The organism is Prosthecobacter algae (assembly GCF_039542385.1).
GTDB lineage: Bacteria > Verrucomicrobiota > Verrucomicrobiia > Verrucomicrobiales > Verrucomicrobiaceae > Prosthecobacter > Prosthecobacter algae.
Genome location: NZ_BAABIA010000010.1, coordinates 170,307 through 226,697 on the forward strand (window position 1 = coordinate 170,307; position 56,391 = coordinate 226,697).

Annotated in this window: 50 protein-coding genes (2 of these 50 running past the window's edge); 32 read left to right on the forward strand and 18 right to left on the reverse strand. The window is 60.5% G+C overall.

Going from position 1 to position 56,391, the window contains the following annotated elements; all coding sequences use genetic code 11:
• Positions 1-782, reverse strand: partial view of a DUF1501 domain-containing protein gene (locus ABEB25_RS21315; protein WP_345738468.1) — the 5' portion only. It extends 670 nt beyond the left edge of the window; 782 of the gene's 1,452 nt are visible here — the first part of the coding sequence; the start codon lies at positions 780-782; the stop codon falls past the left edge of the window.
• Between the two features lie 23 nt (positions 783-805).
• A complete protein-coding gene (locus tag ABEB25_RS21320) occupies positions 806-3,250 on the reverse strand; it encodes a PSD1 and planctomycete cytochrome C domain-containing protein (RefSeq protein ID WP_345738469.1) in 2,445 nt (814 codons plus the stop codon).
• 127 nt (positions 3,251-3,377) lie between these two features.
• On the opposite strand from ABEB25_RS21320, the gene ABEB25_RS21325 reads away from it, so the two are divergent.
• Positions 3,378-6,284 (forward strand): PSD1 and planctomycete cytochrome C domain-containing protein, encoded by a 2,907-nt coding sequence (locus ABEB25_RS21325; protein WP_345738470.1) that lies wholly within the window; start codon positions 3,378-3,380, stop codon positions 6,282-6,284.
• Positions 6,285-6,293: 9 nt separating this feature from the next.
• Here ABEB25_RS21325 and ABEB25_RS21330 read toward each other — a convergent pair whose 3' ends face one another.
• From ABEB25_RS21330 to ABEB25_RS21340, 3 genes are all read right to left on the reverse strand, one after another.
• Positions 6,294-7,166 (reverse strand): hypothetical protein, encoded by an 873-nt coding sequence (locus ABEB25_RS21330; RefSeq protein ID WP_345738471.1) that lies wholly within the window; start codon positions 7,164-7,166, stop codon positions 6,294-6,296.
• 76 nt (positions 7,167-7,242) lie between these two features.
• Positions 7,243-9,204, reverse strand: coding sequence for an SUMF1/EgtB/PvdO family nonheme iron enzyme (locus ABEB25_RS21335; protein WP_345738472.1), 1,962 nt, complete (start codon positions 9,202-9,204; stop codon positions 7,243-7,245).
• A gap of 21 nt (positions 9,205-9,225) precedes the next feature.
• A complete protein-coding gene (locus tag ABEB25_RS21340) occupies positions 9,226-10,527 on the reverse strand; it encodes a tetratricopeptide repeat protein (RefSeq protein WP_345738473.1) in 1,302 nt (433 codons plus the stop codon).
• A 51-nt stretch (positions 10,528-10,578) separates the two neighbouring features.
• Between ABEB25_RS21340 and ABEB25_RS21345 the strand changes: the two genes are divergently transcribed.
• The 3 genes from ABEB25_RS21345 to ABEB25_RS21355 all read left to right on the forward strand — a co-directional run bounded on the left by ABEB25_RS21345 (position 10,579) and on the right by ABEB25_RS21355 (position 12,613).
• On the forward strand, positions 10,579-11,841 hold the full coding sequence (locus ABEB25_RS21345; RefSeq protein WP_345738474.1) for an anthranilate synthase component I family protein: 1,263 nt from the start codon (positions 10,579-10,581) through the stop codon (positions 11,839-11,841).
• 236 nt (positions 11,842-12,077) lie between these two features.
• A complete protein-coding gene (locus ABEB25_RS21350; protein WP_345738475.1) occupies positions 12,078-12,395 on the forward strand; it encodes a hypothetical protein in 318 nt (105 codons plus the stop codon).
• Positions 12,396-12,430: 35 nt separating this feature from the next.
• Entirely contained in the window at positions 12,431-12,613 is a 183-nt protein-coding gene (locus tag ABEB25_RS21355) for a hypothetical protein (RefSeq protein ID WP_345738476.1), read from the forward strand.
• 77 nt (positions 12,614-12,690) lie between these two features.
• On the opposite strand, the gene ABEB25_RS21360 is transcribed toward ABEB25_RS21355, so the two are convergent.
• The gene (locus ABEB25_RS21360) at positions 12,691-13,434 is read right to left on the reverse strand and encodes an AraC family transcriptional regulator (RefSeq protein ID WP_345738477.1); all 744 of its coding nucleotides are present in this window, start codon (positions 13,432-13,434) and stop codon (positions 12,691-12,693) included.
• A 70-nt stretch (positions 13,435-13,504) separates the two neighbouring features.
• Between ABEB25_RS21360 and ABEB25_RS21365 the strand changes: the two genes are divergently transcribed.
• From ABEB25_RS21365 to ABEB25_RS21385, 5 genes are all read left to right on the forward strand, one after another.
• On the forward strand, positions 13,505-15,532 hold the full coding sequence (locus tag ABEB25_RS21365) for an FAD-dependent oxidoreductase (protein WP_345738478.1): 2,028 nt from the start codon (positions 13,505-13,507) through the stop codon (positions 15,530-15,532).
• Positions 15,533-15,633: 101 nt separating this feature from the next.
• Entirely contained in the window at positions 15,634-17,064 is a 1,431-nt protein-coding gene (locus ABEB25_RS21370; RefSeq protein WP_345738479.1) for a hypothetical protein, read from the forward strand.
• 88 nt (positions 17,065-17,152) lie between these two features.
• Positions 17,153-17,962 carry an HpcH/HpaI aldolase family protein gene (locus ABEB25_RS21375; RefSeq protein ID WP_345738480.1) on the forward strand — a complete coding sequence of 270 codons (810 nt, stop codon included), beginning with the start codon at positions 17,153-17,155 and terminating at the stop codon, positions 17,960-17,962.
• Positions 17,963-17,967: 5 nt separating this feature from the next.
• Positions 17,968-18,741 (forward strand): SDR family oxidoreductase, encoded by a 774-nt coding sequence (locus ABEB25_RS21380; protein ID WP_345738481.1) that lies wholly within the window; start codon positions 17,968-17,970, stop codon positions 18,739-18,741.
• Between the two features lie 49 nt (positions 18,742-18,790).
• The gene (locus ABEB25_RS21385) at positions 18,791-19,624 is read left to right on the forward strand and encodes an alpha/beta hydrolase (RefSeq protein WP_345738482.1); all 834 of its coding nucleotides are present in this window, start codon (positions 18,791-18,793) and stop codon (positions 19,622-19,624) included.
• Between the two features lie 39 nt (positions 19,625-19,663).
• On the opposite strand, the gene ABEB25_RS21390 is transcribed toward ABEB25_RS21385, so the two are convergent.
• The gene (locus ABEB25_RS21390) at positions 19,664-20,062 is read right to left on the reverse strand and encodes a RidA family protein (RefSeq protein ID WP_345738483.1); all 399 of its coding nucleotides are present in this window, start codon (positions 20,060-20,062) and stop codon (positions 19,664-19,666) included.
• Between the two features lie 137 nt (positions 20,063-20,199).
• Entirely contained in the window at positions 20,200-21,177 is a 978-nt protein-coding gene (locus ABEB25_RS21395; protein WP_345738484.1) for a magnesium transporter CorA family protein, read from the reverse strand.
• A 164-nt stretch (positions 21,178-21,341) separates the two neighbouring features.
• On the opposite strand from ABEB25_RS21395, the gene ABEB25_RS21400 reads away from it, so the two are divergent.
• Positions 21,342-22,457 (forward strand): D-TA family PLP-dependent enzyme, encoded by a 1,116-nt coding sequence (locus ABEB25_RS21400; protein WP_345738485.1) that lies wholly within the window; start codon positions 21,342-21,344, stop codon positions 22,455-22,457.
• An 8-nt stretch (positions 22,458-22,465) separates the two neighbouring features.
• Here ABEB25_RS21400 and ABEB25_RS21405 read toward each other — a convergent pair whose 3' ends face one another.
• Genes ABEB25_RS21405 through ABEB25_RS21415 form a run of 3 tightly spaced genes read right to left on the reverse strand, consistent with a single transcriptional unit; the run spans position 22,466 to position 27,307 of the window.
• Positions 22,466-25,762, reverse strand: coding sequence for a DUF1592 domain-containing protein (locus tag ABEB25_RS21405; protein ID WP_345738486.1), 3,297 nt, complete (start codon positions 25,760-25,762; stop codon positions 22,466-22,468).
• Between the two features lie 47 nt (positions 25,763-25,809).
• Complete coding sequence (locus ABEB25_RS21410) at positions 25,810-26,487, reverse strand: hypothetical protein (protein ID WP_345738487.1); 678 nt, start codon at positions 26,485-26,487, stop codon at positions 25,810-25,812.
• A 19-nt stretch (positions 26,488-26,506) separates the two neighbouring features.
• Positions 26,507-27,307, reverse strand: a complete 801-nt coding sequence (locus ABEB25_RS21415; protein ID WP_345738488.1) for a 3-keto-disaccharide hydrolase — start codon at positions 27,305-27,307, stop codon at positions 26,507-26,509.
• A gap of 140 nt (positions 27,308-27,447) precedes the next feature.
• On the opposite strand from ABEB25_RS21415, the gene araD reads away from it, so the two are divergent.
• The 5 genes from araD (at position 27,448) to ABEB25_RS21440 (ending at position 34,589) form a co-directional block, all read left to right on the forward strand.
• Positions 27,448-29,181 (forward strand): L-arabinonate dehydratase, encoded by a 1,734-nt coding sequence (araD, locus tag ABEB25_RS21420; RefSeq protein ID WP_345738534.1) that lies wholly within the window; start codon positions 27,448-27,450, stop codon positions 29,179-29,181.
• Between the two features lie 83 nt (positions 29,182-29,264).
• Positions 29,265-30,776 (forward strand): hypothetical protein, encoded by a 1,512-nt coding sequence (locus tag ABEB25_RS21425; RefSeq protein WP_345738489.1) that lies wholly within the window; start codon positions 29,265-29,267, stop codon positions 30,774-30,776.
• A complete protein-coding gene (locus tag ABEB25_RS21430) occupies positions 30,773-31,048 on the forward strand; it encodes an acylphosphatase (protein ID WP_345738490.1) in 276 nt (91 codons plus the stop codon). Before ABEB25_RS21425 ends, ABEB25_RS21430 begins: the two co-directional genes overlap by 4 nt.
• Before the next feature lie 100 nt (positions 31,049-31,148).
• Complete coding sequence (locus tag ABEB25_RS21435) at positions 31,149-31,715, forward strand: hypothetical protein (RefSeq protein WP_345738491.1); 567 nt, start codon at positions 31,149-31,151, stop codon at positions 31,713-31,715.
• A gap of 15 nt (positions 31,716-31,730) precedes the next feature.
• Positions 31,731-34,589 carry a hypothetical protein gene (locus ABEB25_RS21440; RefSeq protein WP_345738492.1) on the forward strand — a complete coding sequence of 953 codons (2,859 nt, stop codon included), beginning with the start codon at positions 31,731-31,733 and terminating at the stop codon, positions 34,587-34,589.
• Between the two features lie 21 nt (positions 34,590-34,610).
• Here the strand turns inward: ABEB25_RS21440 and ABEB25_RS21445 are convergent, their stop codons facing one another.
• Positions 34,611-35,621: an MBL fold metallo-hydrolase gene (locus ABEB25_RS21445; RefSeq protein WP_345738493.1), complete on the reverse strand. Its 1,011-nt coding sequence runs from the start codon at positions 35,619-35,621 to the stop codon at positions 34,611-34,613.
• A 260-nt stretch (positions 35,622-35,881) separates the two neighbouring features.
• On the opposite strand from ABEB25_RS21445, the gene dnaK reads away from it, so the two are divergent.
• The 4 genes from dnaK to groL all read left to right on the forward strand — a co-directional run bounded on the left by dnaK (position 35,882) and on the right by groL (position 40,677).
• Entirely contained in the window at positions 35,882-37,834 is a 1,953-nt protein-coding gene (gene dnaK, locus ABEB25_RS21450; protein WP_345738494.1) for a molecular chaperone DnaK, read from the forward strand.
• Between the two features lie 80 nt (positions 37,835-37,914).
• Positions 37,915-38,544: a hypothetical protein gene (locus ABEB25_RS21455; RefSeq protein WP_345738495.1), complete on the forward strand. Its 630-nt coding sequence runs from the start codon at positions 37,915-37,917 to the stop codon at positions 38,542-38,544.
• A 141-nt stretch (positions 38,545-38,685) separates the two neighbouring features.
• Entirely contained in the window at positions 38,686-38,982 is a 297-nt protein-coding gene (locus tag ABEB25_RS21460; protein WP_133795214.1) for a co-chaperone GroES, read from the forward strand.
• A 72-nt stretch (positions 38,983-39,054) separates the two neighbouring features.
• Positions 39,055-40,677 carry a chaperonin GroEL gene (groL, locus tag ABEB25_RS21465; protein WP_345738496.1) on the forward strand — a complete coding sequence of 541 codons (1,623 nt, stop codon included), beginning with the start codon at positions 39,055-39,057 and terminating at the stop codon, positions 40,675-40,677.
• A 236-nt stretch (positions 40,678-40,913) separates the two neighbouring features.
• Here groL and ispF read toward each other — a convergent pair whose 3' ends face one another.
• Positions 40,914-41,387, reverse strand: coding sequence for a 2-C-methyl-D-erythritol 2,4-cyclodiphosphate synthase (ispF, locus tag ABEB25_RS21470; protein WP_345738497.1), 474 nt, complete (start codon positions 41,385-41,387; stop codon positions 40,914-40,916).
• Positions 41,388-41,435: 48 nt separating this feature from the next.
• Entirely contained in the window at positions 41,436-42,302 is an 867-nt protein-coding gene (locus ABEB25_RS21475; RefSeq protein WP_184205356.1) for an AraC family transcriptional regulator, read from the reverse strand.
• A 135-nt stretch (positions 42,303-42,437) separates the two neighbouring features.
• On the opposite strand from ABEB25_RS21475, the gene ABEB25_RS21480 reads away from it, so the two are divergent.
• The 9 genes from ABEB25_RS21480 to ABEB25_RS21520 all read left to right on the forward strand — a co-directional run bounded on the left by ABEB25_RS21480 (position 42,438) and on the right by ABEB25_RS21520 (position 49,832).
• Complete coding sequence (locus ABEB25_RS21480; RefSeq protein ID WP_345738498.1) at positions 42,438-43,421, forward strand: aminoglycoside phosphotransferase family protein; 984 nt, start codon at positions 42,438-42,440, stop codon at positions 43,419-43,421.
• Between the two features lie 4 nt (positions 43,422-43,425).
• A complete protein-coding gene (locus tag ABEB25_RS21485; RefSeq protein WP_345738499.1) occupies positions 43,426-44,445 on the forward strand; it encodes an SAM-dependent methyltransferase in 1,020 nt (339 codons plus the stop codon).
• Between the two features lie 75 nt (positions 44,446-44,520).
• The gene (locus ABEB25_RS21490) at positions 44,521-45,105 is read left to right on the forward strand and encodes a 3'-5' exonuclease (protein ID WP_345738500.1); all 585 of its coding nucleotides are present in this window, start codon (positions 44,521-44,523) and stop codon (positions 45,103-45,105) included.
• Between the two features lie 95 nt (positions 45,106-45,200).
• Positions 45,201-46,508 carry an outer membrane protein assembly factor BamB family protein gene (locus tag ABEB25_RS21495; protein WP_345738501.1) on the forward strand — a complete coding sequence of 436 codons (1,308 nt, stop codon included), beginning with the start codon at positions 45,201-45,203 and terminating at the stop codon, positions 46,506-46,508.
• A gap of 170 nt (positions 46,509-46,678) precedes the next feature.
• Positions 46,679-47,002, forward strand: a complete 324-nt coding sequence (locus tag ABEB25_RS21500) for a hypothetical protein (protein ID WP_243838762.1) — start codon at positions 46,679-46,681, stop codon at positions 47,000-47,002.
• 114 nt (positions 47,003-47,116) lie between these two features.
• Entirely contained in the window at positions 47,117-47,737 is a 621-nt protein-coding gene (locus ABEB25_RS21505) for a GNAT family N-acetyltransferase (RefSeq protein ID WP_345738503.1), read from the forward strand.
• A 7-nt stretch (positions 47,738-47,744) separates the two neighbouring features.
• Positions 47,745-48,116 carry a hypothetical protein gene (locus ABEB25_RS21510; RefSeq protein WP_345738504.1) on the forward strand — a complete coding sequence of 124 codons (372 nt, stop codon included), beginning with the start codon at positions 47,745-47,747 and terminating at the stop codon, positions 48,114-48,116.
• 41 nt (positions 48,117-48,157) lie between these two features.
• Positions 48,158-49,087, forward strand: coding sequence for an alpha/beta hydrolase fold domain-containing protein (locus tag ABEB25_RS21515; protein WP_345738505.1), 930 nt, complete (start codon positions 48,158-48,160; stop codon positions 49,085-49,087).
• Positions 49,088-49,103: 16 nt separating this feature from the next.
• Positions 49,104-49,832 (forward strand): hypothetical protein, encoded by a 729-nt coding sequence (locus ABEB25_RS21520; protein WP_345738506.1) that lies wholly within the window; start codon positions 49,104-49,106, stop codon positions 49,830-49,832.
• Here ABEB25_RS21520 and ABEB25_RS21525 read toward each other — a convergent pair.
• The 3 genes from ABEB25_RS21525 to trpS are packed head-to-tail and all read right to left on the reverse strand — an operon-like array spanning position 49,813 to position 52,614.
• On the reverse strand, positions 49,813-50,766 hold the full coding sequence (locus tag ABEB25_RS21525) for a YheT family hydrolase (RefSeq protein ID WP_345738507.1): 954 nt from the start codon (positions 50,764-50,766) through the stop codon (positions 49,813-49,815). The genes ABEB25_RS21520 and ABEB25_RS21525 overlap by 20 nt on opposite strands.
• A 9-nt stretch (positions 50,767-50,775) precedes the next feature.
• A complete protein-coding gene (locus ABEB25_RS21530; protein WP_345738508.1) occupies positions 50,776-51,630 on the reverse strand; it encodes a class I SAM-dependent methyltransferase in 855 nt (284 codons plus the stop codon).
• Positions 51,631-51,645: 15 nt separating this feature from the next.
• Entirely contained in the window at positions 51,646-52,614 is a 969-nt protein-coding gene (gene trpS / locus ABEB25_RS21535) for a tryptophan--tRNA ligase (protein WP_345738509.1), read from the reverse strand.
• A gap of 148 nt (positions 52,615-52,762) precedes the next feature.
• Here trpS and ABEB25_RS21540 point away from each other — a divergent pair, with 148 nt between their 5' ends.
• Positions 52,763-53,398 carry a hypothetical protein gene (locus tag ABEB25_RS21540; RefSeq protein WP_345738510.1) on the forward strand — a complete coding sequence of 212 codons (636 nt, stop codon included), beginning with the start codon at positions 52,763-52,765 and terminating at the stop codon, positions 53,396-53,398.
• Between the two features lie 9 nt (positions 53,399-53,407).
• A complete protein-coding gene (locus ABEB25_RS21545) occupies positions 53,408-54,469 on the forward strand; it encodes a right-handed parallel beta-helix repeat-containing protein (protein WP_345738511.1) in 1,062 nt (353 codons plus the stop codon).
• Positions 54,470-54,473: 4 nt separating this feature from the next.
• On the opposite strand, the gene ABEB25_RS21550 is transcribed toward ABEB25_RS21545, so the two are convergent.
• Positions 54,474-55,106, reverse strand: a complete 633-nt coding sequence (locus ABEB25_RS21550; protein ID WP_345738512.1) for a sugar-binding protein — start codon at positions 55,104-55,106, stop codon at positions 54,474-54,476.
• A 127-nt stretch (positions 55,107-55,233) separates the two neighbouring features.
• On the opposite strand from ABEB25_RS21550, the gene glpQ reads away from it, so the two are divergent.
• A complete protein-coding gene (gene glpQ / locus ABEB25_RS21555) occupies positions 55,234-56,178 on the forward strand; it encodes a glycerophosphodiester phosphodiesterase (RefSeq protein ID WP_345738513.1) in 945 nt (314 codons plus the stop codon).
• A 31-nt stretch (positions 56,179-56,209) separates the two neighbouring features.
• A protein-coding gene (gene dacB / locus ABEB25_RS21560) for a D-alanyl-D-alanine carboxypeptidase/D-alanyl-D-alanine endopeptidase (protein WP_345738514.1) crosses the window boundary here: on the forward strand, positions 56,210-56,391 show its beginning. 1,222 nt of this gene lie beyond the right edge of the window; only the first 182 of its 1,404 coding nucleotides appear in the window; its start codon is at positions 56,210-56,212; the stop codon falls past the right edge of the window.

Consider the following 56,391-nt stretch of genomic DNA (forward strand, 5'->3'; position numbering starts at 1 on the left):
AGTTCGGCTGCCTGCTGTTCATTGAGTTCCTTCAGCGCATCCAGCGTGCGACGGCGCAGGTTTCGGCTCATCCCGGCGGGATCAGAGGCATACAATACCGGGTCGCCTTTGCTGCGGCACTGCACCCCCTGATAGACGGAGGGGATGAACCCGCTACCCCACAGGCCCTGGCCGCCGCTGGGCTGAGTACCACTGGAGATCAGGGTCACAAACCCTGGCAGATCCTGGTTTTCCGTGCCCAGCCCATAGGTTGCCCAGGAGCCCATGGAAGGCCGTCCCTGCCGCGTGTGGCCGGTGAAAAGCAGCAGCTCTGCCGGGGCGTGGTTGAACTGGTCCGTGTGCATGGACCGCACCATGGTGATCTCATCGGCGATGGTGTGGAAGTTCGGGCAGGCATCGCTCATCCACATGCCCGCCTTGCCATACTGTTTAAAGCTGCGCGGGGTGCCCATCAGCTTGGGCACGCCCGTGGTGAAGGCGAAGGTGCGGCCTTTGAGAATGGAGTCCGGGCAGTTCTGCCCATCGTGCTTCACCAGCTCCGGTTTATAATCAAACAGGTCCAGATGCGGCGGTGCCCCGGACATGTGCAGGTAGATGACGCGCTTGGCCTTGGCCGCATGGTGGGTGACGCGCGGTGCCATGGGATTGTCCGTGACCGGCATCGCCGTGCTGGTGCCTTGCAGGGCCTGGAGGGCGATCGCCCCCAGGCTGAACTGCCCGGCCCCGCTGAGGAAGGTGCGGCGCGTGGTGAACTGGAGGCTGTCGTGGCGGACGGGATTCATGGGGAACAGTCAGGGCAAGGGGGTTATCTCCGCATCACAAACTCATCCAGGTTCATCACCACATTGGCCACAGTGGTCCAGGCGGCGAGTTCGGCGATGTCTGCGTCTTTGGGGGCAGGCCCCAGGGGATCCGTGGCCATTTTCACGGCTTCATTCGGGTGGGAGCGATAGTCGGCCAGGGCTTCGTCATGGAGCTTTTGCAGGGTGCTGCGCTCCTGCGTCGTGGGAGCCCGGGAAACGCAGAGCTGGTACAGGAGGGCGATCTTGTCATCCACGCCCATCAGACGCCGGGCCATGGCCTGATGGGCCTCGATGAAGACGGGGTCATTGAGCGTGACGAAGGCCTGGAGCGGGGTGTTGGTGCGGCCCCGGCGGACGGTACACACTTCGCGGTTAGGCGCATCGAAGGTGCTGAAGCTGGGGTAGGGGCTGTTGCGCCGCATCTCGGTGTAGAGGCTGCGGCGGTGCTTGTCCTCACCTTCGCTCAGCGTCCAGTCATTGCTGCGGCCAAAGGCGGTGGTCAGGCCCATGTTCGGGGCCATGGGCCGCACGGAAGGGCCGCCCATTTTGGCACTCAGCAGGCCGCTCACGGCCAGGGCCTGGTCGCGCAGCAGTTCACCCGTGGCACGGAAGCGGGGGCCCCGGGCCAGCAGGCGGTTTTCAGGATCGCGCTCATTGAGTTCCGCGTTGCTGCGGGAGTCCTGGCGGTAAGCCTGGGAAGTGACCATGAGCCGCAGCATGTGTTTCAGGTCCCAGCCTTTGTCCATGAATTCGGCAGCCAGCCAGTCCAGCAGCTCTGGGTGGAAGGGCAGCTCCCCTTGGCTGCCAAATTCCTCACTGGTGCGCACCAGGCCGATGCCGAACAAACTTTCCCACAACCGGTTGACGGTCACACGGGCTGTCAGCGGATTATCATGGCTCACCAGCCAGCGGGCCAATGTCAGACGATTGCGGGGTGCCCCTGCCGGCAGGGGAGGGAAAGTGGCAGGTGTGCCTTCCTGCACCTCTTCGCCCAGGGCCTGCCAGTTGCCACGGAGCTGGATGTAGGTCTTGCGACGTTCCTTGGCAGGCAGGTCCAGCATCACAGGCACGGTGACGGGTTTGGTGCGGTTCAATTCCTTGTTCAGGAGATTAAGCTTGGCGCGTTCCGTCTTGGCTTCGGGAGCGACGAAACGCACGTAGTAGGTTTGCAGCGTCTTTTTCTGTTCCGCCGTGCGTTTTTCTGCCATCACGGCCAGGGCCTCGGCGGCTTTTTTGTCCTTGAGGGCAGGTTTGGTCGCCAGCCAGGCATCATAGCCTTTCATCCAGCCCTCGGGGTTTTTGGCAAACTGGGCCTCCAGCTTGGCGAGTTCCTGCTTCCATTGCTGGCGCTGCTGCTTCACTTCGGCGGGGAGGATTTCATGGAAAGGGGCTTCGTCCTTTTTGTCGGCATCGGCGCTTTGATTCAGGAAGGCATAGGCCTGGAAATATTCCTTGTGGGTCAGGGGATCGTACTTGTGCGTGTGGCACTGGGCGCAGGCCATGGTGGTACCCATCCAGACGGCAAAGGTGGTGTTCACGCGGTCCACCACGGCGGCGATGCGGAATTCCTCATCGCTGGTGCCGCCTTCGTTTTGCGTCATGGTGTTGCGGTGAAAGGCGGTGGCGATGAGCTGGTCATCGGTGGGGTTGGGCAGCAGGTCGCCGGCGATCTGTTCGATGGTGAACTGGTCAAACGGCATGTTCTGGTTCAGGGACCGCACCACCCAGTCCCGGAAGGCCCAGATTTCGCGTGGCTGATCGCTGGGATAGCCGGAACTGTCCGCATAACGGGCGAGATCCAGCCATTGGCGTGCCCAGTGCTCGCCATAGGCTGGTTTGGCCAGAAAGTGGTCCACCATCTTTTCGTAAGGGGCCTTTTTGAAGGTCTCCAGTTCTTGTAGGGTGGGTGGCAGGCCGGTGAGATCAAGGGCCAAGCGACGGATCAGGGTGGCCGAGTCGGCCTGCGACTGGAAGCCCAGTTTCTCTTCGGCCAGCCGCTTCAGCAGAAAGGCATCCACGGCACTGGTCTCGCTTGTCGGAGCTGCGGGGATGGCTGGCCTAACCACCTTTTCATAACTCCAGTGTCCGCCCCATTTGGCTCCTTCCTGGATCCATTGTTTGAGCAGGGCCACTTGCGCTGGAGGGATGACCTTGTGCTGCTTGGGTGGGGGCATCACCTCGTCCTTGTCGGTGGAGAGGATGCGTTGAAGGAGGGCGCTTTGGTCGGGGTTGCCCGGCACGATGGCCCGCACGCCTTCATTGTCAGCCTTGGCGGCCTTTTCATCGTCCAGCCGAAGGCCGGCTTCGCGCTTGGCTTCATCCGGCCCATGGCAGAAGAAACAGTTCTCCGAGAGGATGGGGCGGATCTGCCGGGAAAAGTCCACTGCGGGCAGTTCCTTTTCGGGGAGAACAGCCAGGAGACAGAAAATGGGAAGAAGCCGGGGCATGGGGTCTGGGCTAAATACGCCGCTCAAGGGGGCATCTTCCCGGATGTGCGAGGATAGTCCATTGGCTGAGCAGGGAGTTCCGGTAAGGATGGAAAGCTGGGGTGGGCCGTCATCGTTCTGAGAAGGCGTGAACCGTCTGTTGCTTTCTTTCTGCCTCCTGGCTTCTCCAGCCCTGGCGCTGGACTTTGCCCAGGAGGTGCTGCCGGTGCTGCAGCGCGCCTGCTTTGAATGCCACGGCGGCGAGGTGGCCAAGGCGGGCCTGCGCCTGCATGAGAAGGCCGTTGCGCTGAAAGGGGGAGAGCATGGGGCGGTCATCGTGCCCGGCCAGCCCGAGGCCAGCGAACTTCTGCGCCGGGTCTCTCTGCCTCGGTCTGACAAGCAGGCCATGCCCAGGCGCGGGAACGCGCTGACCGCCATGGAAATCCAAGGGCTGCGCGAATGGATCGCTGCTGGAGCCGTGTGGCCCGAGACGGTCTCGGCGGCCCGGCACTGGGCCTACGTGCCACCTGTGAAGCCGAAGCTGCCTGACACCCAAGGCCAGCACCCGGTGGATGCCTGGGTGGGCGAAAAGTTGAAGCAGGTAGGCTTGACCCCTTCCGCTGTAGCTCCCGCGCATACTTTGGTGCGGCGCCTGTTTCAGGATCTCACCGGCCTGCCACCTGCTGAGGAAGACCTGGCCCGCTTTCTTCCAGATCTCCGGCTGCAAAACCTCTCTGAGGACACCTATGAAAAGCTGGTGGACCACCTGTTGGCATCGCCAGAATTTGGGGTCAAGTGGGCACGTCATTGGCTGGATCTGGCCCGGTATGCGGATTCGCATGGCTTTCAGCGGGATGACCTGCGCGAGGTCTGGGGTTACCGGGACTGGGTGGTGGAGGCTTTGAACAAGGATATGCCGTTTGACCAGTTCACCATTGAGCAGATCGCCGGGGACCTGTTGCCCAATGCTACTCCGGCACAGATCATCGCCACTGGCTTTCACCGCTGCACGCCGACGAATGTGGAGGCCGGAACGGAGCCGGAAGAAAGCCGAATCAACCAGGTGATCGACCGCGTGAACACCACAGGGGCGGTGTGGATGGGCAGCACTCTAGAATGCGCCCAGTGCCATCACCACAAGTATGACCCGTTCAGCCAGAAGGATTATTACCAGTTGCTGGCCTACTTCAACAACACCGAGAAAGAGGCGGAACGCACCAACCCAAAAACGCCTGGTTCGATCCGGTTTGACGGCGTGCCTTACGCCATGTCCGACGCGGGACAGGATGAGGCGCGGGAGGCTCTAACCCAGCGGCTGAAAAGCGTGCAGGCTCGCCTGGCCAAGGCTGAAGCCGTTGCGTCGCCATCGGTCCAAAACGCAGCGGGCAAGCCGTCGGTGAGGGTGCTGAAACCTGCCGAGGTGGACTCCGCCTCCGGCTCTGAGGCCGAAGTGCAGGGAGACCAGAGTGTGCTCTTCATCGGGGCCGTGCCGGATGTGGACACCTATACGCTGACCTATGATCTCAGCCCTGGCAGTGTCACTGGGTTCCTGCTCGAAGCCTTGACCGATTCTTCGCTGCCTGGAGACGGGCCGGGCAGGGGTGATGCCACGCGGCCTAACTTTGTATTGCAACACCTGGAGGTCTCCGTGCAGGACACAGCAGGCAAGGTCTTGCCGCTCAGCTTTAAGCAGGCCTTCGCCAGCTTTTCCCAAAGCCGGTTTGATGTTGGCGGGCTGATTGACCAGGATCCGAAGACGGGGTGGGCCATCAATCCGCAGTTTCATCAGGCCCACTGGGCCGCCTTGGCCCTGAAGGAGCCGCTGGTGATCACGGCGGGCATGAAGCTGAAACTGAAGCTGGTGCAGGAGTTTGGTGCAGGCCGCATGATTGGCCGGCTGCGTTTCTCCGCCATGGCTGGTGAGGTGGAGGCCAGCCTCCCTGCGGTCAGCGCGCCCTTGGCCGGCAAAGCCCGCCCAAAGAACCCAGCCGTCGTGGCTCTGACGCGGGAAGCAAAGGCCCTTCAAAAGGAGCTGGAGGGGCTGAAGCCAGCGACCACCGAAGTCATGCGTGAAATGCCTCAGCCACGCATGACCGCCGTTTTTAAACGCGGAGTGTACACTGATCCGGCGGAACCTGTGAAGGCAGCGACGCCATCCATCTTCGACCTCCAGGTGAAGGGCCCGCCCAACCGCCTAACACTCGCCCGCTGGCTGGTGGCCCGAAACAATCCGCTGACGGCCCGCGTGACCGTGAACCGTTTGTGGGCGGAGATCTTCGGCCAGGGCCTTGTGACCACGGTCGAGGACTTCGGCATCAAGGGCGCGCCACCGTCTCATCCAGAGCTGCTGGACTGGCTGGCCGTGGAGTTCATGGATCAGGGCTGGAGCCTGAAGAAGATCCTGAAACAAATCGTCATGTCCCGCACCTACCGGCAGAGCTCCGCGTTCCAGGCTGGCAGCAGGAATGCCGAGACGGATGCCGCGAATGTCCTGCTGTGGCGGGGGCCGCGCTTCCGGTTGGATGCCGAGGCTATCCGCGACAATGCTCTGGCCGTATCCGGCCTGCTGAGCCTGAAAAAGGGCGGAGCCCCCATCCGACCACCGCAGCCGGACGGCCTGTGGGCGAAGGTGGGCGGGCAGCAATACAAGTATGAAGTCAGCAGGGGCGAGATGCGTTACCGGCGCGGTCTCTACGTGGTGCTGAAACGTGGTGCCCCTTATCCCAGCTTCATCAACTTCGATGCCAGTGCACGCATGGCCTGCGTGGTGAGGCGCGGCCGCAGCAACACCCCGTTGCAAGCGCTGACCTTGCTCAATGACCCCGTCTTCGTGGAGGCCACGCAGGCCCTGGCAGCACGCCTGCAAAAGGTGCCGGATGTCTTGTCACGCCTTCGGTTAGGCTTTCGCCTGGTGCTGGCAAGGGAGGCTGCGCCGGAGGAGCTGGAGGTGATGCGTCAGCTTTACGAGGCCCAGGTTTCTCAGGGAGAAACCAAGGCCTTGGAGGCTGTGGCCAGCGCCCTGATGAATCTGGACGAAGCCATCACCAAAGGGTGAAGCCGAAGCTTACTCCAGGCCGGGAGGTTTTTCAGACACCTTGCGTCCGCCTGTGCCCTTGGTCGGTTCTGCGGGTTTGTTCGGGTCGAAATACTCACCGCCACGAATCTCCGTATCGCCTTTAGAATTCAGGGCCATCTGAGGGCGGTCGCCATTCTTTTCAAGGTAGTAGGAACGTTTTTTCAAGGAACCGTCCGGTGCCACAATGCAGTGGGCATAGATATGCGGCTGCGCCAGAAACAAGGCATGCAGCTTGTTCTCCCGGTCCAGGGTGATCTGGGGATCATGCGCCATGCTGATGGGGCCTAACCGATAGGTCTGCATGCGCATGTTGGTCTTGTCATCAACCAGGCGGACGTAGAGCGAGGTGGTGTCCAGGTCCGTAAACAGGATGACAGCATAGCGGCGTGCCTGCCCGGCCCCTTTGTAGCCTTCAGGCACCCCAAAGGATTGCTCCCACATCGGTTTGTTGTCGGTGATATTGAAGCGCACACGGGTGCTCGCGTAAAACTGCCCGGAAGGCACATGCGCCACACGGGCGGTCAGGCCATAGTTACCAATGTCGGTGGGGGAGTAGGCATCGGTGACAGTGACTTTTTTCTGAATGGTGCCGCCTGCCGGAATCTGCACAAGTTCCACGCCGGAGACCTCAATGGGGGCCAGCGGGCGGCCCGTGGTATCGGTCATTTCAAAGGAGAGCCACACGGCCCGGCCTGGACCGCCGAGAACGACATCCGCTCCAGATCGGTTGGTGATGGTCACCGAGGCGGGAATGGCCTCCAAGGCCAGATAATTGGTGCGTGGCAGCGTCAGGCCGACCTGAAACTGTGCCTGGGCGGCAAGCGCCAGGGTGAAGAAAATGAGGGGGGTGAGATAGCGCATGACTGATTGAAAGCGGAAAACGGGGGAACAGAAAACTCTAAAATGCGCACAAAGCCTTCCTAGAGAGCCCGTCCCGTCACTTTTTCGGGGTTTGGGCCACGTCACTGGCGGTGCGGAAGCCGCGAGCCAGGGTGGATTCGGAGGCGGATTCGGCAAAAAAGCGGGTGGTGAGAAGGTCGTTGCTGCCTTTCAGGGCAAAGTGGCCGCCACGGACGACGGGCACACGCAGGTCGGGGTAGTCCGGGTGGGAAGGCCACAGCTCGCCGCTGCGCTCGCTAGCGGTCCACTCGGAGACGTTGCCTGCCATATCGCAGACGCCGTAGGGGCTGACATCGGTGGATTTGCGGTCGGCCGGTGCCCAGAGGTTGTAGCCATCTTTGCTGCCGCCCTTGCCGTTGCTGTCGTAGTCATCGCCCAGGTTGGCGGCGGCTTTATCGGCCTTGTTGCCCCAGGGGAAGAGCTGGCCTTTGTCGCCGCGCGCGGCTTTTTCCCATTCTTCTTCGGTGGGCAGGCGCTGGCCCTTCCACTTGGCATAGGCATATGCATCCCACCAGTCCACCTGGGTCACAGGGGTGTTCAGGCTCATCGGTTGGCCGTTGAAGGTGGCTCCGGCTTTGGCTGCGGCATAGGTTTCCATCCACTTCGCCGGGGTGTGGCTCGTTTTGGTCTTCGGCTGGTCGGGGTGGTCAAAAGCGGTCGAAGGGCTGTCTTCGAGGGCTTTGAGAAACTCGCCATATTGGCCGATGGTGACTTCGTGCTTGCTGATGTTGTAGGCAGGCAGGTTGCGCGGCTCCTTTTTCTGATAAACAAAACTCCCGGCGGGGATGGTGATCATTTCCTCCTTCAGCAGGGGGGTGGTCGCCGGGGTAGCTGTGCCGACCAGGTTGCCCAGGCCAAAAACGGCAGCGAGGGCCGCTGCTGCCACCGCCCAGGCCCACCAAGGCGTGGGGCGCTTGCTGGCGGAGGCTCCTTCTTCAGCCTCAATCCGGCGCATGATGCTGCGTTCCCGCATGGCATCGCGCACATCGTCCAGAGCTTCCAAAAGACCGTTCCAGTCATGGCCGGTCTCTCCCAAAGTGGCGAGCAGGCCCCTGGCCTTGCCTTCGCTGGCCAGCGGTTGCACAAGGTCCAGCAGGGCGGCCACTTCTTCCACGGCCACCCGGGGGCGACTGCCTGCGGGGCGGAAGATGTTCACGATGCTGGCCTGGTTTTCCGCATCCAGGTAGATGTCCCGCGCATTCAGGCGGCGATGATGGTTGCCGCGTTCGACGGCGTATTGCATGGCCTCGGCCACACCGAAGAGAAGCTCTGCGATTTTCCGCTCGGACAGGTGTTCCCCGGCGGCCTCTATTTCCTCGAGGTTGCGCCCGCGCGGCAGCTCACGGGTGTAGAAAATGAGCCCATTGACCGAACCCGCCTCATAGAGAGGAGCGATGCGGGGGTGGGAAATGGAGGCCTTGAGGCGCTCGCGTTCCTTGAAGCCCTGGATCGCCTCCGGTTGGCTCAGCAAATCAGGGCGAAGAAGCACGAGGGCGACCGGGCGCTGTACGGTGACCTGAATGGCGCGGTAGGTTTCAGATTCGGTCTCCTGGGTCAACCGATCCTGCACCTGGTAATTGCCCAGGATAGTGCCGGGAGCCAGGAAGGGTGGCAGTTCCACACAGCAGGGCGGTGGAGGCGCGGCGAGGGCGGCCTGGGCTTTGACCCGCAGCTTTTCGCCCGTGTAGGGCGCATCCAGCAGCACTGGCCAGCCGGCGATTTGGGACTCAAAGCCGGTCAGGTCATAACGGGTGGTGAACAGCACCTTGGCCAGGGGGAAGCGAGCGAGTGCGGCGTCCCGGAGGTTGAATCCAGTGTCGCCACTGGCGGAGGGGATGGCCTCCGTGATCAGCAGGTCCAGGGCGGCGGCACGGCCCAGCCAAGTGCGGGCCTCCGTGACACCGGCCACACTGTGGATGGTCCAGTCAGGTTGTTGTCGGAGGGCTTCAGTTCGGGGGCCGCGTGTATCGGCGTTGGCATCGAGAAAAAGGATCGTCATCGTATCGGGGGGGCGGGGCCGTCAGTTCGTCAACGGCGGGAGCAGCGGGTTCACGCCGCCCGGAACGGACTGGGGCGCGCGTGAGCCGAAGTCCAGGAGGTCGCGCGGTTCGGCGGCCACGTCCTGGAGCTTGTGCTGGTAATACAGCCGGACGACGTAGCCGTGGTAAGAACGGCGGCCGTGGGCGGCGATTTCTCCCGGTGTGAGTGCCGGCAGGAAATAGGTTACATCAAGGGGTTCTTCACCGATGCCGCTCCAGTCCACAGGCGCAGCGGCCCAGGCGGAGACGGGTTCATCGGCGATGGTCTGGGCGATTTTTTCGCCGTTCACTCGGTCAAAGAAATACACGTCAATGTCCACCTGGCTGGGGTCCACATTGGTGTTTCCCTGGCGGAGAATGGGGATGCGCAGCACCACCTTCTCACCATTGAGGGTGGCGGTGTCGCGCATGGTCTGGCAGGCACCCAGAGACAGCATTTTGCCGCCGTCCCCACCCGTCAGGGCAGAGAAAGCCGTGCCTGCCGAGCTGGCCGGGGCGGCTGCAGGGGCATTGAGCCTGCGTTTGGCCAGATCGCGAAAGCCGGCGGCGCGGGCTGGGTCCATGGATTCCAGTTGTCTCCAGAGATTGGCGGCCTTGTCGGTCAGTCCCATGGTTTCATAACATTGGGCCGTCTCCGCCATCACCTCTGGGCGGGCGGGATATTGAAGATCTGCGCGTCTCAGCACTTCCAGGGCTCCTTGCATGTCACCCAGCCCACGCACTTGTTTGGCCAACTCGATCATTTCTTCGAGGGACATGGTGGCGGCAGGGTCTGCCGGGGCTTTTTTCGCGGTGGGAGCTTGCCCTGGAGGAGGCAGATTGGCCAAAGCGCCACTCGGCGCAGGTGGGTTGGCCGAAGGAGGCGGTGCGGCGGGCGCTACTGCTACACCAGGAGCCGCGGTGGGCACCTGCGGTGCGGGCCGGGGGGCGGCTGGCACGGGGGGGCTGCCCGTAGGCGGGGCAAAGGAACCAATGGCCGGAGGGGCAAACTCAGTCGCAGTCGGGGTGGGCGACGATGCTGCCGGAGGGGCAGCCTGGGCGATCTGGCCCACGGGAGGCGGGCTGAAGCTCACCGTGGGTTTCACTGGGGCGGCAGGCGCTTCTAAAGGATTCGCACGGGATGGGTGGGGCGCTTTGGCCACGGGTGCGGGCCGTCGGGAACTGTCCCAAACAACTTTGGAGACGAGCAAAACCTGCACCGCAGCAAGCAGGCAGAGAACACCAAGGGCCGTCGCACTGGCACGGCCCCGGTCAGCGTTGAGAATGGAAGGGGCTTGAGCCATGCCGATTGCCGCAGGAAATTCGTATGGTAAGTTCCGCGCTCCGAAGTGTCAATGCTCCAGCCCCTTTCCGCCGATTCTCAGCCCGAAAAAGGAAGATCGTGGACACGAGTTGCCACTCCTTTGGGTTCGCCTGTCGAAATTGGCAGCCAACTGGCCCAGGCTCCGGGTTTTGTCTGGCTGGACAGTGCGGTCACGATTCCAGGCTCGGTTTCCCTGCTCACCGCGTGGCCGGAAACCTTGCTGCAAGGAAATATGGCCCAGGATTGGTCCCAGGTGGAAAAAGCCCTTCAGGATGGAACGGCTGCCGGGTGTGGGGGCGGGCTGTTCGGCTGGGTGGGGTATGATGGGCAGTTCGTTCTGGGCGTTTATCCGCATGCGCTGCTGTATGACCACGCCCGGGATGAATGGTTCGAATCTGGCGATTTTTGCCAAAAATGGGCTTCCAAAGGCCCATTTCGGTCAGAAATGGCCCCTAGCGATCTGCCGAAGCTGCCTTTTACCCCTCTCGTTTCCCGGTGCGATTTTCTGACCCAGGTCCGGCAAGCGCAGGAGTACATCAGTGCGGGGGACATTTATCAGGTAAATCTTTCCCAGCCCTGGCGGGCTGATTGGCCATCGGGGACGCCATTTTTCCCGTATTACGAGCGTCTGCGCCGCATTTCTCCCGCCCCTCATGCTGCCTGCCTCCATTTGGGGGGGACTACGCTGCTTTCGGCCTCGCCCGAGCTTTTTCTCAAGCTCTCCGGCCGCACCATCGCCACCCATCCGATCAAGGGCACCCGCCCACGGTTTCCGGCGGATCCCGAAAAAGATGCTGCTTCAGCTAGGGAACTCCTGGCCTGTGACAAAGAGCGGGCGGAGCTGCTGATGATTACCGATCTGGAACGCAATGACCTGGGGCAGGTCTGCGAGTTTGGCAGCGTGAAGGTGCCGGATCTCTGGCGGGTGGAAAGTTTTGCGCAGGTTTACCATCTTGTTTCCACCGTCACGGGCACCTTGCGTCCTGGCATCAGCCATGCGGCCGCTTTCCGGGCCTGTTTCCCCGGCGGTAGCATCACAGGCGCACCGAAAAAACGCGCTGCCGAGATCATTGCGGAACTGGAGCCGCATCCACGGGGCCCCTATACCGGGGCCGTGGGTTATTTTGGTTTTGAGGGTGAAAGCCAGTGGAACATCGTCATCCGCACGGCGGTGCAAACAGGCGACGAGATCCGCTTTCATGCCGGTTCAGGCATTGTGGCGGACAGCATCCCTGAGAAAGAGTGGGAGGAGACGCTGCACAAGGCATCGGGCATTCTGGCTGCGTGGAGTTGAAGGTGGAGGGCTTTTCTGAGAGAGGACGCTCCATCGTGCAAAAATCCCCGGTCAGACCTTTTTCTTGGTGCAAAGGGCATGTCGGCCGAGATGTTTTAGCGAAGGGAATAATCTTATAAAGAGTTCATTATCAATAGAATAGGTTGATGTGATCAGGCGGGGCACGGCTTTCGCTAGGTGAGGGGATAAGGCCGTCCACGTGACGGCAAGATCTCAAAATCAACCGTCCCACCCTTATGAAACGCACTTTCCAAATCCTCTGCCTGGCCGTGGCAGCCCTCGGACTGTCCAGTTGCACCACTTACGTCGAAGAAAGGGGCTATGTGGCCACTCATCCAGGGCACGTTTATCGCAGCGGCCCACGCCACAATCACGGCCCCTACTACGGCAGCAGCCGCTATTCTCACAACCGTCCGGTTTCCTATCGCAGCAGCTCCCGCTACCGCCCGGGCTACCGCGACTACGACCGCAATGTGCGGTATGACCGCTACGACAGCCGTCATCGCAGCACGCTGGACACCCGCGTGAGGGCCGATGTGGGCCTCTTCCGTTAACGCTCGAAAACAACCTCAACTCCTGATCTCCCCTTATGAAATCCATCGTTTATCTGACTCTCGCGGCCATACTGGCCCTCGTCGTTCCTAGCTGTAGCACTCATGTGAATGCAGGCGGCGGTGCTAGCGTCAATCGCGGCAAGGCCAAACACTCGCATCATCACCAACGTTCCGACACCCGTGTGAAGGCCAACGTGGGTGCTTCTGTGGGCCTTTAAAACTCTTTAAATCCCCCCAGGGTGCAGGTGGATATTCTTCCATCTGCACCCTGTTTTTTTGGAGAGGTCGGCGGAGGCTACTTTTCCGCATGTTGCTGGCGAAATTGTCGCGGCGTCATGCCAGTGCGTTTGCGGAACTGCTGGGTAAAGGCGCTTTGGTCACAGAAACCGTGGTCGAGGGCGATGTCGGCAATGGAAGTGCCCGTTTGGGTCAAGGCTTCGGCAGCGGCCTGGATGCGCAGCCTGAGAATGAGCTCATGCGGCGTGGTGCCCAGGCACTCGCGCAGCTTGCGGTGCAGGTGCCGTTCGGACAAACCGGTGGCCTGGGCCAGATCGGCGGCGGTGAGGCTTTCGTGCAGGTGCGCCTGAATGTAGGCTACGGCAGCAGCCACTTCGCGCACGGCATGCTGGGCACCTTTTTCTTCGCAGCGCCGGCTCATGCCCATGATGCCAATGATGTCTCCCTCTTTGCCCTGAATGGGCAGCTTGGTGGTCATGAACCAGTTCAGTGCGCGTTGTTCATCCAGCCACAACTCCAGTCGGTTCACCACAGCCCTGCCTGTGCGGATGATTTCCTGGTCGTCCTTGCGAAAGGCCAGTGCCACATCGGGAGGGAAAAAGGCATCGTCCGTCGCTCCCACAATGTCCTTTTCTTGCTTCAGCCCTAGGCGCTCCAGCTTAGCTGCGTTGGCTGTGATCATCCGGCCTTGCGCATCTTTGACGAAAAAGAAAACGCCTGGCAGGTGGTCAAACATCGTCCTCAGGATCTGCGGATCGGACATGCGGGCGAAGAACTCGGCTTGGAGGCGCGGACGGCTCATGGCAGGGATTTAACAAAAGATGGCGCTCACTCACAAGACGCCAGCCGTTTCCTTCGGCTATTCTATCCCCATGCGCACGTTGCTTCTTCCTTTGCTTCTCGTCCTGCCGGTCATCGCGACCGCCAAGACGGACCTCGTCATTTATGGCGGCACACCGGCCGGCCTCAGTGCGGGCATCACCGCCGCCAGGGAAGGGGTCTCCGTGGTCATCATCGAACCCACAAAGTGGATCGGCGGCCTGGTCACAGGCGGTCTCTGCCGCACCGATGTTGGGCGGGAGCAGACCATCGGCGGATTTCCGCGTGAGTTCTTCGGCCGTGCTGCCGCCCTGAATCCCGATACCCCCATGTGGTATGCCGAACCAAAGACCAACCTCGCCGCCTTTCAGGCGATGCTCCAGGAAGCCGGCGTGAAGGTGGTGACCGGGCAGACGCTGAAGTCGGTGAGCAAGGAAGGGGCCCGCATCACTGGCCTAACCACGAATGACGGAACGGTTTATGAGGGACGGATGTTTGTGGATGCAACCTATGAGGGAGACCTCATGGCCGCTGCCAAGGTGAGCTACATCGTGGGTCGTGAAAGCCGGGCCCAGTATGGCGAGGCGCTGGCCGGCTATTACCCCATGCCCATCCGCCCGCGCACGGTCGAGGTCATGGAAAGCGACTGTCCCAACATCGGTGGTACTGGCCCCAGCTACATTCATGGTACGCCGATTGCCATCTCCGGCTTGGACAAGGCGGGCAAGCCCATTTTTGGCGTCTATGAAGCGCCGAAGCTGGAACCTGGCAGCGCGGACAACCGAACGCAGTCCTACAACTTTCGCATCTGCGTCACCCAGCGGCCCGATATCAAGGTGCCGTTCCCCAAACCTGCCACTTATGACCCCGCCAAATACGAGCTGTTGCTGCGTCTCATCCAGGCCTTTCCGGGGGTGCGCTTTGGCCGCCTCTTCCACCTCGGTGCAGTGGCCAATGGCAAGTATGACCTAAATGCCCAGGGCTTTTTCTCCACGGACTATCCCGGGGCTAACACGGCCTATCCGGATGGGGATGCGGCGACCCGAGCCCAGATCTGGCAGGATCATGTGGACTTCATCCAGGGCATGCTCTGGTTCCTCGGCCATGATGAGCGTGTGCCGCAAAGCCTGCGTGACCAGTGCAACTCCTGGGGCCTGTGCAAAGACGAGTTTGCCGACAACCAATGCTGGCCCTATGCCCTCTACGTGCGCGAAGGCCGCCGCATGATTGGCGAATACGTCATGGTGCAGAAGGACCTGCAAAACGACATCTTCAAGGAAGATACGGTGGGCATGGGTTCCTTCGTCATCGACTGCCACATTGTGCAGCGCATCCTGGCAAAAGATGGCACGGTGCGGGATGAAGGCAGCTTTCCGGATGCACCCGCCCTGCCTTATCAGATCGCCTACCGCAGCCTCACGCCAAAGCGGGCGGAGTGTGAAAACCTCCTCGTCCCAGTCTGCCTTTCCGCCAGCCACATCGCCTACTGCTCCCTGCGCATGGAGCCTGTTTACATGGCGCTGGGCCAGGCCAGCGGGCTCGCCGCCGTCATGGCCATCCAAGGCCAGACCTCCGTGCAGGCCATTGACGTAAAAGCTCTACAGGCCAAGCTGCTGGCCCAGAAGGCCGTGTTGGAACTGGCCGAGCTCGCCACCATGGCGCGCTCTTCCAAGCTGCCTGGCACTGTCATGGACGATCAGGATGCCGAGCGTGTGGGCCACTGGCAGGGCAGCACCTATGGCAGCCCAGTGGATGGCTCCAGCCGCCACGATGAGAACCTGGAAAAGGGAGCCAAGAAGGTGGTTTACACGCTCAGCCTGCCGGCCACCGGGCGCTATGAAGTCCGTGTTTCTTATGCCCATGCGCCCAATCGGGCCAGCAATGTGCCCGTGACGATTGATCACGCGGGCGGCAGCAGCACGGTGAAGGTGAACCAGAAGAAAGTGCCGCCGGTGGACAAGCTTTTCATCAGCCTCGGCAGCTTTGAGTTTAGCGCGGTCAAGCCTGCGGTCATCACCATCGGCAACGAGGGAACGGATGGCATTGTCGGCGCGGATGCTGTGCAGTTGCTGAAGCAGTGAGGCCGGGTCAGCGGATTGAAGGGAGGCTTCTGGTCTCGATGTGAGACCAGAAGAAGCGGTTATTTTTTGGCCCGCAAAGGACGTTTGTTTCAGACGCCCTTATGAAACTGCTGCTCACCTCCGCCCTTTTGCTTTCCACGGCACTGCTCTCTGCGGCAGAGCCCGTCAAGCCGCTCGACATCGGTTCCCGCTGGGAGCTGTTTGTGGATTCCCAGCTCATCGCCAGCCGCAGCGGGGTGGCCCTGAAGCTGCATGAGCCCGTGCGCCGGGAAGTGGTGCTGGTGACGGACCAGCCCTGGGAAGGGCCCACTTGCGGCTACTTTTCGGCCATCCAGGATGGCAAGAAGGTGCGTCTTTATTACCGGGGTTCTGCTGGGGGCTCCGATCATTCAGAAGACCAGGTGACCTGCGTGGTGGAAAGCGAGGACGGCATCCACTTCACCCGGCCTAAGCTGGGCCTCATCGAAGCGGGCGGCACCAAGGCCAACAACGTCATCTGGCGTGGAGTGGAGTCGCACAATTTCGCCGCCTTTCTGGATACGAATCCCGCCACCAAACCCGCCGAACGTTACAAAGCCCTCGGCGGCGTTAAGCAGCCTGGAAAGAATTGGATGACGGGTGAAACCCCGGGCGGCCTTTATGCCTTCGCCTCGGCGGATGGCCTGCACTGGAACAAAATGCGGCCGGAGACGGTGATGACCAAAGGGGCCTTTGACTCGCAGAACATCGCCTTTTGGGATGCACCGAAAAATCGCTACACCAGCTACACGCGCATTTTTACCAACAAGATCCGCGACATTCAGAGCAGCCCCTCCACCGACTTTCTCGCCTGGGGGGAGGCCAGCCTGAACCAGTATGCTGCGGAGGTGCCGAGGGAGCATTTTTACACCTCGGCCACCATTCCCTGTCCCACCGCTCCGCACCTCTACCTCGCCTTTCCCAAACGCTACACGCCTGCCCGCAAAAAGGTGGCTGAACACAAGTTCCCTGGCGTTTCAGACACGGTCTTTATGACGAGCCGCGATGGCCTGAACTGGGACCGCAGCTTTCTCGAGGCCTGGCTGCGTCCTGGGCCTGACCCGCTAAACTGGACGGACCGCAACAACATGGTGGCCTCCGGCATCATCGAAACGGGCCCTGGGGAATGGTCCCTCTATGCCAGTGAGCACTATCGTTACCCGGACCACCGCATCCGCCGCCTCAGCCTTCGCAAGCAGGGGTTTGCCTCCGTTCATGCCGATGCACGCGGAGGTGAGTTTGTGACACCCCCGCTGACCTTCAACGGTGAAAAGCTGCTGCTGAACTATGCTACCTCCGGCACTGGCAGCGTGCAGGTGGAGATCCAGGATGCGGAGGGCCAGGCCCTGCCCGGTTTTGCCCTGGCCGACATGCCGGAACTCTATGGAGATGAGTTCGAGGCCGCAGTCGCCTGGAAAAAAGGCCCGGGTGTCAGTAGCCTGATAGGCAAGCCCGTGCGGCTGCGCATCGTCATGAAGGATGCAGATCTTTACGCCCTCCGCTTTGCCCGATAATTCTTCGGTAGTCGGTGGCGTATGCTGCGTTTGTCTTTTTTGACACCCTGCGTGGTCAGCACCGCCGCCTTTTCAGACCCTTTCCCCAATGAAATTACGCCCCTCCCGAATCCTTCGCGAACTTCGCGCCGGCCAGTCCTCGACGGTCCTCAAGCTCAACCTGATTGACCCGCGCATCATCGAACTCGCCGGTCTCGCCGGGGCCTCCGCCGTGTGGCTGTGCAATGAGCATGTGCCCAATGACTGGCTGAACCTGGAGCATCAGATCCGTGCGGCCAAGCTCTATGACATGGACACCATCGTGCGGGTGAACAAGGGCGGTTACAGCGAGTATGTGAAACCCTTCGAGTGCGATGCCACTGGCATCATGGTCCCGCACATCACCAGCGCGGAGGAGGCCCGGCAGGTGGTGGACATGGTGCGCTGCCGCCCGATTGGCAGCAAGGCGCTCGACGGCGGCAACATGGACGGCCTCTTTTGTCAGGTGTCGCTGGCTGAGTATGTGCACCACTGCAATACCGAAAAGTTGGTTATTCTTCAGATCGAATCTCCAGAGGCCCTCGAACAGGTCGAGGAAATCGCCGCTGTGCCCGGTTACGATGCCCTGCTGTTTGGGGCAGGGGACTACAGCCATCGGGTGGGGTTGCTCGGCCAGGCCACGCATCCGGACGTCGTCGCCGCGCGCAAGCGGGTGGCTGCGGCGGCCCTGAAACATGGCAAGCATGTCGCCGTGGCATCCCTCTTTGGCCAAAAGGAAGAGGTCATCGCCGAAGGCACCCGCATCTTCACCCTCGGGGCGGACGTGATCGAACTGGGCAATGCCATGCGTAAAATGGTCACTGATTTCCACGGCGCTGCCGGTCAGGGCACCGCCGATTCCGTTTACGCCAACAAATAACGATCATGCTCCCTTCCTTCTCCCTCAAGGACAAGACCGTCCTGCTCACTGGTGCTGCCGGGCTCTTTGGCCGGGGGCTGGCCGCGGCTCTGGCCGAGGCTGGGGCCACCCTCATCATCGCCTCCCGCAGCGCGGAGAACCTTCAGGCCGTGGCGGCTGCCGAAACGGCCCTGGGTCACCGGGTCCATGCCGAAGCCTTTGATCAAGGGGACGAAGCCTCCATCCTGGATTTGCGCGCTCGCATTGAGGCCCGGTTTGGCCCGCTGCACGGCCTGGTGAACAACTCCGTGCTGCGCCCGATGAAAGGCACCCTCGGCAGTGTGGCACAGTGGGAGGACTCCATGCGGGTGAATGCCACGGGCCTGATGCTGATGCACCGCCACTTTGGCACGGCCATGGCCGAGGCGGGGCGGGGCAGCATCGTCAACATCGGCAGCATCCAGGGCATGATTGGCCCCAGCTATGAGCTCTATGCAGGCACCAGCATGGGCGACCTGCCGCCGGACTACTTCTTCCACAAAGGCGGCATGCTGAATCTTACGCGCTTTTATGCCGCGCTCTATGGGCCGAAAAATGTGCGGGTGAACTGCCTGGCCCCTGGCGGCTTTTTCAACAATCAGCCGGAGCTTTTTGTGCAGCGCTACAGCGAGCACACGATGCTCAACCGCATGGCCGATGACGATGACCTCGGCGGTTCCGTGGTCTTTCTGCTCAGCGAGGCCTCCCGCTACATCACGGGCGTGAATCTGCCGGTGGATGGCGGCTACACCGCAAAGTAGGCCACAAAACTAGCATGGAAGCATGGGGATGGAGCGTTCATGCTCTTCCATGAAATGGATTTTCCTTCCCCTATTGACGCTCAGCCTCTCTGCGGCCGAGCCGCTGACCCTGCCTCTGTGGCCTGAAGGACCGCCGGGAGAGATGAAGGCCCCTTCCGCCGCCACGGCGGAGTTCATTCAGAAACGGGCGGGCAAGAGCACGGTGACGAATGTCACCTCGCCCACGATCACGGTTTACCGACCAGAGAAGCCGAATGGAACGAGTGTCATTGTGGCTCCTGGCGGGGCGTTTGCCTTCCTTTCCGCCGTGCATGAGGGCACGCAGGTCTGCGAATGGCTGAACACCCTGGGTGTCACGGGTATCCTGCTCACCTATCGCACACCGACACGGGATGAAACCGCTCCGCATGAGAAGCCGGTGCAGGACGCGCAAAAGGCCCTGGAGATCATTCGCCAGCATGCCGCCGAGTGGAAGCTGAACCCGAAGCGCGTGGGGCTGCTCGGTTTCAGTGCGGGAGGCAATCTGTTGGCGCATCTGGCCTGTGACCGGGATGCCAATGTGGCTGCCCAACGCCCGGATTTTGGCATCATGATTTATGGCGGCGGTTTCCTGGATCCTGCCGATCCCTTCAAGCTGAATCCTGCGTTCGCCGTCCCGGCCGATGCGCCGCCGATGTTCCTCGCCTGCGCCAGCGATGATGGCAACAATCCCGTCGCCGCCACCCTGCTGTACCTGGAGTACAAAAAGCAGAAACGCTCGGCCGAACTGCACCTCTTTTCCGCTGGCGGACACGGCTTCGGCATGAGGGATAACAAACAGCCTATCAACGCCTGGCCAGCCCGTTGTGCCGAATGGATGGACAGCATGGGCTGGCTGCGATGACTCTCTATGGATTTTTATCCATATCGTTTCTGAGAACCGTTATTCTGGTTCAGATATCTTCACCGCCACGGCCTCGATCTCATAGCGCAGTGAAGGCGGCAGGCAATTCGTGATCGTGGTGCGGGCAGGGAAGGGGGCGCTGAAGTATTCGCGATACAGTTGGTTAAACGTGGCCACATCCTCCGCATCGCGCACGTAGTTGCGGGTCTGCACCACATGGGCCAGATCGCTGCCGGCAGCCTCCAGGACCTTGCGCAGGTTTTCCACGGAGCGGCGGAATTCACCTTCGAAGCTGTCTCCCACGATTTTGCCGGTTTCATCCACGGAAGCCTGGCCTGAAACGAAGATCAGGTCGCCCACGACCACGCTGGGGCTGAAGGGCAGGTGCGAAGTCGGGGTATCAGGATTCTGGGGGTAGGAGACCAGGGGATGGTTCATGGTATCGGGATGGGTTTGCGCCACCAGACTGGACGTGGGGTGACGGCGAGTCACATCGAAAGTCCAATTTCGGCGGCCTGCCTGGTATCCGCCAACCCCGGGCGCTGGTCCCCTGGGTGAACCAGAGCGATGGAAAATCAGAGAAGCTTTTTGCGCCGGAAGAACCAGATGGGCAGCAGGGCGGAAATGACCAACAGGCAGATGACGGCAGGATAGGCCCAGGGCAGCTTTAGCTCCGGCATGTGCTCGAAGTTCATGCCATACAGGCTGGCGATGAGCGTCGGCGGCATGAACAGCACGCTGGCGATGGTGAAGATCTTGATGATCTGGTTCTGCTGGATGTTGATGAGGCCCAGGGTGGACTCCAGCAGGAAGGTCATTTCCTGCTGCTGCTGGTTGGTGTAGTCATCCAGGGACTTCACGTCGCGCATCACGCTGCGGAACTGGGCAGCCAGGTCACTGCGCATCCAGGTCGCGGCATTGTTTAAAAAGAACTGCAGCATGCGGTTCACGCTGACGAGGCTTTCGCGCAGGTTGGCCACCAGGGCGCTGCGGCGGCCCAGGGTGCGGACGACATCGCCCAGGTCTTTTTCCACGGCGGCATTGGCCTTGTTAGGGTCCAGGCTGAAGACCTCCCGTCCGATCTTTTTCAAATCCGACTCCACGGTCTGCAGGGCATCGGCAATGCGGGCCACGATGAGCTCGCACAGGGTCAGGAAAACGGCATCGCTGCTCATCGGGCAGGAACACTGCCTGCGCACCTGCTCCACGATGAGGCGGAAGGCCATGGGATCCGCGTAGCGGACGGTGGTGAGGCAGTCCGGTGCCAGCACGAAGGTGATGGCCGTGGTATCGGGATCCGGGGTGTCCAGCCCCACGGGGATCCAGGCCGTCATGTAGAGGGCACCATGCTCGGAGTACAACCGGCTGGATTCCTCGATCTCCTGCATCTCCTCGCGGGTGGGCAGGCCATGCTCCAGCCAGCTTTCAGCCTCCAGTTCCTCGGCGCGGGAGGGATTCAGGAGATCCAGGTACACGAGGTTGTCCGGGAAGGGACGTACCTTCTCGTCCTGCCAATCGAAGAGCTGACCTTGCTGGGTGATGAGTCGGACCATGAGTGGGGGGACGCAGACAGTAGCGGCAGAGTCGGGGACCGCCAAGGAAAAGGCGCAGAAGATGTCAACTTGTCACGAACGAACCAGAAAGTGGCCTTTCCGGCACCTACGTTCAATGAAAGTTGAAGACTGTCCCTGCTCTCGCGTAGAAAGAAAGACCCTGCATGACCCTCTCTCCCGCCTGGTACCACATCGAAAACGAGGACGAAATCGCGTCTCCCGCCCTGCTTCTTTATCGCGAGCGCATCGAGTATAACCTCCAGCTCATGGTCGAGATCGCCGGCGGGCCGGAGCGCCTGCGGCCGCATGTGAAGACTCACAAGTTGCAGCCGCTGATCCAGCGCCAGGTGAAGCTGGGCATCACCAAGTTCAAGGCCTCCACCATCGCCGAAGCGGAAATGTGCGCCGCCGGGGGCGGGCAGGACGTGCTGCTGGCCATGCCATGCGTGGGGCCGAACGGGCATCGCCTGGCCCTGCTGGCCCAGAAGTTTCCCGAGACCAAGTTTTCCGCCATCGCTGATGACGAGGCCACCATCCGCACCCTGGCTTCCGCCGCGCAGCGGCATTCGGTGATGCTGGGGGTTTACCTGGAACTGGACTGCGGCATGGGCCGCACCGGTATCCTGCCTGGGGAGGCGGCCGCTTTCCTTGTCCATGTCATCAAGGACACTCCCAAGCTGCTGTTCCGGGGCCTGCATGCCTATGATGGTCACATTCACGATGCGGACCTGGAGACCCGCCGCACCCGCTGCGAGGCCGCCTATGCCCCGGTGCTGGAGTTTCGCAAAAGGCTGGAAGGGGAGGGCGTGCCTGTGGCCGAGCTGGTGGCAGGCGGATCCCCCACCTTCGGCATCCATGCGCCGTTGCAGGATCGCACTCTCTCCCCGGGCACCACGGTGCTGTGGGACTTTGGCTACGGGGACAAACACCCGGACCTTCCCTTTCTGCCCGCTGCGGTCCTGCTGGCCCGGGTGATCAGCAAGCCGGGTACGGACCGCCTGACGCTGGACCTGGGACACAAGTCTGTCGCGCCGGAGAATCCGCATCCGCGGGTTCGCTTCGAGGAACTGCCGGAGGCCGAGGTGGTGATGCAGAGCGAGGAGCACCTAGTGCTGCAAACATCCCGCGCGCACGAATTCCAGATCGGCCAGGCCCTGCATGGCATCCCCCGCCATGTCTGCCCCACGGTCTCCATGCATGGCGAGGCGGTGATCATTGAAGGCAGCACGGCCACCCAGCGCTGGCCGATCACCGCCCGGAACCGACGTATCACCATCTGAAGACAGCCTCAGAGCCGCTTGTGCGTGAACTGGCGGCTCTGCACCACGGCTAAGACAGCGGCGGAAAAGTGGCCTTCGTTGGCAGCGAGGTCGGTTTTGATCTTCTGCATCAGCAGCTTGTCCGTGGGCAGCACTTGGCGACCGAGGGCAAAGCCGATGAGCTTGCGCGAGAAGTGGTGGGTGAGCTGGTCGTCCTGGGTTTTCAGATACTCGCGCAGACCTTCAAAGCCGACGAACTTGGCTCCGCCCTTGACCTGGCCGGAGGTGTCCAGCGGCAGGCCACTTTCGTCCTTCTCACGATAACGCCCGATGGCATCGAAACCTTCCAAAGCGAAGCCGAGAGGATCAATGCGGTCATGGCAGCCGGAGCAGGATTTCGAGGCGCGGTGCTGTTCCAGCATCTCACGCACGGTGGCAGGTTTTTCGCCATGCTCCTTCAGTTCGGGCACATCCGCCGGCGGGGGGGGCACGGGGGTGCCCAACACGGCCTGCAGCAGCCAGTTTCCACGCAGCACCGGGCTGGTGCGGTGGCTGCGGGAGGTCTTGGTAAGCAGGCTGCCCTGGCCTAACAAACCGCCGCGGTGCTGGGCCTTGACGTTGACCTTCTTAAACTCTTCGCCTGTGACATCCGGCACGCCGTAGTGTTTGGCGAGGCGTTCATTGAGGAAGGTATAATCGGCCCCGATGATCTCCTGCACAGGCCGGTCTTCACGGATGAGATTGGTGAAAAACAGGGTGGTTTCGCGGTCGAGGTCGCGACGCAGTTCGGGGGTGAACTGAGGGAACTTTTTGTCATCCACGGCCGCGTGTTTGTCGAAGCCTTTGAACTCCAGCCACTGCCCGGCAAATTCCTTGGCCATGGCTTCAGCTTTCGGGTCCTTGAGCATGCGCTTTACCTGAGCGGCAAGCACTTCAGGCTTCAGCAAGCTGCCATCCGTGGCGGCTTTGCGCAGTTGCCAGTCGGGCTGAGACGACCAGAGGAAGTAGCTGAGGCGGGAGGCGAGCTCCCAGGCATTGAGAGTGACTTCGGTCGGTGCAGGAGCGGCAGGAGCGGATGTGCTTTGAGGAACGCTGGTGGACTGTAGTTCGACGGTGCGGGCAGGAGTGCCCACGCTCCCTTCGGGAGCCTTATTCGGAGATGCTTTGGTGACAGTAGGCGTTTTGGGCAGCTCGTTTTTGCGAGCAGGAGTGCCCGCATCACTTTCCGTCCCGGCCACGGTGCCGACTTCGGTTTTATATAGGAAGTTAGGCGAAACCAAGATGAGGGTAACGACTTCGCGCGCGGCGGATTCGCGATCCAGATCTTTGGTTAGGCCGTCCTGGTAGAGCTTCGAAATCTGGGTGCGCTCTGCCTGGGTTGTAGGGCGTCTCCAGGCCTGGCTGGCGAAACGATGCAGGTGCTGGCGCATGAGCTCGTCATACTGGACCTGCTGTTCTTTTTTCAGGGTATCACGGGCTAGGAAGCTCCAGTCGAGGCGCATCTGTTCCAGGCGTTTTTTCTCCACTTCGGGGATGATGGACTTGAGCTGCTCATCGCTGAAGTAATAGACGCCGGGGCCTGGTTTGTCGCTGTAGAGGTTGCGGGCCACCTCCTCCAGGCGCCGCTCGATCATGTCTGGAAACACGGTTTTCATGCGGCCAAAGTCGGCCATGGTTTGGCGATGGGCGTCGGTGTTGCGTTTCCACACGGTCAACACGCCGGGAATGATTTCCTTGGTGTTAGGCGGTGTGCCGACAACGAGATCCCACTGCACGGTGGAGAGGTCCACCTCCGGGCTGCGCATGTCCAGACGGCCCGAGCCAAAAACTTCGGTGGTGCCCTCTGGGAGCGGCAGGGTGATGACCAGCGGAGCCTTGGCCGCGAGGACATTTTCGCCGATGCCGTTTTTACCCAGAGGGTCTTTGCCAAAATGGGACAGAGCTTTTTCAGCCGTGGCGATTCGCTGTTTCAGTTGCTCCACCGTCAGCTCCTTGACGGTGGCTTTGCCCGCTTCAATGTCCTGCACCTGTTTGCGGAAAGAATTCCGCTCCTGGCGCATGTAGGCCGCGTATTCGTGGTTCTTGCCCTGACGTCGAATGCTGAGGCCCGTGAAGGTCACATAGTCGCCTCCATTGCCATCGCCCGTATCACCCAGCACGACGTGAAATTCCTTCTGCCCTTTGACCTGCACACGGCTGCCCCCGTAGGTGCGAAGGCCGTCCGCATCCTGCTGGCGGCGCTGCACCCCGGTGCCGGGTTTATCGGGATTTTGGGGGTTGTTCCAGGAGCGACGCTGATCCTGAATGGCCTGCAAAGAGGCGAGCACGGGGGCGGGTACTTCCTTCGGTTTGGCCGCATCTGGCGGGGGTAGATTGCGCCACGGTAGCTTCGTGAGGTCGAGGAAACGGGACTGGATTTTGGTGTCGTTCAGCATCGTCCACCAGTTGTTTAGGAAAGGGACAGAGAGCTTCGCGTCTTGGGCCAGTTGCTCCAGCGAGGCGGCTCCGGTGAGGTCCTTGTGTTTCCATTTCCAGCAGGCCAGCATGTAGTCGGCCTCGCGCAGTTCACGATCATAAGTGGGCAGATGCGGGCCAGACATCTTTTGATACCAGACGTAGAGCGCCTGCTGGGCCTGCCCCTTGACCTGGGCATTGCCCCGCATGCCCACCCGCTGCGGGTGAAAGGTGACCCCCGTGCCCGGCAGGATGGTGGCGTGATCCGCGAGCTTGCGCGCTGCTGCTAGATACTTGTCGAGCTGGGCCGGATTAACAAAAAGCGTGTCACCCGTGTTCGCGAAACCTTCGCCCCCGCCGCCATCGGGCTGGAATTCTTTGGCGAGGCCGTAGTTCACACCCGTGAGATCCCGGATCGTGTAGTCATACTCGGCATTCGTCAGGCGGCGGAGCGTCACGGCCCCGGGATCTCCTGCATTCGCAGTGGCCACGGCATCCATGGCCCCGGTAGCCCAGGCCAGGAGCTGTTTCTTCTCCTCGGCGGAAAGTTGAGTCTCATCTTCCGGCGGCATTTCTCCTTTAGCCACGACGTCCTTCACCTTTTCCCAAAGCGCGTATTCCTTCTCCACGGAAGGCTCCTTTTCCAGGCGCTCCAGGTCCACTCCTCCTTTGGTTTTTTTGCCATTGTGGCAGTCGTAGCAAGTCTCTGCCAGCATCGGCTGCACAGATTTCCACTCCGGAGCCGCGTGAAGCGACGCCGCGAGAGACGTGAAGATGAAAAGGCGAACGGAAGGGGTCATCCGGTGAAGCATGGGCAGGGCCAGAGTTTGGGGGGTAAAAAGGATACGCCACAGAGAGCGTACTTTTGCCATTGATGCCTGAGGATTTGTGAATTGGGGGTGGGAGTCCTCCATCTCACTTACTTCGCCCGCCAGATCTTCACGTCATCGAACAGCACTCCAGGACCATTGACGGTGAAGTGAAAACTGCTTTTGGTTTCGTGCGCAATGCCGGAGGATTTTAAATAGGCGATGGGGCTGTCATTGAGGCTGACACGGAGTTCGTCGCCTTTGATCTCAAGGGTGGCGGTGTACCAGGTCTTTTGTTCGAGGCTGATCTTGCCGGCGGCATTGCGGCCTTCCAGCAGCTTTTCCGCCTCGGCTTTGCGGGCGGGGTCCTTGCGCATGGCGTAGATGTCGTTTCGCATCACGCCTTCTTTATCATCTCCCAGACGAAGCTGCTTTGGCGTAAAGGCCACGCGGATGATGTGGCCCGCGTGGGAACCTTTGAACTTCTGATCGTCAAACACTGCATTGAATCCGGTGGAGCCGACGAGCTGAAATCTGAACTCAACGATGACATCCTTCATCGGCGCGTAAAAGCGGCCGACGGCTCCATGATCGGCCCGGGTCTGCAAGCCTTTGAGCATGCCACCTTCGACCGTAAAAGTGGGAATGAGCGACTTCCAAGGCGCGAGATTGGTCCGCTCAAAATCATCCGCCAGGATGGACACGCCTTTTTGGGCCAGCGGAGCCGAAGGAACCTCGGCGGAGGCAAGCCATGGCAGGGCGAGGCAGAGAAAGGGAAGGAGTTTCATGGGACTGGTAAACGTGGACTTACTTCTTAGCAGGCGCTGCCGGGCCGGTGCCCTGGGGATTTTTGGTGCCGGGGCGCTCGATCTTTTTTGCGCCTGCGGGCAGGGTGGTGGGATCGAAGGGGAGGACAGGGGCCTGTTCAAGCACCTTCAGCCGCAGGTCTTTGATCTGGACGGTGTTGGCATTGCCACGATGAAGCTGGATGGCCAGCAGGCCCTCCAAGGCACGGCCTTTGGCATCGTGGTCAATCAGTTCCGAAGTGGTCTTGCCATTGACCTGATGGATGAGGTGATTGCCACGGGCAATGATGGTGTAGTCGTTCCACTGAGCGACATCCACTTTCACGGGTTCATGCTCGGCTATGAGCCAGCGCGCGCCTTCAGGATCGAGCAGCACGTTTTTGCCATTGAGGCCGAAGATGCCACGACCCTTTTCTTCATAGGTCATGCCGGTGTGTTCGAGGGCCGGGTGGACGTCGAGTTGATAACCCGTGATGCCCCAGGCACCAGCCTCTGGCAGCGGGCGACTGCGATACTGGATGCCGGAGTTGTTGTCGCCAATCACGCGCACCGTGGCCTTCAATTCAAAGTCCTTCACCTGCCCTCCGCGCCAGATAAGGAAGGTATTGTTCACCGGGCTGTCCGGGCCCGTGCAGATGCCCGTGATGAGACCTTCCTCCACCTTCCAGAGCTTTGGGTCACCGTCCCAGCCGCTGAGGTCCTTGCCATTGAAGAGCGGGACAAAACCCTCCGCGTCTTTGTCCTGAGCGAAGCCAGGATTGATGAGGGCGAGGGAAAGGAGGCCAAGGAGGAAGGGTTTCATGGAAAGGGTGGGAGTGAACGTGATGAATGACCTGATCTTTTGCGAGAGACGAGAATGGAAAACAGAAAAGAAAGTGCGGCTTCCTGCGCTGAATTCTGGCATTTTTCGTGGTCCTGCCCATCATCGGCTTTCACACCCACATGACCACCACCCGCAAGACCCCTGAACAACTGCGCTCCTGGCGCTGGTACGGCCGCGATGAACTTCGTTCCTTTGGACATCGCTCGCGGGCGAAGCAGTCGGGCTGGGGCGCGGAAGACTATGTGGGCAAGCCGATCATCGGCATCCTCAACACGTGGTCGGAACAAAACTCCTGCCACATGCACCTGAAGCTGACGGCGGATGGCGTGCGCCGGGGCATTCTGCAGGCGGGCGGGCACCCGATGGAGATCCCTGTGCTGTCCGCAGGTGAAATGCTGACGAAGCCGACGGCGATGTTTCATCGCAACTTGCTGGCCATGGAGGCCGAGGAAGTGCTGCGTGGCAATCCCCTGGATGGCGCGGTGCTGCTGGGCGGCTGTGACAAGTCCACCCCGGGTCTGCTCATGGGCGCGTTCAGCATGGACATCCCGGTCATCTACATGCCCTGCGGGCCGATGATCAAGGGCAACTGGCGCGGTGAGACCCTGGGTTCCGGCAGCGATGTGTGGAAGTACTGGGATGAAAAACGCGCGGGCAATTTGAGCTGGGAACAGTGGTGCGAGATCGAAGACGGCATCGCCCGCAGCCCAGGCCACTGCATGACGATGGGCACGGCCTCCACCATGACGGCCCTGGCGGAAACTCTGGGCTTGGTGATCCCTGGAGCCTCCTCCGTGCCAGCCGTGGATGCCGCGCATGTGCGCTTGGCCGCAGCCGCTGGCCGACAGATCGTGGAGAATGCCTGGAATGACCTGAAGCCTTCGAAGATCGTCACGGAGCGCTCCTTTGAAAACGCCATCGCCGTGGACATGGCGCTCGGCGGGAGCACAAACGCCATTGTTCACCTGGTAGCCATGGCAGGCCGCCTGGGCATCAAGCTGCCCCTGGAGAAATTTGACGAAATCAGCCGCCGCATCCCCCTGCTGGCGAACATGCGCCCGGCGGGCAAGTACCTGATGGATGAGTTCTACGTGGCAGGTGGCCTGCGCGCTTTGCTGAATGGCATGCGTGATCTCCTGCACACCGATGTCTTGACCATCACCGGCAAGACGCTGGGTGAGAACGTGGAGGGATGCGAAATCTACCAGCCTGACGTCATTCGCACGCCGGGAAATCCGATCCAGCCCGATGGTGGCACCGCCATCTTGCGCGGCAATCTCTGCCCGGATGGAGCAGTGATCAAACACGCCGCTGCAACTCCCGAACTCTGCCAGCACACTGGCCCGGCGCTGGTTTTTGACAGCTACCCGGACATGAAGGCCCAGATTGACAACCTGGACCTGGATGTGACCAAGGACACCGTGCTCATCCTGCGCAATGCAGGCCCTGTGGGTGCCCCAGGCATGCCGGAGTGGGGACAGTTGCCTATCCCGAAGAAGCTCATCCTTCAGGGCATCCGCGACATGGTGCGCCTGTCCGACTGTCGCATGAGCGGGACGAGCTACGGTGCCTGCGCCCTACACATCGCCCCGGAAAGCGCCGTGGGCGGACCGCTGGCCCTGGTGAAAAATGGCGACCTCATCGAGCTGGATGTGCCTAACCGGAAGTTGCACCTGCATGTGAGTGATGAGGAGCTGGCCAAACGCAAGGCCGAGTGGAAACCTGCACCTCCACGCTATCATCGTGGGTTTGCCAAGCTGTTTGTGGATCACGTCACGCAGGCCAATGAAGGGGCGGATTTCGATTTCCTTCAGCATCATCCCGAGGGCGTGCCCGAGCCGGAGATTTATTGAGCCGCCGCAGCGTCTTGCATCACCACAGCCAAGATTTTCGTTAATCCGGTTTTCAGAAGGCTGCGCATGCCTATCCTTGTCTTATGCTGAAAGCCTCCCCCGCTGCTCTCCTGCTAGTCCTCATTGGTGTGGGGGCAGGCGTCAGTGTGTTCCTTTCGCAGAAGCCCGCGCCTAAACCGGTGCCCGTCGCTGCGTCCCCTCGCAAGGACCCGCTGGAATTGCCGAAGGCCCAGCCAACTGAGCCTCCGGCTGAGCAGGAAGATCTGCGCGCGCAGATCAAGCTGCTCGAAGGGCAGGTGGAGTACCTCCAGGGACAGGTCGGCACACTTCAGGAGGAAAACACGCAGCTCCTGCAAAAACTGGGCACTCTGGGCATGAAGGGCGCGCCCAAGATGGAGCCCGTGATGGTGGATGAAGACCCGCCGGACTATGTGGGCATGGGGATTGAGCTGATGAAGTTTCGCAAGCTTCAGGCCCTGCCCATCCCGACGACAGGCGTTTCCCAAGCCGAGGTGGAGCGAGCCATCCTAGCCTGGCTGCGCCAGCAGCAGCCAGACGATGAGGGACCGCGTTTCGGCCTGGCCCTCACAGCCCTGGGCTGGATTGAAAAACCGGTGGACCCGCTGCCGCTGCGCGCCGCCCTCTGGGCCCGGCAACTCGGCGGCTGGTATGATGAAGAAAGTGGCACGCTGCTGGTGACGGAGGAAAGCCCCATCCCAGGCAAGCCAGCACCAGACCGCCCCATGGCGCTCGCCTTTGGGCAGCTCCTGAGGCAATACGGCAAAACCCTGTTCCCCAAAGATCGCACCGAGCCCTTGACCACGGATGAGCGGCTGGCGCGTGAATCCCTGCTGGCGGGCGATGCCGGGTTGACACGCTTTTTGTTCAGCCTGCAGAACCCTGAAGCCGCACCGAAAAGCGATCTGCCAGCGGAAGATCCAGACCATCCTCTCAACGAAGTGGCGATGCCGGTTTTCCTCAAAGAGCTGGCGCTTTTCCCTTTCCGCCCAGGCTTCGAATTCGCCCAGACGCTGCACAGCGCCGGGGAGTTTGGCCAGTTGAATGCCGCCTACTCCCGCCCGCCCCGCGACTGTGCAGAGATCATCGAGGTGGAGCGCTACTTGGACAATTCTGGGCTGCCTCCCTCACGGCCGCAGTTTGCCAGCACCCGGGTAGGGGACAGCGAGCCCTACTGGGACGATAGCCTGGGCCGTTTTGCCGTCTTCAATGCGCTGCGCACTTACAACAGTGATGAAGATTCTGGGCAGGCCGCGCGCGGTTGGCAGTCGGATCGTTTGTTAGCCTATGCCGCACCTGATCATCCCCGCGACCATGCTGCCTGGCAGACCCAGTGGCTGACCCCGCCCCAGGCGGAGGCCTTTTTTAAGGCCATGCGCAATTGCCTGCTCCAGCGTTATGATGCGGAGCCCGGGAAAGATACCGCCGATGAAGTCACTCTGACGGTGGGCGGGCGTACGGTTCAACTTCTGCGCAATCGTCAGGGACAAGGCGTCCTGCTGGTGGATGCGGCGACCGCTGAATTCGCCCAGGCCTTGCGCAGCACGCTGGATTCCGTATCAAAGGCGGCCCCATGATTGCCAAGCAAGTCATCTACTCAGGTCGCGTCCAGGGCGTCGGCTTCCGTTATTCCACCAAGCAGATTGCGTCCGGTTATGAAGTGACGGGCTCGGTGAAAAACCTGCCCGATGGCCGGGTGCAGTTGCAGGCCATGTCGCATGATGGGGAGGAGCTGGAGGGCTTTCTCGCGGCGATTGACGAGAGCAATCTCGGTTCGCTGATCAAGGAGCGTGAGGTTTCTGTGATCCCGGCGATGCCAGGACAGCGGGGATTTAGCATTGAGCGCTGAAGCGGCAAGAAAGACACGGCCGGGTGGAAAGACCTGCTTTTGACCCGTCCGATTCCGCGCTTGCTCTCGGGCGGGGTTCTGATGCATCATTCGTGTCCCTGTGAAATTTCTTTTCCATCTTCTGCTGCTCATCGGCCTCAGCGCCCTGTCGGGTGCCGCCTGGGTGGCCCACCGACCTGCGGCCATCGCCCCGGTGGAGCCTGCCAAGCCGGGCGCACGCCAGCGGGAGTTGGTGGATGATCTGAAGCAGGCGGCCATCAAACGGTCTGCCATGTTTGAAGTGAGCGAGGCGGAATTGAACCGGCACCTGGCCAAAGCCCTGACGGGCACCCTGCAAGCCCCGGCTGGCGAGTGGGCGAGCTTTGAGCGCGTAGCGGTGGAGCTGGAACCGGATCTCGCCCATGCCACCCTCGTCTGGAAGGTGCGTGACCATCGCAGCACAGCCACGGTGGACTTTCGCATCGCCCGCCAGGAAAAAGCTTTCCGTGTGGAGGTGGTGGGTGGCCGGTATGGCCACCTCGACGTGCCACATGGTCTTTTGCGTCCTTTGACTCCAGCTTTGGAGAAACTGGCCATCACTCTCCAGGAGGAGATTGAGGCCTTGTTCCAGATGAATCAGATCCAGCTCGCCCAGGACAAGCTCGTGCTCGACCCCCGTTTCCCGTAACCCCCCTTTGCTCGCATGTCTCGCGTCGCTGTTTTTGCCTCCTTTTTCACGTCTCTGCTGTTCATCGGCCTGGGCCAGCCGCTGCCTGCGCAGGAAGCTACCGCTCCAGCAACGTCCGCTCCTGCGGTGGCCCCGCCGCCTGCCCCCGGGAGTGCACCAGTGATCCCAGTGGCCCCGCCAATGCCGGGCCAGCTCCAGGCCTCGCCTGCGATGCCTTCACCCGCCCCTGGGGCGCTGCCACCCGCCATCGGCCAGGAGCCTGAGTCTTCGCCTGCGGCTTCCGCGATGTCTTCCCTGCCGCCGCCGAGTTTCAACTCCGCCCCCAGTGTGCCCCTCACCAAGCCAAAGGCGCGGTCTTCTACCAGTACCAGCGGGCAGTTCATCGTCCACGGTGATGACCTCACGCTCCGCAGCGCGCTTTCCAGCAAGTGCGAGGACATCGCGACCGAGCTGCGCACCTTTCTGCATGACAAGCAGCCCTGGGCGCTGCCTGTCGTCGTTTTGGTGAATTCTGGGGAAGCCGCGCGCAAGGCGGACAAACCCGCCTCCACCGTCATCTCGCAGCTCACCCATGGCGGCTTCCACCTCCAGGTGAACTTGAACATGCGCCCCGACCTTCGTCCTGCGGATCTGCGCAAAGAAATCATCCGTGCCCTTTTGGCGGAACGCATCCTGCGGGATCACAAGGAGATCGTCACCCAGCGCAAGCTGCTGCTGCCCGACTGGCTTTTTCTGGGCATCATCGAGGCCCTGGAGTACCGCCAGCGTGCGCGGCCCAGCGCCCTGTTCGCCGCCATTTTCAAGAGCGGCAAAATCTTTGGCATCGAGGAAATCATCGAAGCCTCCGCCTCAGACATTGACGACGCCCTTTCCAAAACCATCTACCAGACCTCCTGCTGCGCCCTCGTCCTGGCCTTGCTGGACCAGCCCGACAGCGGCCTGCGCGTGGGCAAATTCCTCAACGCCCTGGCCAGTGACCCTCGGAGTGAGCGGGAACTGCTGAACCAATGGTTCCCCAATTTTGCCAGCACCGAGGCCAGCCTGAACAAATGGTGGGCGCTGCAGCTCGCCACCCTGGCCAGTCCGGGCATGTCAGAACCACTGAGCCCGCAGGATACCCTCACGGCCCTCGAAGACGCGATCACCTTCCGTTATGAGGCAAAGCCGAGCGAGATCCCGCAGTCCTCCCGCCGAGTGGTGGCCGCAGTCAAGCTCGCAGCCCCCAAACCTGCCGCATCTGCCCCGGTCGCGGTGAAGACTTCCGAACCTGAAGCGGAACCCGCCGAAGAATCGGTCACCGCGCCCACCGAAGAAGAGAAACAGAAGCGCGGCTTCATCAGCCGGTTGAATCCTTTCTCACGCAGTAAGAGCAGCGATGACGAGATCGCCGCAGCCATCGAAGAAGCCGCCCGGGTCGAGGCCGGTAGTGCCGGGGCCATGCCCGAGGCTCCCCCAACCCCAGCCGAGACCGCCGAATCCACCCCACCAGCCCCCCCTGTCGTGTCAGCACCCGCTCCGGCGGCAGGTGGAAGCCGTCGCAAACCGCTGCTGGACCGCTGGTTTGACGAGGACAAGCCCAAAGCCGAGGCCGACAAGCCTGCTGAACCCAAGATGGAAGAGCCTGCGAAAGAAGAGGCCAAGCCCGAGAAAAAGGCTGAAGCCGCCCCGGCGAAATCCAAACCTGCTGCTCCAGCCCCGGTCAAAAGCGCTCCTCCCGTCCCCGCCCCTTCTGAGGAAAAGCCCCAGTCGGAACCCGAAGCCGAGACGGAGAAAAAACCTTCCACCCTCAATCCGCTGAACTGGTTCCGGGGTGGCAAAAAAGACAAGGAAGCCAAGCCGGAAGAACCCGCTGAGGCCGCCCCAGCACCCGAGAAAGAGACCAAGGACAAAAAAGCCGCTTCCGCCAGCTCGCGCGACCCGTTTGTGGCCCAGATCCTGAGCGGGCGGCCCCTGGTTTCGCTCGTCATGCAGGAAGTGGCAGTGGAGGCCGAGCCTGAGGCCCCCGCCGCTGAGAAAAAGCGCCTTTTCGGATTATTCGGCAAAAAGAAGCCCAAGGATGATCCCGCCGAGCCTGAGGCCCCCAAAAAGCCGGAGGAGCAGCCCAAAGAGGCGCCGAAGGAATCGAAAAAAACGAAGGAAACCCCTCCTCCGGCGGTCACTCCGCCCCAGGATGAACCGGTGAAAAAGGCAGCCGAGGAGGCATCGCCTACAGATGCCCCCATGACTGAGGCAGCGCCGGAAACGCCCAAGGCCAAGCGTCCGCCCGTGCGTCTGCGGCTGTTTGGCTCGGACAAAAAAGAGGAAAAGGCCCCGGAAACAGAGCCTGAAACCCCGGCAGACATGTCTGCCGAGACCCCTCCTCCTGCGGAAGCGAAGCCAGAGCCTAAACCCGCCGTGGCAGCGCGGCCCAAAGCGGCTCCTGCCCCCAAACCGGAGGCTTCCAAAAATGAAACCGCCGTTGCTGCTTCCATTCCGATTGAGGACTACGCCGCCATTTCGAAGCGCAAAGACTTCTCCAAGATCATGGAGCGCAATGTCAATGCCCTGGGCGCTTTGCAAAACCGCGCGTCCATCCTCTTCCGTCCCATTGTGAGCGATTACATGGCCGCCATGGAGGACATCCATGAAGGCAAGACCAAGGGCATGGATGCCCGCCTGCGATCGCTCCGCGCCCGGACGCAGGAAGCCTTGGAGAAAACCGATGCCGTGCGCGACCTTCTGGATCTCCACGAAGCCAATGGTGCGCCTGCCATGTCTGGAGTGTTCACGGATTACTTGAAGCTGCCCGAGACCATTCAAAACGAACTGCCCCAGCGCACCGACCCGATTTCCAAATATCTGGACGCCCTGGACAAAGAGTTTACCAAGGACTGACCGCCGCGAAGAGCCGCATCGTTAGGCGTTTCCAAGTTCCCAGTGGGTGGGGAAACGGGCATTCGGGAAAATCTCGCGGGCTTCAGCCAGCATTTCCAGCCACTCCTCTCGGCCATAACGGTCAGAAAGGTGGAAGAGCACCAGTTCATCCACCTGCGCCCGTTGGGCCAGGGTGGCGGAGAGCACGGTGGTCATGTGAAAGTTTTTCTTCGCTAGGTCGAGGTCGGAATGGCGATACTGCCCTTCGCAGACGATCACCCGGCAGCCCTGCAAGGCTAGGATCAGGCGTTCCATCGCGGCCTCGTCCAGAAGGAAATCTGTGAGGTAGGCAAGGGTGTCCCCAGAGGTTTCGACGATCAGCTTTTCACGCAGATCCTCCAGTGAATGCATGCTGCCTTCGATCTCTACTGTGGTCGCGCTTTCGGATGCTTCCTTCAGGTTTTTCATCCAGGGGCCCGGTCGCAGGCCCAAAGCCGCCAGCCGCGTGAGGTCCACATTCCGCCGGGGTTTCTCTCGGATGATGTAGGCCAGGGTCGGTGTGCGATGCTCCATCGTCACGGCTTCCACCGTCACCCCCACCCCTTCCCAGATCACTCGCTGGCGTGGCCGGGGTGCCTCCTCATGGCGGGTGGCAAAGGCTTCCGGGAGCTCAAAACGGGCGCTTTGGATCTCTTCGGGGTGGACCTCGCAGACGCGCCAGCTTCCTGTCATCTCCTCCTGCAGGTTCCATAGAACCCCCTGAAATCGATGCTGCAGGATGCGTGCGGTATCAGGTGGGCCCCACAGTTGGTTAGGCTTGGAAGTACGGTTGAAAGTGGCCCTAAAAAAGGAATCAAAGCCCGCAATGTGATCCATGTGCAGGTGCGAAAAAAAGACTTGATCCAGGGAGAGGATCTCCCCAAACGGCAGTGAGGACAGGCAGCCTTCACCACAGTCGAACAGCAACCGTTCCACCGACTGGCCACTGTCCACTTGCACAAACATCGCATTGTCTCCGTCGGCGGTTCCCAGAACTTGAAAGGTGATGCTCATCCTGGATTTTAGAGGCTTCGGAAGAGTCCGCATGGAAAAGTCATGATCGAAAGTGCCATAAGGACTGCCCAAAGTGCCAAGTGACAAGCCAACTGTGCCAAATATGGCACTTTTGACGAGCCCAATGAGAGGCTCATTTTTTTGGGTTTAAGTTTTAATGCGTTCATTATCAATGGATTAATCTTTGGTGAATCGTCCTGGCACACTGCGTGCCATATAAGAAGCACCAAAAGTAACGTCCAATTTCCCCAACCCAAAATATGAGCAAAATCCTCGGCATTGACCTCGGCACCACCAACTCCTGCATGGCCGTCCTCGACGGCGGCAAGGCCACGGTGCTCGAAAATTCTGAAGGCGCACGTACCACGCCTTCCGTCGTCGCTTTCACCAAGAGCGGCGAACGTGTCGTCGGTCAGGCTGCCAAGCGCCAGGCTGTGACGAACCCGCGCAACACCGTTTTCTCCGTGAAGCGCCTGATGGGCCGTAAGTTCGTTGAACTCACTGAGGCCGACAAGCGTATGCCTTACAAGATCGTGGCCGCCGCCAATGGCGATGCCCACGTGCAGGTGGAAGTCGGTGGCGAAACCAAAACCTACTCCCCCCAGGAAGTCAGCGCCATGATCCTGGCCAAGCTGAAGGCCGATGCCGAAGCCAAGCTGGGCGAAGCCATCACGGAAGCCGTGATCACCGTCCCTGCTTACTTCAACGACAGCCAGCGTAACGCCACCAAGGCCGCAGGCGAAATCGCTGGCCTGAACGTCCGCCGCATCATCAACGAGCCGACCGCTGCCGCCCTCGCTTACGGCCTGGACAGCAAGTCCGACGAAAAAGTCGCCGTGTATGACCTTGGCGGCGGTACCTTCGACATCTCCGTGCTGGAAATCGGCGACGGCGTTTTCGAAGTGCTGGCCACCGATGGCGACACCCACCTGGGTGGTGATGACTGGGACAACACCCTGATCACCTGGATCGTCAACGAATTCAAAACCGACAGCGGCATTGACCTCAGCGGCCAGCCTGACGCACTTCAGCGCATCAAGGAAGAAGCTGAGAAGGCCAAAATCGCCCTCAGCTCCAGCCAGAGCTACGACTTGAACCTGCCCTTCATCACTGCCGACGCCACCGGGCCGAAGCACATCATGAAGACCCTCACCCGCGCCAAGATGGAGCAGCTCACGGACAGCCTGTTTGAGCGCACCATCAAGCCGGTGCGCGAGTGCCTCGCTGCTGCCAAGCTGGACGCCAGCAAGATCGACGAACTCGTCCTTGTGGGCGGGATGACCCGCATGCCGAAAGTGGTGGAAACTGCCAAGAAACTGGCCGGCAAAGACCCTCACCAGGGCGTGAACCCGGACGAAGTGGTGGCCATCGGCGCTGCCATCCAGGGCGGCGTGCTCAAAGGCGACGTCAAGGACGTGCTTCTTCTGGACGTAACCCCGCTGACGCTCTCCATCGAGACCGCAGGCGGCGTGGCCACCCCGATGATCCCGCGTAACACGACTATCCCGAAAAAGCACAGCCAGGTGTTCTCCACCTACGCTGACAACCAGCCCGGTGTGGAAATCGTCATCCTTCAGGGTGAACGCCCGATGTCCCGCGACAACAAGACGCTGGGCACCTTCAAACTGGACGGCATCCCGCCGCTGCCCCGTGGCCAACCCCAGATCGAAGTCACCTTCGACATCGACGCCAACGGCATCCTTCACGTTTCCGCCAAGGAAAAGACCACTGGCAAGGAACAGCGCATCTCCATCCAGGGCAGCTCCGGCCTCAGCCAGGACGAGATCGAAAAAGCCAAGCGCGATGCTGAAGAGCACGCCGAGGAAGATTTGAAGCGCAAGGAAGCCGTCGAAGTGAAGAACAAAGCGGAAGGCCTGACCTTCGAGATCGAGAAGACGCTGAAAGAATGGGAAGGCAAAGTCCCGGCCGAGCAGCTCACCCCGATCACCGACAAGGTGGCCGCGCTGAAGTCCGCCGTCGAAGCTGGTGACACCGACCAGATGAAGGCCCAGACCGAAGAACTCGAAAAACTCTTCGCGGCTGCCTACCAGGCCGCTGCCCAGGCTGGCGCCACCAGTGCCACTGGCGGTATGCCCGACATGGGCGGCATGGCTGGAGCCGCCGACGCAGGGGCTGCCGCCTCCGAACCTAAGTCCCAGGACAAAGGCAAGGTCGTGGACGCCGACTTCGAAGTCGTGGATAAGGACAAGTAAGCGCTATCCAGAACATGCGAAGCGTGATGACATCGCAGCCGCAAGGTTGCCACAGCAGTGACTCCCCAGGAGTGTCGGCCATGCGTCGGCCTTCTCGGGGGGGCTGGGCCGATCTTGCATCGGCACGGGCTGCTGTGGCGGTGATGGCCCTCGCGCTTCTCGTTTCTTGCGGCAAAAAGGAAACTGCCCAGGCTGTGCCTGCACCCGCCCCTAAACCAGCGGTGGTTTCCGATGCCAAGATCGAAGCTGAGCTGACGCAAGCCCTCGCCGAAGATCCCAAGAACACTGCAGCAGAAAAAAACGAGGCACTGGCCGATGAGGCCGAGTCCATCCTGGACAAGCACCCGAATAAACCTGCCGCCGATCTCCTGAATCTGCCGGAAGTGAATGAGAGCCTGAAAGTGGCCCTCACGAAACTCGGTCAAGACAAAGGACTGCAAAACCAGATCAATTCCACCGTGGAGCTGGCCGCCAAGATGAAGGGGCTAGAAGGCACCCCTGGCTCTGTCGGCCTGGATCTGGACACCAAAAACTACAACCGTGACCAGAAGTCCCGCATGCTGCAGGCCGTCCTTTCGAAGGACCCGAAACGCATCGTCAACTTCCTGGTCGAGGAAATCGGCGAGGCCGCCCCGGAACTCAGTTATGGCGGCAAAGATCGCGCCAGCAATGGCATCGCCATCAAAGAAAACCAGCCTCCAGCGAAATAAATCCCGCTCCGCTCCGACTTCCTCTCCCCCCAACAATTTTCCGCCCGGCTGGCCGCCACACATCGCATGCGTGACTGCAAGCCGGGCAGATGAACAAACCAAACCAGAACAAGTAAACCGCTAGCAGAAAATAGACCAACTATGGCTACCGCAATCACCCCGCTTGGACGTCGCGTCCTCCTCAAGCGCTCCATCAGCGAAGAAAAAACCGCCGGTGGGATCTTCCTTCCAGACACCGCCAAAGAAAAGCCGCAGGAAGCTGAAGTGCTCGCCCTTGGCACTGGCAAGGACGACGAAGGCAAAGACGTCAGCACGCTCTTCACGGTGAAGGCTGGCGACAAGGTCCTCATCTCCAAATACGGCGGCACCGAAGTCAAGGTGAACGGCGAAGACCTCCTCATCGTCAACGAAACCGACATTCTGGGCATCATCGCCTAAGTCCATCGGGCGCGCTTTTGATGGCCGCCCATGACTCACATTCACAACCCACACCTCACACGCTAACTTACTATGGCAAAACAACTCCACTTCGACGAATCCGCACGTCAGGCCCTCCTGCGCGGCGTCACCAAACTGGCTCGTGCCGTCAAGGCTACCCTTGGCCCTGCAGGCCGTAACGTCATCCTTGAAAAGAAATTCGGTTCCCCAACCATCACCAAAGACGGTGTGACCGTGGCCAAGGAAATCGAGCTTCCTGATCCGTATGAAAACATGGGCGCCCAGCTCATCAAGGAAGTCTCCTCCAAGACCTCCGACATCGCTGGTGACGGCACCACGACCGCTACGGTCCTGGCTGAAGCCATCTACTCCGAAGGTCTCCGCAACGTGACCGCCGGTGCTAACCCAACCTCCCTTCAGCGCGGTATCCTCAAGGCGACTGAAGCCATTGTGGCCAAGCTGAAAGAAATCAGCACCCCCGTGAAGGACAGCAAGGAAGTGGCCCAGGTCGCAACCGTGTCTGCCAACTGGGACACCGCCATCGGCAACATCATCGCCGAAGCCATGGACAAAGTGGGTAAAGAAGGCACGATCACCGTCGAAGAAGCCAAGTCCATCGAAACCACCCTCGACGTCGTCGAAGGTATGCAGTTCGACAAAGGCTACCTGTCCCCTTACTTCGTCACGGATGCTGAGTCCATGGAAGCGAACCTTGAGTCCGCCTTCATCCTCATCCACGAGAAGAAGATCAGCAGCCTGAAAGACATGCTTCCTCTGCTTGAGAAAGTCGCTCGCTCCGGCAAGCCTCTCCTCATCATCGCTGAAGACGTGGAAGGCGAAGCCCTGGCGACTCTCGTCGTCAACAAGCTCCGTGGCACCCTCAACATCGTGGCCGTCAAGGCTCCTGGTTTCGGCGACCGCCGCAAGGCTATGCTGGAAGACATCGCCATCCTCACCGGTGGTCGCTGCATCACCGAAGACCTCGGCATCAAGCTTGAGAACATCGAGCTTTCCGACCTCGGCCAGGCCAAGCGCATCACGATCGGCAAAGAGTCCACCGTCATCGTCGAAGGCGAAGGCGGCAGCGAGGCCATCTCCGGCCGCGTCAGCCAGATCAAGCGCCAGATCGAAGAAACCACCAGCGATTACGATCGTGAGAAGCTCCAGGAGCGTCTTGCCAAGCTCGCCGGCGGTGTGGCCGTCATCAACGTCGGTGCTGCCACCGAAACTGAGATGAAGGAAAAGAAAGCCCGTGTGGAAGACGCCCTTCACGCCACCCGCGCTGCGGTGGAAGAAGGCATTGTTCCTGGCGGTGGTGTCGCACTCATCCGCGCTCAGGCCGCCATCGGCGACCTTGGCCTCACGGGTGACGAGAAGACCGGTGCTGAAATCGTGGCTCGCGCTATCGAGGCTCCTCTTCGTCAGTTGGCTGCCAATGCTGGTGTCGAAGGCGCCCTCATCGTCGCTGAAGTCAAGAAGGGCAAAGGCAACGAAGGTTACAACGTGGCCACGGGCGTCTATGAAGACCTCATCAAGGCTGGCGTCGTTGACCCAGCCAAGGTGACCCGTAGCGCTCTCCAGAACGCTGCCTCCATCTCCGGCCTGCTTCTGACCACTGAGTGCCTCATCGCCGACATTCCGAAGGAAGAGAAGGCCGACGGCGGCCACGCCCACGACCACGGCGGCATGATGTAATGGAATAAATGAGTTCTTTTTGAACTCATATGGGGGGTGGCCTGTCTGTCATGGCAGGTCGCTCTTCAAAACACTTTTTTGTCTTGAGAGATCTGTCCTCGCATACCGGGAGCTTGCGAAGACAGACCTCACGATAAAAAACCCAAACCCCCAACGACGGGCCGGAAGGAAACTTCCGGCTCGTTTTTGTTTTTGGAAATACCGTCAGGCCACGAAACAAGGGCACTCAAAGAGGCCTATTTTTCCACGCAGGCCACCGCCATGGCGGCCATGCCTTCTTCCCGGCCCACAAAGCCCATGCGCTCGTTCGTGGTCGCCTTGATGCCCACCTGATCGGGCTGGATGCGAAGGGCTTCGGCGATTTTTTCCTTCATCGCGGGGGCGTGTTTCATCACCTTCGGTGCTTCGGCGATGAGGGTGGAGTCCACATTGGTGATGACGTAACCTTTCTCATGCGCCAGTTCGGCACATTTTTCCAGGATGCGAAGGCTGCAGATACCCTCAATGCTGGCATCCGTCGGGGGAAAGTAAAAACCGATGTCTGGTAGTCCCAGGGAGCCCAGCACGGCATCGGCAATCGCGTGGCACAGCACGTCTGCGTCGGAGTGGCCCTTCAGGCCGCGGGTGTAAGGGATTTCGATGCCTCCTAGGATCAGGGGGCGGCCTTCTTCAAAGGGGTGCACATCATAGCCAATGCCGACTCGGTTCATGCCCATGCCTTAGGCCGGGTTTCCGAAGTGGCAAGGCCGAAAGGGGGATCAGCCCGGCTTGCCACCCAGCGTGCGCATCTGCGCGCGATATTCGCGCGGGGTGCTGCCCACCACTTCGCGGAAGCGGCGGTTGAAGTTGGCCAGGTTCCGGTAACCGCAGTCCAGTGCGATGTCGGTGATGTTGTTTTGGTCTTCCGCGATCATGCGGCAGGCCCGGCCAATGCGGACTTCATTGATGTATTCCGGCACGGTTTTGCCGGTGCGGGAGCGGAAAAAGCGGCTGAAGGCCCCTTCGCTGAGGTGGGCCAGCTTGGCCAACTGTGCGCGGTCAATATCCTCCGTCAGGTGCTGGTGGATGTAATCGCATACGCGCTCCATGCGGCCCTGGTCGGTGGCGTGGAGGGTGGGTTCATAGGCGGCGCTGGCCAGCGGTTTCAGGTCCTTGGCACGGGACATCACATCCAGGATGGCCAGGAGGTCCACCACGCGGGTGAGGCCGTCGCTTTCAGCCAAGTGGCGAAGGCGCAGGGAGACTTCCTTGCGCACCGGGCCCTTGATTTCCAGGCCGCGGCTGGCGCGGCGCAGCAGGCGGCGCACGGATTCCAGTTCCGGCAGCGCCATTAGGTCCTTACCCAAAAAGTTTTCTTCAAAACGGATGATAATGGCATCCACGATCCCGGCACCCTCTTCCTGGTGCCAGACGTGGGGAAGGTTAGACCCGACCAGAACAAGGTCGCCATCGGTAATCGGGGCAATGTTGTCTCCCACCACGCGGTGGCCACGGCTGCGGATGGCCAGGGTGATCTGAAATTCTGGATGGAAATGCCAGCGGGTGCCGTAGTCCGGTCCGTGCACGAGCTCACAATGAAACGACTCCCAATCGCGGCGAGGGACTTTCTCAAAGACAGGCTTCATGTCTTTGAGTGTAACCACGGAATCTGGGAATGCCAAATGCGCGCTTGTGCTGAAGAATGAACTTTTGGTGCTGTACGTCTGTCCTCATCCAGCGGTTGCAGCTTCACCCGCCGTGCCCTTTAATGCCGATTTCCCATGCCACCTGAACACGAGGCCCTTCTCATCCTGACCCGCCAGCAGTTTCCCGCGCTGAGGGACGTCCCTTGCGAGGTGGAACCGATTGTCAAAGGCGGGTCCGACCGCCATTTTTACCGTTTTATTTGGGAAGGCGAAGTCCACCCACCCATGATTCTCATGGTTTACACCCTGGCCCGGCGGGACAATCCGAAGTTTGTGCCTGCGACGCACCGACTGGCAGGGCTGGGGGTGAATGTGCCGAAGATTTATGCCTTTGATGAGCAGCGTCTGTGCGTCTGGCTGGAGGATCTCGGCCGGGATGATCTGCATGCCCACCGCGACGATCCCTGGGAGGTCCGGGCGGGTTATTATCAGGCCACACTGCGGCAGGCGGCCAAGATCCACTCTGTGGGAGCGGCCAGCCTCTCGGCGGCAGATCTCAGCACCTTGGAGCCTGAATTCAACGAGGCTCTCTACGAATGGGAGCAGAACTACTTCATTGAGCACTTCGTGCGCGGGGTCCTGCGTCGAGATGTGGAAACGCCTGAGCATGCCCCTGCGCGAGCGGTTTTGCAGGAGCTGAGGCAGCGACTTGCGCGTCTGCCGCGCTGCCTGGTGCACCGGGATTTCCAGAGCCAGAACGTGCTGCTGCGCGATGGCGAAGCCTGGCTGGTGGACTACCAGGGCCTGCGCCCCGGACTGGCCGAGTATGATCTGGCCTCCTTGCTTTTTGACCCCTACGTGACCCTCAGCCGGAGCGAGCGCGGCGAACTGCTGCAATACTACGCCGACCTCCGGGGCCTGCCCCTGCCAGAACTGCGCGAGGTGGTGTATCAATGCGCCGCCCAGCGCCTGATGCAGGCCCTGGGGGCCTACGGCAATCTCAGCCGCAACCAGGGCAAGACCCATTTCGAGCAACACATTCCGGCGGGCGTGCGGAACCTGACCTCCGTGTGTGATGAGGCCCCCGAGCTGGAGCCTCTGCGCAGCCTTTTCATCTGACCTGATGCACGTCTTCCTGCCTGTCATCGATTGCGGCCCTTTCCTGGTCGAGGAACTGAAACGTGCCGGCATTGCAGCGACGGAAGATGCCATGACAGGCCTCATCCACGCTCCGGCCCTGCCAGATCTCCCATGGCTGGCCTTTGCACGGCAGACCCTGCCGGAAGCGACGGAGGTCAAAGAGGCCTCCATCAATGCCTGGGCAGACCACATCATCACCCGCATCGCCGGGATATTGCCCGATGCCCAGCCTTGGCGGCTGCATCTCTGGCCTGCCTATGGAGAAGGGAAGGCAGGCCTTCACCGCTGCGACCTTATTCGCACCGCGCTGAATGAGCGGCTGAAAAAGCGCCGTCGCGCTCTGCTGCGCTCTTTGGAAGAAAGCGCCAGTGCCTTTTCATCTGAAACCTCCCTCGTGCAGGCCGTGCTCACCGGACCGGACGCGGGTTTTGTCTCCGTCAGTGCCGCTCCGCAGCCTTCGCAGTTGCGCTCGCTCATCTCGCCGTTCCTGGGTGGGGACGTCCCCCATGCGGAGGACAAGGCCGCGCCCAGCCGGGCCTTTGCCAAGGTCATCGAGTCCGAGCTGCGCCTGGGGCAGCAGATTGAAAGTGGCCAGACCTGCGTGGATCTGGGGGCCTCTCCTGGGAGCTGGAGCTATGTGGCCATCCAGCGCGGAGCCTATGTCACCGCGATTGACCGCAGCCCGCTGCGTGATGACCTCATGCGCAATCCTCGCCTCAGCTTTCAGCAGGCCGATGCCTTCAAATTCCGCCCGCAGCAGCCTGTGGACTGGCTCATCTGCGATATCATCGCCGCCCCGCAGCGCAGCCTGGATCTCCTCCTGGACTGGCTGCGCGAACGCCAGATGCGTCGTTTCATCGTGACGCTGAAGTTCAAGGGCAGCGATGAATACCACCTCATGGATGCCCTCAAAGAACTGGCCCCGCCGCTGTGTGCGGACTTCCGCCTGACGCGCCTCTGCGCGAACAAAAACGAGGTCACCGCTTTTGGTGTGGTGGCCTGACCTCGGTTGGGAATCCTTGGCCTTTTGTCCGAGAAGTTCCATTCTGGGTTCGCTGACGTTTTTGCCACCCTTTTCATGACCCTCATCATCTTTGACCTCGAAACCACCGGGCTGTCTCCCTGCCACAACGAAATCATCCAGATTGCGGCGGTGAAGATGAAGGTGGGCTGCTGGGAGCCGCAGGGGCATTTTGATACGTTTGTGCGGCCCCAGGCCCGGGTGCCACGCTTCATCACGGGGCTGACGGGCATCTCCCAGGCTCAGGTGGAGCGTGCGCCGTCGCCTGCGCAGGCCCTGATGGCCTTTACGCAGTTTATCGGAGAGGAGGCGACGCTGGTGGCCCACAATGGCCCTGGTTTTGACATGCGGTTCATTGCGGAAAACTGCACGCGCCACGGGCTGCCCGTGCGGCCGACGGCCATGATGGACTCACGCGCTTTTTCCAGAAAAATCTGGGGTGGTCGGGGCGGTCATGGGTTGGACCCGATTCTGCACCGCCTGGGACTGTCTGCCGATGGGGTGAAGCGCCACGATGCCCGGGGAGATGTGCACCTGCTGGCGCAGGCTGTGCGGAAGATGTGGGGGCAGTTGGTGCCCGATTTTCAAAGCTGCCCGGTGGAGCTGAAAACGGGGGTGATCCCGGCCCTGCCGGTGGTTTGACCCCCAGGGTCGGGGGTGCAGGGAAAAGATGCGGATGGACAGTTGTGCTGCGGTTGACGAAAGAAGCGGCCGTCACCACCCGTGACTAGAAGCACATGTCTGTCATTTTCCGTCTCCAGCTTTCCACGCTCGCCTTTGCGGCGGCACTTGCGGCCCAGCCTGCCACGACACCTGTTTTCTGGCCGGATAAAAACGGCCCGACTTTTGATGGTGTGGTGCCTGCGGCGGAGGCGGCTAAATTGCCTTTGAAGTGGAATGCCACCACGGGGGAAAACATCGTCTGGAAGGTGGACCTGCAGGATGAGGGGCACAGCTCCCCAGTGATTGGCGGCGACCGCATCTGGTTCACTTCGGCGACCACGGATGGCAAGAAGCAGTTCCTCTACGGCATTGACCGCCAGAGCGGCAAGGTGGTGCACCATGACGTGGTGTTTGAAAACGCGGCACCCGAGGAGCTGGGCAATCCGCTGAACAACTATGCGGCACCCTCCCCCGTGCTGGAGGCCGATGCGCTCTATGTCCACTTTGGCACCTATGGCACCGCCCGCATTGACCCGGTCACGGCCAAGAAAGTGTGGGAGCGCCGGGACATCAATGTCCGCCATTATCGCGGGCCCGGCTCCTCACCGATGATTCATGGGGACCTGCTCATCCTGACCTTTGATGGCATTGACCAACAGTTTGTTACTGCCCTCAACAAGAAGACGGGGGAAACCGTGTGGAAGACCGCCCGTACCACGGACTATGGTGATCTGGATGCTCAGGGCTATCCCACGCGCAATGGCGACATGCGCAAGGCCTACCACACGCCCAGCGTCTTCAATCTGGCCGGGGTGGAAACGCTGGTCTCCATTGGTTCCCGCGCTGCTTTTGGTTATGCCGTGGATACGGGCAAGGAACTGTGGACGGTGCGCCATGGTGGCTTCAATGCGGCCATCCGCCCGCTGGTTTGCGAAAACGTGCTGGTGCTGAACACGGGCTCTGAGAGGTCCCACACGGTGGGGGTGAAAATTGATGCCCAGATGAAGGGCGACATCACGGCCAGCCACGTGATCTGGGACCGCGAAAAGCGCAATGCCAGCGAGGCCAATTCAGTGCTGGTGGGCGGCCTGCTCTTCCAGATCACCCGTGGGGGCATCGTCACCTGCATGAATCCCGTCACCGGGGAAGACGTGTGGGAGGAGCGCCTCACGGGCCAGCACCTCCCCAGCCCTATTGCTGCAGGAGATCGCCTTTACTTCAGCAATGACCGTGGAGATACCCGTGTGCTACGCGCAGGGCCTAAATTTGAAGTGTTGGCGGAAAATGTCTTGCCGGATGCCATGACGGCGGCACCCGCCGCGGCGGATGGAGCTCTTTTTATCCGCACCAAAAAGCAACTTTTCAAAATTGCCGCTAAGTAAGCTTTGGATGTGGCCTAACGGCACTTAATTTTCGGCCATTGCCGACATTGGACGCATTAAAACGCGCTGGGAGCCGCATTCTATCAGGAAAGAGACCCAACTGAGAAATAACAGCTTCTTATCACAAATACGTCGCAAGTTCTGAAAAACGTGTTATTCTAAAGACCTCTATGGCTACGACACCGACTCGCAAAACACGTTTCTCCCGCCGCGTCCCTGACCATGTAACCGATGAGCTCGTCAATGTATTGTCCGCTGGGGACACTCTTGAGTTCAACGCGTTGTTCAAACTGGTTTATGACAATTTAAAGCTGAAGAATGCTGTGAGCGGGGGCGAAGAAATGCTCCGCCTGCGTTCTTATGAGAAGCTTCAGGGCCTTGTTAGCCGCGGCCTTTGCGCCAAGGTCAGCAAGACCTACCGTGGTCTGGAAGGTCTGCGCGCAGCGCATCAGGCAACGATTGCTGCCCGCACGGCAGCCGTGGTGGCCCGTTAATCCTTCTTTTTACTGTCTTAGAACCGCCTTTTCCTTCATTGGGAAAGGCGGTTCTTTTTTGTCCCCACGCACTGCTTGACGAGTGCTCCAGGCACCCTCACAAACTGTCCCTCCATGTCCTACAGCGATTTTGAACCCGATTCCGAGGCCGAGCGCGAGCTTTCACCGCTCCTGCAGGCGATCGTGCCCAAGCTTACCCCTTGTCGGGTGCGCGAGTATCAGCCGGAGGATTTTGAGGCCTGCCTGGAGATCTACCGCTCCAACACGCCCGATTTGCTGCCGGAAGGCGGTCTGGAAGCTTTTGCGGAGTTTTTGACCGTGGGCACCTCCTACATCCTGGTCATTGAGTATGACGGGGAGCTCGTCGCCTGCGGTGGGCTGGAATTGATCGGCGATTCGGATTCCGCCACCCTGGTGCATGGCATGGTGCATGGGGAATACCACCGCCGTGGGCTGGGCACCACCTTGCTGGCCGCCCGCATTGCCCTGCTGGAAACGGAGGACCGCCCCATGGAGCTCTGGCTGCGCACCACCCGCCATTCCGTGCCCTTTTATGGCCGGTTTGGCTTTGCGCTGCATTCGGTGAGGGCAGGCGGTGTGGAACGTGAAGGGGCCAACGTGTGGCTGAGCATTGATGACCAGGACATCGAGGACGTGCGTTTCGCGCTGGAAGAGCGCAGCATCCGTGTCTTCCTGAATGATCCGGACGAGGATGACGAAGAAGAGGAGCTTTAATAACTCGATGAAAACGAGACTGACCCCTCAGCAAAAGAAGCTTTATAGCTATGCCAAGGACGGAAGAAATGGTCGTGCTGAGTCTAGGTCCGTCGCCAATAAAGCGATTTCGAAACATAAGGCCAAGGCGAATCGGGCTTTTCGCCGCGCCCAGGTTCAGGCTTTAACGAAGGACGATGAAACCGTTCCCCGAGTGGATCGTAAATCCTTCAAAAAATCGCCAGACGTTCCGCTGGCTGTTTATGTGCAAATTCGTTTGTCGCAGCGCGCGAAGATCAAGGACGAAACTCTTTTAAAGGCAGGACCAAAGGCGGCCAAGATGAGAGAGTTTGTTATGGACGGGCATCTCAGGGCGGATCGAGATCTAGGAGGTGCTTGATTGGCTGTTAATTTTAAAGAACGACCCTTGTTTATCATCTTATGAAATCCGTTATCCTCGGCTTTGTGGCCATCAGTCTAGTTCCGCTTTTGTCTGCGGCTGACACCAAGCCTACAGCCAAAAAACCTGCTCTTGAAGGCCCCAAGTGGCAGAAGCTGAATCCGCAGACTCCGGCTGGCTTCACTCTGAAGACCCTGGAAGTCGCTAAATACCCAGAGCACACGGTGGAGCTGTACATTTATGTGCCTGATGCTGAAGGCACCTGGCCCTGCATTCTGGACATCCACGGCGGCGGCTGGCAGAAGCGTCAGGTGGAAGCGGACAAGCCGATGATGGAGCGCCTCGCGCAACGTGGTTTTGTCACCGCCCTGGTGAGCTATCGACTGTCCACAGAGGCGAAGTACCCGGCAGCGCTGCATGATTGCAAGGCAGCCCTGCGCTGCCTGCGGGCTCATGCGAAGGAACTCAAGATTGACCCAGAACGCATCGGCTGCATGGGAGGCTCCGCCGGGGGGCACCTCTCCGGATTGACGGCCATGACCAGTGGGCTGGCTGAATTTGAGGGCGAGGGTCCGTTTAAGGACCAGTCGAGCGCGGTGAAAGCGGCCATCGTCATGGCGGCGACGCAGGATCTGGTAGCCTCCAATGTGGGCAAAAAGAATGAGGGTGCCATCCTGTTCTTTGGTGGCAGCCTGGAAGAAAAGCCGGAGGTGTACAAGACCGCCTCACCCATCACCCATGTGCGCGCCGGGGTGCCGCCGACGATCTTCATCGAAGGGGAAAAAGACAGCCTGAAAATCGGCCGGGCTGAAATGATGGAAAAGCTCAAAGCCCTGGGCATCGAGACTGAAGTCCAGACCCTGAAATTCGCCCCGCATCCTTTTTGGATGAGCGATCCCTGGTGCGCCGAGACCGTGGACATCGCGGCGGCTTTCTTCAAAAAGCACCTGGGTGAGCCAGTGCGAAAATAAGCTGGCTTCATCCCTCATGCGCTTCCCCATCTGGCTGCTGTCCCCTTTCTTGCTCGTGACCTCGGCGGTGGCGCATGTGGTGCCGAACATGACCATCGAGGCGGAGTTCACGAAGGGGAGCCAGTTCACGCTGAAAATGAACCTGGATCCCCGGGTGTTTCTGAGTGATCAGCCCACATCACTGCCACCTGTTTCAGCGGATTGGTACCTGAGCCAGAGCGAGACGGAAAAAGCTGCCACCTATGCAAAGGCCACTGAGTATCTGAAGGCGAATGTCGGCCTAACATTCAATGATCAAACGCTGCCGCTGCCAGCCTGCGAGTTCGTGGCTCTGGATGGTGCGACCTATGAGGCGGTAAAGCCAGACACAGCGGAGACGCATCTGCTGGCGACGGCCAAGACCGATGTGCCTGCGGGTGCCGAAAGCTTTAAGATCGCCTTTGGCAAAGGGGCCAACGTCAGCCTGATCCTGCTGAACAGCGAAGAGGGCAACGACGAGCGCAAACCGCAGGTGATCTTTCCTGGCGAAACCAGCCGCCCTTTCAAACTCACGCAGACCACAAAGGCCGTGGAAGCGGCCCCGGCCGTAGCGCCAGTTTCTGCCAAAGCCGAAGGCATCCAGGTGACCGATGTCAAAGTCACGCGAGTTTATCCTGAGTTCCCCAAGACCCTGCTCTTCGCCGGTGCGGGGCTGTTCCTACTTTTGGGCTTCGGCGTGCTTTGGCTCAAACGCAGCAGGCGTTGATGAACTCAATCGCGCGGCGTTCATGCCAGCCGCGCAGGCGGTGATCCAGGAAACCCACATGGCCGCCATAGTTTGGCGTTTCCAGGTGCAGCAGGTCGCTGTGAAAGGCGAGTTCTTGCGGGAAGGAGGGCCGGGTGAGCAGGGGGTCGTTCAGCGCATTCAGCAGCAGGCTGGGCACACGCAGCTTCGTCAGATGGGGCAGGGAACTGGCACGGGCCCAGTAGTCATCCGCATCGCGAAAGCCATGCAGAGGTGCCGTGAAGCGGTCGTCAAATTCCTTGATGGTGCGGATGCTGCGGATGCCACGCAGATCAAAGCTTTCGGGGAACCGCCGTGCCTTTGCCTCCATCTTGAGGACGAGGGTGTTTAAAAAGCGTTTCAGGTAAACACGGTTGTCTTTGTTCTCGTCAAGGACACGCGCACTCGAGGCCAGATCCACCGGGGCCGAGACCGCCACTGCGGCGACGATGTGGGGATGCGCGGGCATTTCGCCGATGCACTTGAGGGTGATGTTGCCGCCCAGGCTGAAACCGACGAGGGCCATCTGGGGGTAGGCATCGGAGGCATGCTCAATGACGCTGCGCAGGTCATTGGACTCGCCGCTGTGGTAGGAGCGCGGCAGGCGATTTTCCACCCCGCCACAGCCTCGGAAATTCCACGCCAGCACATTCCATCCTGCATGCAGCAGGGCCGCACTCATGCTGCGGATGTAGATGGCCTCGGCGGAGCCCTCCAGCCCATGCGAGAGGATGGCCAGGCGCTTGTTCCCTGCATGATACCAGCGCAGGTCCAGGAAATCGCCATCCCTCAGTTCCAGGCGTTCATGCTTGGGCTGCGGCGGGCGGGCACGTGGGAGAAAGACCGGCAACACCGTCTGCACATGGCCGTTACGCAGGAAACGGGGTGCCTGGTAACTGGAGGTGACGACGGGCATGGCAGCAGATCACTTCAGCCACCAGCAGAAGCTGCCGCTGGGCACGGGCAGCACATTCGCTGCGCCGCGCAGTTGCATCTCTCCCTGTTCCAGGCTGCCACCGGAGGAGCCGAACTGCTGGACTAACAAATGATGCAGAGAGATGGGCGTTAGCTCGGGTGTGTGGCAGGAAAGCAGCACGCCCAGGGGTTGATCGGACATCAGTTTGCCGATGAGAGAGAGCAGCGGTGGCAGATCATTTTCAATTTTGAAGATCTCTCCTTTGGCTCCCCGGCCATAACTTGGAGGGTCCAGGATGATGAGGTCGTAACTGCGCTCGCGGCGGTGCTCACGGTCGAGAAACTTGGTCACATCGTCCACGATCCAGCGGATGGGTTTTTCATCCAGGCCATTCAGCGTGGCATTCTTGCGCGCCCAGTCCACCATGCCTTTGGAGGCATCCACATGGCACACTTCCGCGCCACCATGCGCGGCCGCCAGCGTGCTGCCACCGGAGTAGGCAAAGAGGTTCAGCACACGCGGCGCGCGGTTGTGCTTTTTACGGTAGTCGCCACACACCTCGCGGATGCGTTTCCACTGGTCGCGCTGCTCCGGGAAGATACCCAGGTGGCCAAAGTCCGTGCTGCTGAGCTGAAAGCGGGTGCCATCCACGCCGATGTCCCAGGTGCCGGGCAGGCGATCCCGCCCGCGCCACTGGTTGCCGCCGTCGCGGAAGAAGGTGGCCGTGGCCTTTTGCCAGACGATGGTGGAGAGCGTTTGCTTCCACACGGCCTGGGCACAGGGGCGAGAGAGCACCACTTCACCAAAGCGTTCCAGCTTTTGAAAGTTGCCGCTGTCGAGGAGTTCGTAGCCGTTGGGATTCATCAAAAAGAGCGCAGATTAATCTCCGAGACCGACGGCCTGGCGCACGCGCTCCAGGGTTTTGCGGGCGACCGCACGGGCTTTCTCAGCGCCCTCGGCCAGCACCTTGTTGACATACTCGGGGTTAGCCACCAGCTCGGCTCGCTTCTCGCGGAAGGGGGCAAAGTAGTCGGTGATGCCCTGAAGAAGGCGTTTTTTAAAGTCACCGTAGCCTTTGCCGCCCGCCTGAAAATCCGCCACCATCGCGGCGTAATCAGCCGGTGAGGCGACGAGTTGATACAGTGCCAGGATGCTGCTGTTCTCGATAGGTTTGGGCGATTCCACCGGGGTGGAGTCTGTGGGGATGCCCATGATGGCCTTCTTCAGCTTTGCAGGTTCTTCAAAGAGTTGGATGGTGTTGCCATAGCTCTTGCTCATCTTCCGGCCATCGGTTCCCAGGACCACGGCGGTTTCCTCGCGGATGCGCGGTGTTGGCAGCTTCAGCAGGCCCTGGCCGAAAGTCTCGTTCATCTTGATGGCAATGTCGCGGGTCACCTCCACGTGCTGCTTTTGGTCACGACCCACAGGCACCAGATCCGCATCGTAAATGAGGATGTCTGCCGCCATCAGCACCGGGTAGGCAAAGAGGCCGTGGCTGGCGCTGATGCCGTTCGCCACTTTATCCTTGTAGCTGTGGCATCGTTCCAGTAGGCCCATAGGGGTCACGGTGCTCAGGATCCAGGAAAGCTCCGTGTGCTCTGGCACATCACTCTGGCGGAAAAACACGCACTTCTCGGGATCGAGACCGCAGGCCAGGAAATCAATGGATAGGTCGCGCACATTGCTGCGCAGGGTCTTGCCCTCGTGGATGCTGGTCAGAGAATGGTAATCGGCGATGAAGTAAAAAGCTTCGCCTTCGTGTTGCAGCTTCAGGGCCGCCTCCATCATGCCAAAATAGTTGCCGATGTGGAGACGTCCGCTGGGTTGGAGGCCGGAAAGGATGCGCATAGTCGCCTAGAGATGGCGGGCGATACGGTCAGATTCAAGGGCGTAGCTGGATTTTCCGCTGCTAGCTTTGTTCATTCAGGGGGCCGCGCATGAAGGGCCGGGCGACCGCGTATAGGCTAGTGCGCCGGATTACCTCCCGCCACCGACTATGTTTTTACGCTCTCTCTGCACCCTGCTGTTCCTTTCAGCCGCTCTATCCACCCAGGCACAAACCGCGCCCGCACCAGCCCCTGCTGTGCAGCCCCTCATTGACAAGGTGGTGACGGCCGTGGGTGGGAAGGACAAGCTGCTCACGCTTTTCCGCATCAAGGAAACCTTTCACTTCGGTGCCAACCCCACACCCGATGAGGGCAAAAAAGCCTCCTCCCGCGAGTCCGTGCTGGACGTGCCGAAGTACTGGTGGCTGGGCAAAAAAGAGCGTGCCGATGAACCGGCTAAATATGACGTCTGGGCCTGGACCCTCGGCATCCTCGTGGATCCCCAGTCCAAGGTGGAGATCATCCCCGAGCTCACGCATGAAGGCCCGCCACTTTTTGGCCTCCGAGTCAGCGGCACGGTAGATCCCGCCATGGATATCTACTTTGACAAAGAAACCCAGCTCCTGCGCCGCCTCGACTGGCGGGGGGACTACTACCTTTTCAGCGACTGGAAAGAGCACGATGGCGTTAAGTATGCCAGCAAGACCGTGATCTACAAAAAGGCTAGCGGCAAACCCTGGTTCTTCCATGAGGTGACAGAGGTGCAGCGCCTGAAGGAGCTGCCAGCCGGGCTCACCCGTAACTGAGTCACTTTCATGAAACGCGCCTGCCTCATCCTGCTGGGACTTTGCCTGGGAACTCTGGTCCAGGCCGAGCCTTTGATCGTCCGCGATGCCGCTGCTCTGAAGGCTGCCGTGGCCGGACTGAAAGCGGGCACCGTTTTGAAAATCGCTCCAGGGGATTATCCTGGTGGTTGGCATGTCACAGGCGTGGAGAATCTGACCATCGAGGCCTTGGATCCGAAGTCTCCACCTCATTTCAAAGGTGCTGGGAATGGTTGGCAGTTTTCCAAATGTGCGGGGCTAACATTGCGGAATGTCCGCATCAGCGGCCAGAGTGGCAATGGGATCAATCTCGACGATGGAGGAGACCTCGAGAAGCCTGTCAAAGGCATTACTCTGGATCGCATCCACATTAGCGACATCGGCCCCGAGGGGAATCACGATGGCATCAAGTGTTCCGGTTTGGAAAACCTCACGATCCGCGACTGCACCATCACGGGTTGGGGTGGGCAGGGGATTGATTTTGTCGGCTGCCACAAGTCGCTCATCACGGGCTGCCAGTTTGTGGGCAAGACGGGTTTCTCCGCCAGTGCAGGTGTCCAGCTCAAAGGCGGCACCTCGGAGATCGTGGTGGAAAAATGCCGCTTCACGAATGCCGGGCAGCGTCCTCTGAATATCGGTGGCTCCACAGGGCTAGCCTACTTCCGCCCGCAGGGGGCCAAGCATGAGGCGCAGAGCATTGTGGTGCGTGAAAATATCATCGAAGGCAGCCCCTGCGCGGCCGCCTTTGTCGGCGTGGATGGCTGTGAATTCAGCGGCAACACGATCTTGTTTCCCGAAAAGTGGCTCTTCCGCATCCTTCAGGAGACCCAGGAACCGGGCTTTGTGCCCTGCCGAAATGTGCTGGTGAAAAACAACCGCATCGTCTTCCGCCGCGCTCAGGTGCAGGTGGATGTCAATATCGGCAGTGGAGTGGCCCCAGAGACCTTCCGTTTTGAAAACAATCATTGGTTCGCGGAAGATCGCCCCGCAGCCTCCAAGCCAAAACTTCCGGTGCAAGAAGTGGGCGGAGTTTATGGCACGGACCCGCGTTAAGGCGCTACTCCACCAGTTCAAAAATTCCAAAGGAAGCCGGCGTGTGGAAATCGGCCTTCACTGTTTCGGGGTCCACCCAGGGCATCCAGCCCGAGTGAATGCCGCCCTCCGCCGTGTGGGAAAATTCCGCTCGATATACCCCGGCATAAAATTCATAGGCCCCCGGTTTGAGCACATTCAGCTCACGCAGCAGGTCCAGCGACAGACTGCCCTGCACCTGATAACGATGGCCTTGAATACTTGCGTCGAGGTGCAACTCCGGGCAGGTCCAGTCCCAGTCATACTCGCGGTAGAAACGTGCGGCATAGATCAAGGCTTCACCTCGTGGACTCATCTCAAAGGCGTAGTAAGGCGTGAGCGTGAGATCGGGGGTCAGAAAGATCTCCACCCGGTCAGATCCGAGCACACGTTCTTTGACGGTGTCGCCGGTGCCCAGCACCAGGTCTTCATCCACGCAGTCAAAACGGAAGTGTAGCCGCTCTTCATCCCATAGAGCGCGGAATTGAGTGGAGGGTACAGGTGTGGACTCCCAGGGTAACGTGAAACGATCTAGACACACAGCCGCAGACCAATCCAACAGGGCACCACGACAGCGTTGGACGGGGTAACGATTGAGGGTAGTGGGGGCAGGTGTCATGGTGGAGATTCTTCATATTGACGGCAGTACGGGGACTCTGTCAGCATGAGGATTCATGTTTTCTGTTTTTCGCCCTGCCTCAGATGTTCCCATGAGATGCCTTCTCGCGTTACTCTCGTTTCCCCTTATGGCCCAGGAACCTTCTCCCCTTGTCATCGCTCATCGTGGTGCCAGTGGTTATCTGCCCGAGCATACGCTGGAGGCCAAGGCCATGGCCCATGCTCAGGGCGCACCTTCCATTGAACAAGACGTGGTGCTGACGAAGGACGATGTGCCCGTGGTGCTGCATGACATTCATGTGGATACCATCAGCGATGTGGCCACGCGGTTCCCAGGGCGGCAGCGGGAAGATGGGCGCTTTTACGCCTTGGACTTCACCCTCGCAGAATTGAAGCAACTGCGAGTGACGGAACGGTTCAATGCCAAAACGGGCCAGCAGGTGTTTCCCAAACGCTTCCCCATGAATACCTCCACCTTCCAGATCCCCACGCTGGAGGAGGAGCTGCAGCTGATCCAGGGGCTGAACCGCAGCACTGGGCGGCAAGCGGGAATTTATCCCGAGATCAAACAGCCTGCCTGGCATCGCAAGGAAGGACACGACATCAGCCGCATCGTCCTGCCCATCCTGGAAAAGTATGGCTACAAGAGCCGTGAAGCTGCCTGCCATGTGCAGTGCTTTGAATACGAGGAAGTGAAAAGAATACGCTTGGAGTTAGGCTGGAAAGGCCGTCTCATCATGCTCATGGGCGGAGGTGCCAAAGGCACGGACGGCACCGACTTTGCCTACCTGCGTTCGCCTGCCGGTCTGGCGGAGCTGAAGCAGGTGGCGGATGGCATCGGTCCTGCGTTGAGCAGCATCATTGCCGAGGACCGCAAGGTGACCGCTTTGGTCAAAGACGCTCATGCCCAGGGCCTCAAGGTGCATCCTTACACCTTGCGCACCGATGAACTGCCCAAGTTTGCGCATTCGGCAGATGACCTCATGGACTTGCTCTTCACTCAGGCAGGCGTGGATGGCCTGTTCACCGATTTTCCCGATGTGGTCCTGACTTGGCTGGCCAAGAAGCCCTGAGCAACGAGATGATAAAGGAGTATCCTGCGCTGTGAAAAACGTTCTCCTTTGCCTGCTGCTAGCCGCATTGGCAGCCTTGCTGGTTCTTCGTTTTCGCGAAGAACCTTTGCCTCCCGTACCAGCGGTCTCGGCGCTTAAGCAGGCTTTTACGATGGCCCGTGAAGAGCCGGGTATGCAAGGGGCCGCCATAGGTTTTTGCTTACTAGATGCCCA

Excerpts from the sequence above, each read along its gene's own strand:
- ABEB25_RS21320 (WP_345738469.1), bottom strand. The coding sequence starts at position 3,250 with ATGCCCCGGCTTCTTCCCATTTTCTGTCTCCTGGCTGTTCTCCCCGAA.
- ABEB25_RS21330 (WP_345738471.1), bottom strand. The coding sequence starts at position 7,166 with ATGCGCTATCTCACCCCCCTCATTTTCTTCACCCTGGCGCTTGCCGCC.
- ABEB25_RS21335 (WP_345738472.1), bottom strand. The coding sequence starts at position 9,204 with ATGACGATCCTTTTTCTCGATGCCAACGCCGATACACGCGGCCCCCGA.
- ABEB25_RS21340 (WP_345738473.1), bottom strand. The coding sequence starts at position 10,527 with ATGGCTCAAGCCCCTTCCATTCTCAACGCTGACCGGGGCCGTGCCAGT.
- ABEB25_RS21345 (WP_345738474.1), top strand. The coding sequence starts at position 10,579 with ATGCTCCAGCCCCTTTCCGCCGATTCTCAGCCCGAAAAAGGAAGATCG.
- ABEB25_RS21350 (WP_345738475.1), top strand. The coding sequence starts at position 12,078 with ATGAAACGCACTTTCCAAATCCTCTGCCTGGCCGTGGCAGCCCTCGGA.
- ABEB25_RS21355 (WP_345738476.1), top strand. The coding sequence starts at position 12,431 with ATGAAATCCATCGTTTATCTGACTCTCGCGGCCATACTGGCCCTCGTC.
- ABEB25_RS21360 (WP_345738477.1), bottom strand. The coding sequence starts at position 13,434 with ATGAGCCGTCCGCGCCTCCAAGCCGAGTTCTTCGCCCGCATGTCCGAT.
- ABEB25_RS21365 (WP_345738478.1), top strand. The coding sequence starts at position 13,505 with ATGCGCACGTTGCTTCTTCCTTTGCTTCTCGTCCTGCCGGTCATCGCG.
- ABEB25_RS21370 (WP_345738479.1), top strand. The coding sequence starts at position 15,634 with ATGAAACTGCTGCTCACCTCCGCCCTTTTGCTTTCCACGGCACTGCTC.
- ABEB25_RS21375 (WP_345738480.1), top strand. The coding sequence starts at position 17,153 with ATGAAATTACGCCCCTCCCGAATCCTTCGCGAACTTCGCGCCGGCCAG.
- ABEB25_RS21380 (WP_345738481.1), top strand. The coding sequence starts at position 17,968 with ATGCTCCCTTCCTTCTCCCTCAAGGACAAGACCGTCCTGCTCACTGGT.
- ABEB25_RS21385 (WP_345738482.1), top strand. The coding sequence starts at position 18,791 with ATGAAATGGATTTTCCTTCCCCTATTGACGCTCAGCCTCTCTGCGGCC.
- ABEB25_RS21390 (WP_345738483.1), bottom strand. The coding sequence starts at position 20,062 with ATGAACCATCCCCTGGTCTCCTACCCCCAGAATCCTGATACCCCGACT.
- ABEB25_RS21395 (WP_345738484.1), bottom strand. The coding sequence starts at position 21,177 with ATGGTCCGACTCATCACCCAGCAAGGTCAGCTCTTCGATTGGCAGGAC.
- ABEB25_RS21400 (WP_345738485.1), top strand. The coding sequence starts at position 21,342 with ATGACCCTCTCTCCCGCCTGGTACCACATCGAAAACGAGGACGAAATC.
- ABEB25_RS21405 (WP_345738486.1), bottom strand. The coding sequence starts at position 25,762 with ATGGCAAAAGTACGCTCTCTGTGGCGTATCCTTTTTACCCCCCAAACT.
- ABEB25_RS21410 (WP_345738487.1), bottom strand. The coding sequence starts at position 26,487 with ATGAAACTCCTTCCCTTTCTCTGCCTCGCCCTGCCATGGCTTGCCTCC.
- ABEB25_RS21415 (WP_345738488.1), bottom strand. The coding sequence starts at position 27,307 with ATGAAACCCTTCCTCCTTGGCCTCCTTTCCCTCGCCCTCATCAATCCT.
- araD (WP_345738534.1), top strand. The coding sequence starts at position 27,448 with ATGACCACCACCCGCAAGACCCCTGAACAACTGCGCTCCTGGCGCTGG.
- ABEB25_RS21425 (WP_345738489.1), top strand. The coding sequence starts at position 29,265 with ATGCTGAAAGCCTCCCCCGCTGCTCTCCTGCTAGTCCTCATTGGTGTG.
- ABEB25_RS21430 (WP_345738490.1), top strand. The coding sequence starts at position 30,773 with ATGATTGCCAAGCAAGTCATCTACTCAGGTCGCGTCCAGGGCGTCGGC.
- ABEB25_RS21440 (WP_345738492.1), top strand. The coding sequence starts at position 31,731 with ATGTCTCGCGTCGCTGTTTTTGCCTCCTTTTTCACGTCTCTGCTGTTC.
- ABEB25_RS21445 (WP_345738493.1), bottom strand. The coding sequence starts at position 35,621 with ATGAGCATCACCTTTCAAGTTCTGGGAACCGCCGACGGAGACAATGCG.
- dnaK (WP_345738494.1), top strand. The coding sequence starts at position 35,882 with ATGAGCAAAATCCTCGGCATTGACCTCGGCACCACCAACTCCTGCATG.
- ABEB25_RS21455 (WP_345738495.1), top strand. The coding sequence starts at position 37,915 with ATGCGTCGGCCTTCTCGGGGGGGCTGGGCCGATCTTGCATCGGCACGG.
- ABEB25_RS21460 (WP_133795214.1), top strand. The coding sequence starts at position 38,686 with ATGGCTACCGCAATCACCCCGCTTGGACGTCGCGTCCTCCTCAAGCGC.
- groL (WP_345738496.1), top strand. The coding sequence starts at position 39,055 with ATGGCAAAACAACTCCACTTCGACGAATCCGCACGTCAGGCCCTCCTG.
- ispF (WP_345738497.1), bottom strand. The coding sequence starts at position 41,387 with ATGAACCGAGTCGGCATTGGCTATGATGTGCACCCCTTTGAAGAAGGC.
- ABEB25_RS21475 (WP_184205356.1), bottom strand. The coding sequence starts at position 42,302 with ATGAAGCCTGTCTTTGAGAAAGTCCCTCGCCGCGATTGGGAGTCGTTT.
- ABEB25_RS21480 (WP_345738498.1), top strand. The coding sequence starts at position 42,438 with ATGCCACCTGAACACGAGGCCCTTCTCATCCTGACCCGCCAGCAGTTT.
- ABEB25_RS21485 (WP_345738499.1), top strand. The coding sequence starts at position 43,426 with ATGCACGTCTTCCTGCCTGTCATCGATTGCGGCCCTTTCCTGGTCGAG.
- ABEB25_RS21490 (WP_345738500.1), top strand. The coding sequence starts at position 44,521 with ATGACCCTCATCATCTTTGACCTCGAAACCACCGGGCTGTCTCCCTGC.
- ABEB25_RS21495 (WP_345738501.1), top strand. The coding sequence starts at position 45,201 with ATGTCTGTCATTTTCCGTCTCCAGCTTTCCACGCTCGCCTTTGCGGCG.
- ABEB25_RS21500 (WP_243838762.1), top strand. The coding sequence starts at position 46,679 with ATGGCTACGACACCGACTCGCAAAACACGTTTCTCCCGCCGCGTCCCT.
- ABEB25_RS21505 (WP_345738503.1), top strand. The coding sequence starts at position 47,117 with ATGTCCTACAGCGATTTTGAACCCGATTCCGAGGCCGAGCGCGAGCTT.
- ABEB25_RS21510 (WP_345738504.1), top strand. The coding sequence starts at position 47,745 with ATGAAAACGAGACTGACCCCTCAGCAAAAGAAGCTTTATAGCTATGCC.
- ABEB25_RS21515 (WP_345738505.1), top strand. The coding sequence starts at position 48,158 with ATGAAATCCGTTATCCTCGGCTTTGTGGCCATCAGTCTAGTTCCGCTT.
- ABEB25_RS21520 (WP_345738506.1), top strand. The coding sequence starts at position 49,104 with ATGCGCTTCCCCATCTGGCTGCTGTCCCCTTTCTTGCTCGTGACCTCG.
- ABEB25_RS21525 (WP_345738507.1), bottom strand. The coding sequence starts at position 50,766 with ATGCCCGTCGTCACCTCCAGTTACCAGGCACCCCGTTTCCTGCGTAAC.
- ABEB25_RS21530 (WP_345738508.1), bottom strand. The coding sequence starts at position 51,630 with ATGAATCCCAACGGCTACGAACTCCTCGACAGCGGCAACTTTCAAAAG.
- trpS (WP_345738509.1), bottom strand. The coding sequence starts at position 52,614 with ATGCGCATCCTTTCCGGCCTCCAACCCAGCGGACGTCTCCACATCGGC.
- ABEB25_RS21540 (WP_345738510.1), top strand. The coding sequence starts at position 52,763 with ATGTTTTTACGCTCTCTCTGCACCCTGCTGTTCCTTTCAGCCGCTCTA.
- ABEB25_RS21545 (WP_345738511.1), top strand. The coding sequence starts at position 53,408 with ATGAAACGCGCCTGCCTCATCCTGCTGGGACTTTGCCTGGGAACTCTG.
- ABEB25_RS21550 (WP_345738512.1), bottom strand. The coding sequence starts at position 55,106 with ATGACACCTGCCCCCACTACCCTCAATCGTTACCCCGTCCAACGCTGT.
- glpQ (WP_345738513.1), top strand. The coding sequence starts at position 55,234 with ATGGCCCAGGAACCTTCTCCCCTTGTCATCGCTCATCGTGGTGCCAGT.